Source organism: Amycolatopsis sp. WAC 01376, from assembly GCF_003947415.1.
Lineage (GTDB): Bacteria > Actinomycetota > Actinomycetes > Mycobacteriales > Pseudonocardiaceae > Amycolatopsis.
Map to the genome: position 1 here is coordinate 345018 of NZ_QHKL01000008.1, position 57671 is coordinate 402688.

General features: G+C 68.2%; 49 protein-coding genes and 1 pseudogene (2 of these 50 cut by a window edge). 13 read left to right on the forward strand and 37 right to left on the reverse strand.

Translation table 11 applies throughout. From position 1 onward, the window contains the following. Positions 1 to 761, forward strand: the 3' portion of a protein-coding gene (locus DMH03_RS34815) for an HNH endonuclease signature motif containing protein (protein WP_125796254.1). 496 nt of this gene lie to the left of the window's left edge; the window shows 761 of its 1257 coding nt (coding positions 497-1257); its start codon lies beyond the left edge, outside the window; its stop codon occupies positions 759 to 761. 72 nt (positions 762 to 833) lie between these two features. Here the strand turns inward: DMH03_RS34815 and DMH03_RS34820 are convergent. From DMH03_RS34820 to DMH03_RS34830, 3 genes and pseudogenes are all read right to left on the reverse strand, one after another. Further along, positions 834 to 1984, reverse strand: a pseudogene (locus tag DMH03_RS34820) (IS3 family transposase). 230 nt (positions 1985 to 2214) lie between these two features. Then, positions 2215 to 3411 (reverse strand): FAD-dependent monooxygenase, encoded by a 1197-nt coding sequence (locus tag DMH03_RS34825; protein WP_125796255.1) that lies wholly within the window; start codon positions 3409 to 3411, stop codon positions 2215 to 2217. 20 nt (positions 3412 to 3431) lie between these two features. Next, positions 3432 to 3995, reverse strand: a complete 564-nt coding sequence (locus DMH03_RS34830; protein WP_125796256.1) for a TetR/AcrR family transcriptional regulator — start codon at positions 3993 to 3995, stop codon at positions 3432 to 3434. Positions 3996 to 4168: 173 nt separating this feature from the next. Here DMH03_RS34830 and DMH03_RS34835 point away from each other — a divergent pair, with 173 nt between their 5' ends. Together DMH03_RS34835 and DMH03_RS34840 are read left to right on the forward strand one after the other, a co-directional pair. Further along, positions 4169 to 4357 (forward strand): hypothetical protein, encoded by a 189-nt coding sequence (locus DMH03_RS34835; RefSeq protein WP_125796257.1) that lies wholly within the window; start codon positions 4169 to 4171, stop codon positions 4355 to 4357. A gap of 56 nt (positions 4358 to 4413) precedes the next feature. Next, a complete protein-coding gene (locus DMH03_RS34840) occupies positions 4414 to 5106 on the forward strand; it encodes a hypothetical protein (protein WP_125796258.1) in 693 nt (230 codons plus the stop codon). Positions 5107 to 5116: 10 nt separating this feature from the next. Here the strand turns inward: DMH03_RS34840 and DMH03_RS34845 are convergent, their stop codons facing one another. After that, positions 5117 to 6073 carry a GlxA family transcriptional regulator gene (locus DMH03_RS34845; RefSeq protein ID WP_125796259.1) on the reverse strand — a complete coding sequence of 319 codons (957 nt, stop codon included), beginning with the start codon at positions 6071 to 6073 and terminating at the stop codon, positions 5117 to 5119. An 86-nt stretch (positions 6074 to 6159) separates the two neighbouring features. Between DMH03_RS34845 and DMH03_RS42465 the strand changes: the two genes are divergently transcribed. Both DMH03_RS42465 and DMH03_RS34850 read left to right on the forward strand, forming a co-directional pair. Further along, a complete protein-coding gene (locus tag DMH03_RS42465) occupies positions 6160 to 6303 on the forward strand; it encodes a hypothetical protein (protein WP_199749137.1) in 144 nt (47 codons plus the stop codon). A 227-nt stretch (positions 6304 to 6530) separates the two neighbouring features. Then, complete coding sequence (locus DMH03_RS34850; protein ID WP_199749138.1) at positions 6531 to 8279, forward strand: BCCT family transporter; 1749 nt, start codon at positions 6531 to 6533, stop codon at positions 8277 to 8279. A 62-nt stretch (positions 8280 to 8341) separates the two neighbouring features. Here DMH03_RS34850 and DMH03_RS34855 read toward each other — a convergent pair whose 3' ends face one another. The 22 genes from DMH03_RS34855 to DMH03_RS34960 form a co-directional block, all read right to left on the reverse strand. Then, complete coding sequence (locus tag DMH03_RS34855) at positions 8342 to 8707, reverse strand: DoxX family protein (RefSeq protein ID WP_125796260.1); 366 nt, start codon at positions 8705 to 8707, stop codon at positions 8342 to 8344. Then, positions 8707 to 9183 carry a carboxymuconolactone decarboxylase family protein gene (locus tag DMH03_RS34860; protein ID WP_125796261.1) on the reverse strand — a complete coding sequence of 159 codons (477 nt, stop codon included), beginning with the start codon at positions 9181 to 9183 and terminating at the stop codon, positions 8707 to 8709. The genes DMH03_RS34855 and DMH03_RS34860 overlap by 1 nt, the downstream gene beginning before the upstream one ends. A gap of 28 nt (positions 9184 to 9211) precedes the next feature. Then, entirely contained in the window at positions 9212 to 10075 is an 864-nt protein-coding gene (locus tag DMH03_RS34865; RefSeq protein WP_125796262.1) for a sigma-70 family RNA polymerase sigma factor, read from the reverse strand. 73 nt (positions 10076 to 10148) lie between these two features. Next, positions 10149 to 12032 (reverse strand): copper-binding protein, encoded by a 1884-nt coding sequence (locus DMH03_RS34870; RefSeq protein WP_125796263.1) that lies wholly within the window; start codon positions 12030 to 12032, stop codon positions 10149 to 10151. Positions 12033 to 12103: 71 nt separating this feature from the next. Beyond that, on the reverse strand, positions 12104 to 16069 hold the full coding sequence (locus DMH03_RS34875) for a ThuA domain-containing protein (protein WP_125796264.1): 3966 nt from the start codon (positions 16067 to 16069) through the stop codon (positions 12104 to 12106). Positions 16070 to 16082: 13 nt separating this feature from the next. Then, positions 16083 to 17105 carry a multicopper oxidase domain-containing protein gene (locus DMH03_RS34880; RefSeq protein WP_125785813.1) on the reverse strand — a complete coding sequence of 341 codons (1023 nt, stop codon included), beginning with the start codon at positions 17103 to 17105 and terminating at the stop codon, positions 16083 to 16085. A 14-nt stretch (positions 17106 to 17119) separates the two neighbouring features. Then, positions 17120 to 17995 carry a sugar phosphate isomerase/epimerase gene (locus tag DMH03_RS34885; RefSeq protein WP_125796265.1) on the reverse strand — a complete coding sequence of 292 codons (876 nt, stop codon included), beginning with the start codon at positions 17993 to 17995 and terminating at the stop codon, positions 17120 to 17122. A 10-nt stretch (positions 17996 to 18005) separates the two neighbouring features. After that, a complete protein-coding gene (locus DMH03_RS34890) occupies positions 18006 to 19010 on the reverse strand; it encodes a sugar phosphate isomerase/epimerase (RefSeq protein WP_125796266.1) in 1005 nt (334 codons plus the stop codon). Then, positions 19010 to 22099, reverse strand: a complete 3090-nt coding sequence (locus DMH03_RS34895) for a ThuA domain-containing protein (RefSeq protein WP_125796379.1) — start codon at positions 22097 to 22099, stop codon at positions 19010 to 19012. Before DMH03_RS34895 ends, DMH03_RS34890 begins: the two co-directional genes overlap by 1 nt. Before the next feature lie 239 nt (positions 22100 to 22338). Continuing rightward, a complete protein-coding gene (locus tag DMH03_RS34900; protein ID WP_125796267.1) occupies positions 22339 to 23712 on the reverse strand; it encodes an alkaline phosphatase family protein in 1374 nt (457 codons plus the stop codon). Then, entirely contained in the window at positions 23709 to 24782 is a 1074-nt protein-coding gene (gene eboE / locus DMH03_RS34905; RefSeq protein WP_125796268.1) for a metabolite traffic protein EboE, read from the reverse strand. Before eboE ends, DMH03_RS34900 begins: the two co-directional genes overlap by 4 nt. Next, positions 24779 to 25642: a TatD family hydrolase gene (locus DMH03_RS34910; RefSeq protein ID WP_125796269.1), complete on the reverse strand. Its 864-nt coding sequence runs from the start codon at positions 25640 to 25642 to the stop codon at positions 24779 to 24781. Before DMH03_RS34910 ends, eboE begins: the two co-directional genes overlap by 4 nt. A 4-nt stretch (positions 25643 to 25646) precedes the next feature. Beyond that, positions 25647 to 27059 carry an EboA domain-containing protein gene (locus DMH03_RS34915; RefSeq protein WP_125796270.1) on the reverse strand — a complete coding sequence of 471 codons (1413 nt, stop codon included), beginning with the start codon at positions 27057 to 27059 and terminating at the stop codon, positions 25647 to 25649. Continuing rightward, positions 27056 to 27904 (reverse strand): SCO3242 family prenyltransferase, encoded by an 849-nt coding sequence (locus tag DMH03_RS34920; protein WP_125796271.1) that lies wholly within the window; start codon positions 27902 to 27904, stop codon positions 27056 to 27058. Before DMH03_RS34920 ends, DMH03_RS34915 begins: the two co-directional genes overlap by 4 nt. Then, positions 27901 to 29058: an inositol-3-phosphate synthase gene (locus DMH03_RS34925; protein ID WP_125796272.1), complete on the reverse strand. Its 1158-nt coding sequence runs from the start codon at positions 29056 to 29058 to the stop codon at positions 27901 to 27903. The genes DMH03_RS34920 and DMH03_RS34925 overlap by 4 nt, the downstream gene beginning before the upstream one ends. A gap of 121 nt (positions 29059 to 29179) precedes the next feature. Beyond that, the gene (locus tag DMH03_RS34930) at positions 29180 to 30349 is read right to left on the reverse strand and encodes a Gfo/Idh/MocA family protein (protein ID WP_125796273.1); all 1170 of its coding nucleotides are present in this window, start codon (positions 30347 to 30349) and stop codon (positions 29180 to 29182) included. Between the two features lie 40 nt (positions 30350 to 30389). After that, positions 30390 to 31442, reverse strand: coding sequence for a substrate-binding domain-containing protein (locus DMH03_RS34935; protein WP_125796274.1), 1053 nt, complete (start codon positions 31440 to 31442; stop codon positions 30390 to 30392). A 22-nt stretch (positions 31443 to 31464) separates the two neighbouring features. Next, the gene (locus DMH03_RS34940) at positions 31465 to 32439 is read right to left on the reverse strand and encodes an ABC transporter permease (RefSeq protein WP_370311018.1); all 975 of its coding nucleotides are present in this window, start codon (positions 32437 to 32439) and stop codon (positions 31465 to 31467) included. A gap of 35 nt (positions 32440 to 32474) precedes the next feature. Beyond that, positions 32475 to 33986 carry a sugar ABC transporter ATP-binding protein gene (locus tag DMH03_RS34945; RefSeq protein WP_125796276.1) on the reverse strand — a complete coding sequence of 504 codons (1512 nt, stop codon included), beginning with the start codon at positions 33984 to 33986 and terminating at the stop codon, positions 32475 to 32477. Beyond that, positions 33983 to 35224: an ROK family transcriptional regulator gene (locus DMH03_RS34950; protein WP_125796277.1), complete on the reverse strand. Its 1242-nt coding sequence runs from the start codon at positions 35222 to 35224 to the stop codon at positions 33983 to 33985. The genes DMH03_RS34945 and DMH03_RS34950 overlap by 4 nt, the downstream gene beginning before the upstream one ends. Positions 35225 to 35565: 341 nt before the next feature. Next, positions 35566 to 36768 (reverse strand): ROK family transcriptional regulator, encoded by a 1203-nt coding sequence (locus DMH03_RS34955; protein WP_125796278.1) that lies wholly within the window; start codon positions 36766 to 36768, stop codon positions 35566 to 35568. A 10-nt stretch (positions 36769 to 36778) separates the two neighbouring features. Beyond that, positions 36779 to 37783 (reverse strand): GlxA family transcriptional regulator, encoded by a 1005-nt coding sequence (locus DMH03_RS34960; protein WP_125796279.1) that lies wholly within the window; start codon positions 37781 to 37783, stop codon positions 36779 to 36781. A gap of 73 nt (positions 37784 to 37856) precedes the next feature. Here DMH03_RS34960 and DMH03_RS34965 point away from each other — a divergent pair, with 73 nt between their 5' ends. Next, positions 37857 to 38648: a dienelactone hydrolase family protein gene (locus tag DMH03_RS34965; protein WP_125796280.1), complete on the forward strand. Its 792-nt coding sequence runs from the start codon at positions 37857 to 37859 to the stop codon at positions 38646 to 38648. An 8-nt stretch (positions 38649 to 38656) separates the two neighbouring features. Here DMH03_RS34965 and DMH03_RS34970 read toward each other — a convergent pair whose 3' ends face one another. Both DMH03_RS34970 and DMH03_RS34975 read right to left on the reverse strand, forming a co-directional pair. Next, positions 38657 to 39319 (reverse strand): response regulator, encoded by a 663-nt coding sequence (locus DMH03_RS34970; protein ID WP_125796281.1) that lies wholly within the window; start codon positions 39317 to 39319, stop codon positions 38657 to 38659. Beyond that, complete coding sequence (locus DMH03_RS34975; RefSeq protein WP_125796282.1) at positions 39316 to 40848, reverse strand: sensor histidine kinase; 1533 nt, start codon at positions 40846 to 40848, stop codon at positions 39316 to 39318. The genes DMH03_RS34970 and DMH03_RS34975 overlap by 4 nt, the downstream gene beginning before the upstream one ends. A 132-nt stretch (positions 40849 to 40980) precedes the next feature. Here DMH03_RS34975 and DMH03_RS34980 point away from each other — a divergent pair, with 132 nt between their 5' ends. The 5 genes from DMH03_RS34980 (at position 40981) to DMH03_RS35000 (ending at position 46247) form a co-directional block, all read left to right on the forward strand. Then, a complete protein-coding gene (locus tag DMH03_RS34980) occupies positions 40981 to 41949 on the forward strand; it encodes a tripartite tricarboxylate transporter substrate binding protein (protein ID WP_125796380.1) in 969 nt (322 codons plus the stop codon). Beyond that, a complete protein-coding gene (locus tag DMH03_RS34985) occupies positions 41946 to 42443 on the forward strand; it encodes a tripartite tricarboxylate transporter TctB family protein (RefSeq protein WP_125796283.1) in 498 nt (165 codons plus the stop codon). The genes DMH03_RS34980 and DMH03_RS34985 overlap by 4 nt, the downstream gene beginning before the upstream one ends. Next, positions 42443 to 43960, forward strand: coding sequence for a tripartite tricarboxylate transporter permease (locus DMH03_RS34990; RefSeq protein ID WP_125796284.1), 1518 nt, complete (start codon positions 42443 to 42445; stop codon positions 43958 to 43960). The genes DMH03_RS34985 and DMH03_RS34990 overlap by 1 nt, the downstream gene beginning before the upstream one ends. A 119-nt stretch (positions 43961 to 44079) precedes the next feature. Then, entirely contained in the window at positions 44080 to 44634 is a 555-nt protein-coding gene (locus DMH03_RS34995) for a hypothetical protein (protein WP_125796285.1), read from the forward strand. Between the two features lie 167 nt (positions 44635 to 44801). Further along, positions 44802 to 46247, forward strand: a complete 1446-nt coding sequence (locus DMH03_RS35000) for a DUF1996 domain-containing protein (RefSeq protein ID WP_125796286.1) — start codon at positions 44802 to 44804, stop codon at positions 46245 to 46247. A gap of 219 nt (positions 46248 to 46466) precedes the next feature. On the opposite strand, the gene DMH03_RS35005 is transcribed toward DMH03_RS35000, so the two are convergent. The 6 genes from DMH03_RS35005 to DMH03_RS35030 all read right to left on the reverse strand — a co-directional run bounded on the left by DMH03_RS35005 (position 46467) and on the right by DMH03_RS35030 (position 53350). Then, positions 46467 to 47156: a hypothetical protein gene (locus DMH03_RS35005; RefSeq protein ID WP_125796287.1), complete on the reverse strand. Its 690-nt coding sequence runs from the start codon at positions 47154 to 47156 to the stop codon at positions 46467 to 46469. A gap of 121 nt (positions 47157 to 47277) precedes the next feature. Next, entirely contained in the window at positions 47278 to 47979 is a 702-nt protein-coding gene (locus tag DMH03_RS35010) for a Crp/Fnr family transcriptional regulator (protein ID WP_125785789.1), read from the reverse strand. 29 nt (positions 47980 to 48008) lie between these two features. Next, positions 48009 to 48374 (reverse strand): hypothetical protein, encoded by a 366-nt coding sequence (locus DMH03_RS35015; RefSeq protein ID WP_007034234.1) that lies wholly within the window; start codon positions 48372 to 48374, stop codon positions 48009 to 48011. Positions 48375 to 48424: 50 nt separating this feature from the next. Next, positions 48425 to 48937 (reverse strand): hypothetical protein, encoded by a 513-nt coding sequence (locus DMH03_RS35020; RefSeq protein ID WP_125796288.1) that lies wholly within the window; start codon positions 48935 to 48937, stop codon positions 48425 to 48427. Between the two features lies 1 nt (position 48938). Further along, positions 48939 to 50693, reverse strand: coding sequence for a substrate-binding and VWA domain-containing protein (locus DMH03_RS35025; protein WP_125796289.1), 1755 nt, complete (start codon positions 50691 to 50693; stop codon positions 48939 to 48941). Between the two features lie 35 nt (positions 50694 to 50728). Further along, positions 50729 to 53350, reverse strand: a complete 2622-nt coding sequence (locus DMH03_RS35030; RefSeq protein ID WP_125796290.1) for a P-loop NTPase fold protein — start codon at positions 53348 to 53350, stop codon at positions 50729 to 50731. Between the two features lie 137 nt (positions 53351 to 53487). On the opposite strand from DMH03_RS35030, the gene DMH03_RS35035 reads away from it, so the two are divergent. Next, positions 53488 to 54039: a snapalysin family zinc-dependent metalloprotease gene (locus DMH03_RS35035; protein WP_125796291.1), complete on the forward strand. Its 552-nt coding sequence runs from the start codon at positions 53488 to 53490 to the stop codon at positions 54037 to 54039. 46 nt (positions 54040 to 54085) lie between these two features. Here the strand turns inward: DMH03_RS35035 and DMH03_RS35040 are convergent, their stop codons facing one another. Together DMH03_RS35040 and DMH03_RS35045 are read right to left on the reverse strand one after the other, a co-directional pair. Then, positions 54086 to 54265, reverse strand: a complete 180-nt coding sequence (locus DMH03_RS35040; RefSeq protein WP_125785784.1) for a ferredoxin — start codon at positions 54263 to 54265, stop codon at positions 54086 to 54088. Between the two features lie 5 nt (positions 54266 to 54270). Continuing rightward, on the reverse strand, positions 54271 to 55473 hold the full coding sequence (locus DMH03_RS35045; RefSeq protein ID WP_125796292.1) for a cytochrome P450: 1203 nt from the start codon (positions 55471 to 55473) through the stop codon (positions 54271 to 54273). Positions 55474 to 55654: 181 nt separating this feature from the next. Between DMH03_RS35045 and DMH03_RS35050 the strand changes: the two genes are divergently transcribed. Next, a complete protein-coding gene (locus DMH03_RS35050; RefSeq protein ID WP_125796293.1) occupies positions 55655 to 56578 on the forward strand; it encodes a helix-turn-helix domain-containing protein in 924 nt (307 codons plus the stop codon). A gap of 1001 nt (positions 56579 to 57579) precedes the next feature. On the opposite strand, the gene DMH03_RS35055 is transcribed toward DMH03_RS35050, so the two are convergent. Further along, positions 57580 to 57671: the 3' portion of a DUF222 domain-containing protein gene (locus tag DMH03_RS35055; RefSeq protein ID WP_370311019.1), read on the reverse strand. It continues 1141 nt past the right edge of the window; only the last 92 of its 1233 coding nucleotides appear in the window; its start codon lies off the right edge, out of view; the stop codon is at positions 57580 to 57582.

The following is a 57671-nucleotide window of genomic DNA, read 5'->3' on the forward strand; positions in this document are numbered from 1 at the left end:
AACTCGACCCCGACGGCAAAGAACCCCGCAACGAAGACCCCAAAGACACGCGGCCGGAGCTGCGGTTCGTCAAACACCGCGACGGCACCCTCGGCCTCAAGGCCAGGCTTGACCTGGAAACGTATGCCCGGCTGAAGTCGGATCTGGATCCGATGGCCAAACCCCATAAAGCCATCGATGGTGTTCGTGACTCCCGGACTCAGGACGAACGCTACGGCGACGCCTTCACCGACTACGTCCGCCTGAAAACCACCAGCCGCAACCTTCCCGGCCAGGCGGGCGAGGCGACCCACATTTTGGTCACCATGTCCTACGACGACCTCATCCGGGACATCGGCGAAGCTCACCTCGATCTCGTCGGGCCGATCAGCGCCACCGACGCGAGGATCCTCGCCTGCGACGCCCGCGTCCGACCCGGCGTCCTCGGCACCGCAGGCGAACCCTTGGACATCGGCCGCTCCAAACGCACCGTCTCCCTCGCCCAAAAATACGCACTCACCCTCCGAGACGGCGGCTGCGCCTTCCCCGGCTGCGACATGCCCGTACCCCGCTGCACCGCACACCACATCGTCTTCTGGCGCCACCACGGCGAAACGAAGATCGACAACCTCGTACTGCTCTGCACCCGGCACCATCGGCTGATCCATCGCAGCGAATGGAAAGTCCAGATCGCCCAAGACGGACTCCCCGAATTCACCGCCCCCACCTACCTCGACCCCACCGGAACACCAAGGAGAAACACCATGCACCTCAGGATTTAGGCCGATGAGCTTCCCCCGGTTGTCCGGACACCTTGGCGTTGCCCCGGTCTCCGGACCATCGTCTGTGGAGTGTCAGGCGGGTTGTTGTAGTTCGTGGAGTCTCTCATATTCGACTGGGGTGAGGTATCCGAGTTTGGAATGGCGGCGTTGCCGGTTGCGGAAGGTCTCGAGGTACTGGAAGATCTCGTTGGCCAATTCGGTCCGGGTTTTCCATTTCCGGCGGTCGAGGAGTTCGGTCTGCATCTTCGACCAGAACGACTCCATCATCGCGTTGTCGTAGCCGTCACCGACGGTTCCGAGCGAGGGCATCAGCCCGGCTGCCTTGACTCGGTTGGTGAAGGTCCAGGACGTGAACTGCACGCCGTGGTCGGAGTGAAAAACGGTGCCAGGATCAGGATTCCGGTTGCTGATTGCCATCTCCAGGGCGTTCACGACGAGCGTGGTGTTCTGGCTGTTGTCGATGGACCAGCCCACGATTTTGCGACTGAACGCGTCCAGCACCGCGCAGCGGTAAAGCTTCCCTTCCCGAGTGGGATGCTCGGTGATGTCGCACACCCAAAGCAGATTTGCTTGGGTGCGCAGGAAATTCCGGTTGACCAGGTCCTCGCTGCGGACCTCGATCTTGGGGTTCTTGCGGGTCTGCCGCCGCGGAATCCCCGCCAGCCCGGCTGCCCGCATGAGTTTGGCGACCGTCTTGCGGCTGACCATGATGCCCATCCCCAGGCGCAGTTCGGCGTGCACCCGTGGTGCGCCGTAGGTGCCGCGGGAGCGAGCATGGATCTCGGTGATCACCCCGGTCAGCCATTCCCGACGCAGCGCCGCCGGCGAGATCGGCCTCGAGCGCCACTCATAGAAACCGGAATGACTCACCTCCAGCAGCCGGCAGGCCATCTTGACCGGTAGCCCCCGCTCCGCGAGCCGGGCGACTACCGGGAACGCCCTTTTGGGTCGCCCTTCAGCTCCTCGTAGATCTTCGAAGCCTCGCGCAGGACCTCCAGCTCGGTCTCCAGTCGGCGGATCCGTCGCTTCGCCGCCACGAGATCGGCGTGCTCGGTGCTGCTCAGCCCTGGACGTTCACCGTGGTCGATGCGGTCCTGCTTGACCCCGTTGTGCAGGCATGACTCGCTGATCTCGAGCTCACGTACGGTCTCCCTGACCGACTTGCCAGCCCGGACCAGGGCGACCGCCCGAGCCCGGAATTCAGCGGGATAAGCCTTCGGCATGATCGACAGCCGTCCAGACGACAAGCCATCTACTCCACAAACCCGAGTCCGTCATCTGGGGGCAACGCCACCGACCCCTGTGAACCAGCCGCCGAAACGAGCTGTCGAACCTCAGCTACCCGTCCAGAAACCGGGGCGGCTGAACGACACCGAGCCCGCATCCTCGGCCCATCGCGCCAACGAGCAACCGAGCCTCAGCCACCTGTCCGGGAACCGAGCCAACGGCGCCATCATCGGCTTCGGATTTCGGTCCCTCGCCTCAGGTTCGTCACCAGCGCTGTCGACTTTCCCGTGACGGCGGCCGCGAGTGGTCGTTCGAGACCAGGAAGGCGTGCCAGGCGAAGCAAAAACCGGCGCGCCTGGAGCAGGAACGGGTTCGCGGGCAGGAACCATCGGGCGCCTCGGCGGGCGACGTGTTGCTTCTCCTTCACCACCGGGCGGACCAGCTTTTCGTACTGTGCGAAGGCGGCTTCGATCGAGGGTGCTCGGGTGAGTTGTTCGGCAAGGACGAATGCGCCCGCGATCCCGAGCGAAGCGCCTTGGCCGGCGAGAAGGGAGACTGCGTAACAGGAATCGCCGACGAGGACGACCCGGCCGCGGCTCCAGGACGGCATCTCGATCTGCGCGACCTGGTCGTAGTACACCTCGCGAGGAGGCGGGCAGAGATCGAGGGCCTTGGGCACCGCCCAGCCGAGCGAGCCGTAGTTCGCGCGGAGTGCCGCTCGCGCGTCGTCGGGCAGGGCCGGATCCGTCGTGCGGTGCACGGCGAACGCCGCGAGTTTGCCGTCGCGGAGACCGTAGAAGCCCATCTGTCTTCCGATGGTGTCGGTCAGGCAGAACCGCTCCCCCACCTGCGCGCGGATCTCCTCATCCTCGAAGACGAAGGCTGCTGTGTGGAAACCGAGGTAACGCAAGTACCGGCTCTCGTCACCGAAGACGAGCCGTCGCACGGTCGAATGGATTCCGTCGGCCCCGACCAGCAGGTCGGCTTCGAGCGTCTCGCCGTCCGCCAGGGTGATCCGCACGCGGTCACCGAGGTCGTCGACGCCCGCGACGCCGGCGCCGAACCGGACGTCCACTGTGGACGGAAGCTCCGTACGCAGGACGCGTTCCAGGTCGGGACGCATGATGCTGCGGAGCCTGCCTCGCACCGACTTGGCGAACTGGACGTAGTCGATCGCCGCCCGGCGGCGGCCACGTTCGTCCAGCAAACTCGCTTCGTTCACCTGGTATGCCACGTCTTCGACCTGAGGCAGCAGGCCCATCTCCTCGACCGCGTCGAAGCCGGGGCCGAAGAAATCGATCATGTAGCCCTGCTCCCGCGGGCCCGTGGCACGTTCCAGCACCACGACGTCGACGTCCGACGACGCGAGCCGGTGCGCCAGCGCCAGTCCGGTGATCCCGGCACCGCAGATAGCCACCTTCATCGGGGTTCCTCCCTTTCGGTTCAGCCGACCAGTCTGCGCAGGACGGACGGAGAGATGTCGCGGCCGAACTCCGGGCCGAGCGCGCGATGCAGCAGAAGCCCGTCCACCGCGGCGAAAAGCACCGCGGCCGTGTCTTCGGCTTCGGCCACGCCACGTTCCGCCAACCAGCCGCCGAAACGGGTGCGCATACCGGCGAGGAGTTCGCGGATGCCCTCACGCAAGGTGTCGTCGCGGGTCGCGGTGAGGTAGGCCTCGGCGAACAGCAACGACATCGGGTCGGTGCCGGAGTACTCGCCGACCGACGCCAGCAGCGCGTCCACCGCGCCGGCGGGCGTCTCGACGGTTTCCAGTGCCGGTTCGAAGGCGACGGCGACCTCGCGCATCGCCCCCAGTACGGCCTCGATCAGCAAGGCCTGCAGCGAGGGGAAGTGGTAGTGCACGACGCTCGGCGTGACACCCGCGCGGTCGGCCAGGATCCGGGTGCTGACCGCCGACCAGCCGAGTTCGGGCACGAGCGCGACGGCCGCTTCGAGCAACCGCCGCCGCACGGCCTGACCACGTTCCGCCGCCGGGGATCCTGCCATCGTCGCCTCCTAGGGCGTTCGTCCTGTACGAATGCCCTGATCGTATGCCCGGATCCGAGTACAGCGCAAACTCGGTGGTCACAGTGCCGTTCGCGCGACGCGGCAAAAATGACCTCGTCCCGGCTGGGCGCCCTCGCGAGGCTTGCTCTTCCGAACTCATCTTTGGAGGAACCATGGTCTCGAAGCCCCGCGTCGCACTGGGAGCGCTCGTACTGCTCGTGCTGGGGGGCGGGATGATCGCGTTGCTGGTCGCGCTCGAGGCGGACGCCTTCTGGGTCAAGACCCTGCCGGGCGTCGTGATGGTGGGCGCGGCGGTCTTCGCCCAGTCCCTCGGCTTCTTCAACAAGGCGCCGAAGGACTAGACCGGGGCAACCTTCCGGCCCCATGGCGCGTTCTCCCAGCACAGGGAGGAGGCGCCATGGAGATCATCGTGGTGAACGAATTGGGTGTCCGCGCCGTGGTGCTGACCCTTCGCGCCAAGGGATCGGCGCTTCGCTTCCGGTTGTTCCCCATGGTGCACCTCGGAACGCAGGCCTACTTCGATGCGGTCCGGCGACAGGCGAACGACTGTGACGTGGTGGTGGCCGAAGGAGTCGGTGACGCCGGCTCGGTGTCCCGGATGACCGCGAGCTACCGGCTGGCGGCACGGAACAAACGCCTCGGACTCGTGGTGCAGGACCTGAAGGCCGACAGCTTCACCGTGCCGACGATCCGTCCCGACCTCGACGGTCCGGCGTTCTCCGAGGGCTGGCGCCGCGTCCCGCTCGGCGACCGGCTGATGGTGTCGATCCTGGCGCCGGCACTGGGCACGTTCCTGCGGGGCTTCGGCACGCGCGGCATGTTGGCGCGGTTCATGACCGTCGACGACGAAGACGACTCCTGGGCCGATTCCGCCGAGGCCATGCCCGAATTCGACGACCTGATCGTCGGCAGCCGCGACAAACTCCTCGTGGACGCGCTGGCCGGACTGCACGAACAGCGCGGGCACGAACCGGTGACGATCGGCGTGGTCTACGGCGCCGAACACATGCGGGCGGTCGTCCGCGAACTCCGTACCCGGTTCGGCTACGTCGTGCGGGACGCGGAATACGTCACCGTGTTCACCCTCTGACGGGAGTCCTTCAGACGCGCTGAGGCGCGAAGGTCCGGCGGTAGTCCTGCGGGGAGACCCCGACGACCTTGTGGAAATGGTGGCGCAGCAAGGCTCCCGAGCCGAAACCGCAGCGGCGCGCGACCTCGTCGATGCCCATCGTCGTCTCCTCCAGCAGCGACCTCGCGTGCAGGACCCGTTGCGTCGAAAGCCATCGATGCGGGGTGGTGCCCGTCTCGGCGACGAACTTGCGGGCGAAGGTGCGCTCGGACATCCGAGCCCGGCCGGCGAGATCGGCGACGGAGTGGTCGTGGGCGATGGTGTCGAGCATCCAGGTGAGCACCGGCTGGAGGCTGTCGCCGGTGCACTCCGGGATCGGCACCTCGACGAACTGACGTTGCCCGCCCTCGCGCTGCGGCGGCACCACCATGCGCCGGGCGATCGCGGTGGCCGCGGCGGAGCCGAGTTCGCGCCGGACCAGATGCAGGCAGGCGTCGATGCCTGCGGCCGTTCCGGCGCTGGTGATGATGTCGCCGTCGTCGACGAAGAGGACGTCCGGATCCAGCTGCGCCAACGGGAACCGGTTCCGGAACCTGGTGCTGTGCCGCCAGTGGTTCGTGCAGCGCCGCCCGTCGAGCAGGCCGGCGGCGCCCAGCACGAAAGCGCCGGTGCAGACCGAAAGCAGCGTGGCTCCCCGCGCCGAAACCGCGCGAAGTGCTTCGAGGACCGCGGGCGGATACTCGTCACGCACGTCGCAGGCGGGGACGACGACGAGGTCCGCGTCCTCGGTCGCTTCGAGACCGTGTTCCGGGGTCACCTTGACGCCGTGGCCGAGACTGAGTGGCTCTCCCGCGCGCTCCCCGCACACGCGGAAGTCGAGCAGTGGCACTCCGTCATCGGTGCGGTCGTAGCCGAACACCTCGCAGACGACACCGAACTCGAAGGGGGCGAAGTCGTCCATCAGCACCACGGCGACGCTCTTCAGCATGGTCCGAGCATAGCTGGCAGGATCTTGACGCACAACGACAGAACTGCCACTTTTGGCAGGATGTCTCGTGGCGCAAACTTACTGCCATGACCGCAATCATCGTGACCCTCGCCCTGATCGCCCTCGTCACCTACCTCCTGAACCGAAACCACACCCGGCAAGGACGGCCGGACGTCGCCGGTGGCGACCCGCTCACCAGGCCCTTCTGGAGGGGCGGCACCACAGTCTGAAGCCATTTCGAAGGCCACGATGTCGATGACCCGGTGTCACGAGAGACACGTTCCCCGCCGGGGCCGCTGACGAAGCCCGCATCCGCCGAGGTCAAACCGCATATACCGGTTTAAACCACTTCCCCCGCATTTTCTGCCGGTTACCAGTTTTCTGGTTAGGGTGCAGTGGTGCAAACGGGTTAACTCGGGCGGAAGGAGATCGCGCTGTCATCGGCGCGTGGCTGAACATGAGTTCGCAGGACGGTAAACAAGCGGAAGAAGAGGTAGGCGCGGAGACCGCGGCAGACCTCGCCCACGCACCGGATACGACAGGCCCGGGCCATCCGCCCGATGAGCACGTCCCCCTCGACCTCGCCTCCGAACGCCCCGCCAAGACCGACCGGACCGTTTTCGGTGTGGCCGCGGCACTCGCGCTCGCGATCATCGTCTGGGGTGTGCTGGCCCCGGAAAACCTCGCCAGTGTCGCGTCGACTCTGTTGAACGACGCCGTGATCCCGTACGGCGGCTGGGCTTTCGTGCTGACAGCGAGCGGTTTCGTGCTCTTCGCGGTCTGTCTGGCCATAAGCCGCTACGGCCGGATCCCGCTGGGCGGGGACAAGGAACTGCCCGAATTCCGGACGTCGTCGTGGATCGCGATGATGTTCAGTGCCGGCATGGGCATCGGCCTGATGTTCTTCGGGGTGTACGAACCGGTCTCCCACCTCGCGAGCCCGCCTCCGGGCACCGCGGCCCCGAATTCCGACGAAGCCGTCCACACCGCGATGGCGACGACGTTGTTCCACTGGACCGTGCACCCGTGGGCGATCTACGCGGTGGTCGGTCTCGCGATCGCCTACAGCACCTTCCGCAAGGGCCGCACCCAGCTGATCAGTTCGGTGTTCGCGCCGCTGATCGGCAAGCGGCGCACCGAAGGCCCGCTGGGCAAGGCGATCGACATCATGGCGATCTTCGCCACCCTGTTCGGTTCGGCCGCGTCACTCGGCCTCGGCGCGCTGCAGGTCGGTGGCGGGATGGGCGCCGTCGGCTGGATCGACGACCCCGGCAAGGGCCTGCTGGTCGCGATCATCGCGATCCTCACCATCGCGTTCATCGCTTCGGCGGTTTCCGGGGTGGCCAAGGGGATCCAGTGGCTGTCCAACATCAACATGGTGCTCGCCGCGGTGCTCGCGGTGTTCGTGCTGGTGGTCGGGCCGACCGTGCTGATCCTCAACATCGTGCCGGGCGCGATCGGCGACTACTTCCGCGAGCTGGCCGAGATGTCCGGCCGCACCGGGATGACCGGTGGCGCGGAGATGCAGACCTGGCTCGGCGGCTGGACGGTCTTCTACTGGGCCTGGTGGATCTCGTGGACGCCCTTCGTGGGCATGTTCATCGCGCGGATCTCCCGCGGCCGCACCATCCGGCAGTTCATCTTCGGGGTCATCGCGATCCCGAGCATCGTGAGCCTGATCTGGTTCGCGATCTTCGGTGGCGCGGCGATCAGCAGGCAACGGGCCGGGACGGACATCGCGGGCGCGGGCAGTGCCCAGTCGGCGACGTTCGAACTGCTCGAGACCCTGCCGTGGTTCATCCCGATCGCGATTCTGGTGATGATCCTGGTGTCCATCTTCTTCGTCTCCGGTGCCGACGCGGCGTCGGTGGTGATGGGCACCTTGTCGCAGCGCGGAAGCGTGCATCCGAAGAAGACCGTCGTGATCTTCTGGGGCGTGCTGATGGGCGCCGTCGCGGCGGTGATGCTGCTGGTCGGCGGGAACAAGGCGCTGACCGGTCTGCAGAATCTCACCATCCTGATCGCGGTGCCGTTCGTGTTCGTGATGGTCGGGTTGTGCGTGTCGGTCTGGAAGGACCTGCGCAACGACCCGCTGATGAAGCAGGAAGACGCGATGATGTTGTCGCTGAAGGAACTGCACGAGGAACGCACCAACAGCCACGGTGGACGCCGTCGCATCCTCGGGCGGGCGAAGCAGCGCTCCTGAGCTGAATCGTGTGAAGGCCCCCTTCCCTCTGCCGAGCCGAGGGAAGGGGGCCTTCACGCGTGTCAGGCGCGTCCGATGGCCACGAAAGCGCACAGCGCGAGGTAAGCGAGATCCAGCAGCGCGACCATGGGCTCGCGGCGGCGCAGCCGTACGACCACGGCGCCCGCCATGACCAGCGCCAGTCCCAGTGCGGCCAGCGGCACGAGGCCCGGCGCGATGTCGAGCAAGGCCGGGAGGACCAGGCCGACGGCGCCCAGGATCTCGACCAGCCCGATGAACTTCACGGTGCCGGGGCCGAAATCCAGTACCCAGCCCGCGGCCGACCCCACCCCGGCGATCTTTTCCCTTTGCAGGAACAGTTTCCCGATGCCGGACACGAGATACATGACGGCAAGCAGCCAGGCGACGATCCACAGTGCGGTGTCCATCAGTGCCCCGCGAACTGGCCCGGCGTGTAGTCGCCCGCCGGCTGCCGGGTGATCACGTTGAGCCGGTTGAAGGCGTTGATGAGCGCGATCTGGGTCACCAGCGCCACGAGCTGTTCGTCGTCGTAATGCTTGGCGGCGGCCGCCCACGCCTCGTCGGTGACACCGCTGCCGTCGGCGAGACGGCAGCCCTGTTCGGTGAGTTCCAGCGCGGCGCGTTCGGCCTCGGTGAAGACCGTCGCCTCGCGCCAGCACGCGATCAGGTTCAGCCGGGTCGTGGTCTCCCCCGCGTGCGCCGCGTCCTTGGTGTGCATGTCGAGGCAGCCCGAGCAGCCGTTGATCTGGCTGGCCCGGATGTTCACCAGTTCCCTTGTCGCCAAAGGAAGTTCGCTGCCGTCGAGGACCTTCGCAGCCGAAACGAGGTGCTTCACCAGCTTCGGCGCGAGAGCGGTCTTGAGGAATTCGAGCCGTGCCTGCATGGGATTTCTCCTTCTCGTCGGTGTTCACTTACTTCGACGAGGAGGACTCCCGAGAGGTAACACCCATGGCCGCGAGGCGACGCGGGTCACTCACGGACTCGATTTCGACGATGCGGCCGTCGACGATGGTGCAGGACATCACGCCGAGCAGCTTGCCGGTCTTGCTCCACGACACGATCCCCGCCTTGCCGTCGACCAGCGCGGGACGGGTGGTGACGGCGGCGCGCGCCCCGCGTTGGACCCGAGTGGCCACCTCGGCCGCACCGAGCCGCACGACCTCGCCGTGCCTGGTCCGCGAACGCCACGTCACGTCGGGGTCGAGTACCTCGATCAAACCGTCGAAGTCTCCTTCGCGCGCGGCCGCGAGGAACGCCTCGACGACAGCGCGCTGCCGCGGCTCGTCGGCCGGGCGCTGTCCCCGCACCTTCCGGCGGGCCCGGCTGGCGAGCATCTTGGCCGCGTCGGCGGATTTGCCGAGGATGTCGCCGATCTCGGCGAACGGGACCCCGAACAGATCGTGCAGTACGAAGGCCAGCCGCTCGGCCGGGCCGAGGGTGTCGAGTACCACCACCAGCGCCACGCCGACCGATTCGGCGAGCAGCGCGTCCTCTTCCGGCGAGTCCTCGAGTACGAGCAGCTCGGGCGGCTCCTCGTAGGAATCCTCGGGGCGGGTCTTGCGGGAACGCAGGACGTCGATGCAGACGCGGCCGACGACGGTGGTCAGCCAGCCGGACAGGTTGTCGATCGTGTCGGCGTCCTGGCGGGCCAGCCGCAGCCAGGCCTCCTGGACGGCGTCCTCGGCGTCCGCGCGCGAACCGAGCATCCGGTGTGCCACGGCCACCAGACGCCCGCGCTGCTCCTCGAACGCGCTGGCCAGGGCTTCACCGGTCATGTCGATACCTTTCTCGCGCCGAATCCGTCATGGACATGACGGGCGCGACGCGAGAAAGGTAACCGAATCCGGCTCAGACGTCCCGGATGGGCGTCTTCACGGTCTTCTTCATGCCGGGGTTCTTCGTCTCCGGCTTCTTCTGGGGCTCCGGCTCCGCGGTGGAGCCGCCGATGCCGGAGTCGATCGCCGCCGTGACGATCAGGTTCCGCTCGTCGGACGAGATGGTCTCGCCGTCGAGGAGCTCCTGCGTCACGGCTCGCACGTAGGTCACGAACTGGTCGTTCGACGAGTAGTCCGACTCGTCGTCGATCACGTCGTTGATCGTGCAGCCGTTGCCGGTGTCGCGGTTCTCGACCTGGCTGTCCGCCGTGCCGAGGATCACGGTGTCACGGACGTCGGAGTCCGGGCAGGCGTCGGGGCCCGGCGGCGAGCCGACGATGGTGAACGCGCCGCCCTGTTCCGCCGAGACGTTGCCCGCCTTGTCCGAGGCGCGGTACGCAAGCGTGTGCGTGCCGAGCTCGGTCACCTTCACCGGCGCGGTGTAGACGGTCCAGGCCCCACCGTCCAATTTGTACTCGATCTTGTCCACACCGGACCCGGTGTCGGTCGCGGTCAGGTTGATGGTCGCGTCTTCGATGTACGACCAGCTTCCGTCCAGATCACCGCTCACCACCACCGAGACGGCGGGCGCGGTGCTGTCGTCGCCTTCGACGATGGTGAACGTCGCCGTGCCTTCCGCCGAGACGTTGCCCGCCTTGTCGGTGGCGCGGTACTTCACCGTGTGCGCGCCGACGACGGTCAGCGCGAGCGGCGCCGAGTACGTCAGCCACGGGCCACCGTCCAACTGGTACTCGACCTTGCCGACACCCGAACCGGCGTCGGTCGCCGTGAGGGTCACGGTCGCCTTGCCGACGTAGTTCCCGGCGGTGTCCTTGGTCCCGGTCACCTCGGAGGTCACCGTCGGCGCGGTGGTGTCACTGCTGACGATCGTGAAATGCGCCATGCCCTCCGGCGAGGCGTTGCCCGCCTTGTCCGAAGCGCGGTACGAGACCATGTGCATGCCCGGCGCGGAGACCGCGACCGGAGCGGTGTACGCGGCCCACGCGCCTTCGTCCACTTTGTACTCGACCTTGTCGACGCCGGTGCCTGCGTCGGTCGCGGTGAGCTTCACGGTGGCGGTGTCGAGGTAGTTGCCCGCGGTGTCCTTGGTTCCCGTCACCTCGGAAGTCACCGTCGGCGGAGTCGTGTCACCCGGCTGTCCGGTGACGACCGTGAACGACGACATCCCTTCCGGTGAAACGTTTCCTGCCTTGTCCGACGCGCGATAGTGGACCATGTGCGCACCGGCCGCGGAAACCACCACGGGCGCCGTGTACGCGGTCCAGGCACCGCCGTCGAGCTGGTACTCGACCTTGTCCACACCGGACTGGCTGTCCGAAGCGGCCAGGTTCACCGTCGCGGAACCGACGTAGTTCCCGGCGGTGTCCTTGGTTCCGGTGACGTTCGCGGTCACCGTCGGCGGAGTGGTGTCGGCGCCGCCGCCGTCGGTGACGACGAACTCGCCGAACATCTTGCTGTGCCCCTGGATCGTGCAGTAGAACCGGTACTTCCCCGGGGTCAGCGTCACGGTCGCCTGGTGCTCGCCGTTCTTCTCGTCATAAGGGTTGGCGAGGATATTGAGATTGACGTCGTGGTTGTAGCCCGGCGTCGACGTGTCGAACGTCAGCGTGTGCGACATCGTCGAGCCGAGCGCTTCGGTGTTCTTGAACAGGATCGTGGTCTCGCCCGCCACCGCGGTGGCGGGTGCGCTGAGGTAGTGGTCGGTGCTGTCGCCCGCGGTCCATTCCAGGGTCTGGACGGGGGCGGCGACGGCGGGGGCGGAGGAGCTCGGTAACACCAGGCCCAGTATCGCGAGCGCCGCGGCGAGCAACGCCGCGACGAGGGTTCTTGGGGACATCGCAGGGAAACCTTCCGTACAGGGGACACCGGCCGGGCACGCGAGACCCGCGCGCCCGGCCGGCTTTCGCGCTACAGCTGCCGCACCCGGATGTTGCGGAACTCCATCAGGTCGTTGTCACCGTGGTTCTGCAGACCGATGAACCCGCTGACGAACTGCCGGAAGTCGGTCGACGGGTCGCCCGCCCGCGACGAGTTGATCCCCGGCGCGTTCTCGAACTCGTTGATCACGACACCGTTGCGGATGATCGTGTACTTCTGCCCGACGACCTTGACCTCGTACTCGTTCCAGGTCCCCTTCGGCTTCACGCCCGCCTGGTCCAGCGGCCGCGGGTCGAAGTTGTAGATCGACCCGGTCTTCTGCGGTTCGCCGGCGGCCCCGTCGTACAGCTGGACCTCGTGGCCGCAGTAGATCGCGACCCAGGCCTGCGACGTCTTCGCGGAACCGACGGTGCCGCAGCTGCCCGGCGGACGCTGCTCCACCGGCGTGCGCGGATCCGGGAACCGGACGAACACGCCGCTGTTGGCACTGCCTGCCGGCGCGATGTCCTTGAACTGCAGCTTCACCGAGAAGTTGCCGAACTGCCGTGCGGAGTACCACAGCATGCCCAGCCCGCCCGACGGTCGCAGTGACCCGTCCGGCTGGATGGCGAACTGCCCGGACGGCGCCTGCGACCAGTTGCGGAACGATTCGGGCGTGCCGTCGTAGATCGCGTCGTAGCCGGTGACGCCCTTGTTGCCGATGGGCGACGCGGCGGCCGCGGCGTTGATCTTGTCCGACTCGGCCGCGTTCAGCACGCCGAGATCGCCGAGCCGGTCCACGGCCTGGGTGACGTGGTTGACGAAACCGGCGTGGGAGGTCCACGTGCTCTCGTCGTCGATCATGTCGTCGACCGTGCAGCCGCCACCGGCGTTCCGGTTGGTCACCCCGGTGTCGGTGTCGCCGATGGTCACCGTGGCACCGGAATCCGCCACGAGACACCCGATGCTCACCGAGTTCCGTGCGGTCACCGTCTCACCGTTCGCGTAAGTCACGGTCAGCTTGGCGGTGTACAGACCCGTGCGCGGGTAGGTGTGGCGCGGGTCGGGCTGCGTCGAGATCGTGCCGTCGCCGAACTCCCACTTGTAGGAGACGCCGCCGGACTTCGACCCGGTGAAGGCCGCGGTGAGCGGCTTGTTCTGCACCATGGTCGACGCCGCCGCGGCGGACGGGGTGGCCTCGCCGCCGGTGTAGCTGATCTTCAGCAGCTTCTGGTTGTTGGTCAGGGTGAAGAAGCCGCCGCCGTAGTCGAGCACGTACAGCGCGCCGTCCGGCCCGAACTTGGCGTCCATCCACTGGTTCAGCTTGGTGTCGCCACCACCGGTCGGGATGATCTGCCGCACGGTCTCGGCGAACAGCGGCGGATCCTGCTTCGGGACGCCGTTCGGGTCGACGGTGACCGCGATCCGGTTCTGCCCGTTGCTCTGGTCACCGATGAACCACTTGTCGTTCCAGTACGACGGCCACGCCACCCCGCTGTTCGTGTTGACCAGTTCGCGGTGGTACGTCGGCCCGGTCATGACCGCCTGGCCGCCGCCCTTGAGGTAGGGCTGCGTGTAGGTGGCCTCGGCCGCGTTGTACGTCGGGACGGAGCTGTTGGGCCGGTTGGGGAACACCGGTCCGCCGCCGTCCGGCGCGTACCAGATCATGTTCTTCTTGACCGGCGGCAGGTTCACCAGGCCGGTGTTGCGCGGCGAGGTGTTGACCGGGTTGTCGCAGTCGTACCAGCCGGTGAGCACCGCGGCGTCGGTGCTGCTGCGGTCACGGTACGGCTGCTTGTTGCCCATGCAGTACGGCCAGCCGTGGTTGCCGGCCTCGGTGATGATCGTGGCGGTCTCGTACTTGGCCGGGCCGAGTTCCGGGCTCGGCGAGGTCGCGTCCGGGCCGACCCACGCGGCGGTCAGCCAGTTGGTCTTCTTGTCGACTTGCAGACGCGAGATGTTCCGCACGCCCATCACGTAGATCTCGGGCCTGGTCTTGTCACCGGGGTCGTTCGCCTCGGGGAACAGGTTGCCCGCCGGGTTGGTGTAGGTACCGTCGGCCTCGGGGTGGATCCGCAGGATCTTGCCGTTGAGGTCGTTGGTGTTACCGGAGGTACGGCGCGCGTCCTGGAACGAGACGCCCTTGTAGTCCTGGGTCCAGTTGTTGCCGGAGTACCCGTTGGAGCCCTGCGACGAGTTGCTGTCGCCGGAACCGATGTACAGATTTCCGTCCTTGTCGAAGTCCATCCCGCCGCCGGCGTGGCAGCAGCTGTGGACCTGGACGTCCCACGACAGCAGGTCCTTGCGGGTCGCCTGGTCCAGCGTCTGGTTCTTCAGGTCGTAGGTGAACCGCGAGACCGTGCGCTTGCCGATCCGCTTGTCGATGTCGACCGACGCGTGCGGCATCCAGTAGGCGTACATGAAGCCGTTCTCGCTGAACTTCGGGTCCAGCACGAGACCGAGGAGGCCTTCCTCGTTCTTGACCAGTTCGTCGCCGCTGCCGCGGTTGCCCATCACCTTCAGCGTGGTGAGCAGCTTCGGCTTCTTGGTGACCGGGTCCCACTGGTGGATCGTGCCGCAGCCGGCGCCGATCTCGGGGTTGGTCCAGTCGTTCGGCGCGGGCACCGAGTTGCCGGCGCAGGCCGCGCGGCCGATGTAGAAGACCCGGCCGTTCGGCGCGATGGTGAGCCCGTGCGGCTCGCCCATCTGGTCCAGCTGGCCGGTCTGGTTGATCCCGGTCAGGCGTTCGACCTTGTAGTTGGCCGCGATCCCCGCCTTGCAGTCACCGCGCACCATGCCGGTGGTCCACTTCAGCGCGCCGAGGAGGTGGCTGCGGAACTGGGCTTCGCCGTAGCTCGCCTCGGTCCGGCCCATCCCGGTGTAGAAGGAACGTCCGCCGTCGTAGTCACGGCACCACGAGACCGGGTGGAAGGCGCCGTTCGCGCCGACACCGGGCTTGTAGGTCGATTCCTCGACCTGCGCGACCGTGTGCACGGTGCCGACCGGGTTGACCTCCCAGTTGAGCCACCGGTCGGTGCGGACCCACTTCTGCGGCAGTCCGGCGGTGGCCGGGTTCGCCTTGTCTAGGACGTCGACCGTTGCTTCGGCAGGCGGGCTCTCCGGCGGCGGCGGGGTGGTCGAGTTGTCCTTGTACAGCTTGAAATCGGCCAGCTGGATGAGCGGGTCACCCGCGTTGGCGGTGATGTTCAGCCGGTAGTTCGCGTACGCCGTGGTGTTGGCGAAGGTGAACTTGCGGCTCTGGAACGTGTCGGTGAACACCTCGTTGGTCCGGGTGTCCAGATCGGTCCAGGTGGTGCCGTCGTTCGAACCCTGCAGGGTCCAGTTCTTCGGGTTACGACCGGGGAAGTCGTTCGCCGAGACGAGGTCGTAGCTGCTGACGGCGACCGGGGCGGCCATCTTGTAGGCGACCCAGCCGGTCGGCTGGAAGGTCAGCCACTTGGTGTTCTCGTTGTTGTCGGCCAGCTTTTCCTTGGTCTCGTTGGGCGGGTTCTCCGCGCTCGCGGTGACCGAGGCGACCGCCTCCGGCGTGGGACGCGCCCCCACCGGACGGGCACCGATCAACCCGGAGAACCACTGCGAACCGTCCTGGGCCCGCGCGGCGTCCGACAGACCGAGGAAGCCGCCGCCCGCCTTCATGTAGGCCTGCAGCGAGGTTTCCTGGTCGCGGTTCAGCGTGATGCCTTGCGCGGACAGGAAAACGACGCCGCGGTACTTCGCGAGGTTGGCCTGCGTGAACACCGCGGGGTCCGAAGAGGACGAAACGGAGATGCCGTTCGCCTGGCCGAGGCTCGAGATCGCGTCCGTGGCACGCAGGACGGGATCCTTCTGGTCCGCGGCGGTGCCGTGGAAGACCAGGACGTTGATCGGGACGTTCGTCGCGGCTTCGGCGGTCACCGGTGCGATGGCCAGCGGAAGCCCGGAGGTGACGACGGCGCCGACCGCCAGTGCGGCCAGCGAACGTCTGCGGAGCCGACGTTGCGAAAATACTCGTCTCAAGTTCTCGCTCCTTTCAAGACTGGTGGTGGGTATGGGCCGAAGCGCCGGTGGCGTCCGGAGTGGACGTCGGATGCTGGTGTCCCTTGAAGCGGTCGATCGCCTCCTGGGCGCCCGCGGGCATCCCGCCGTCGGCGTTGCGGACCAGGAACACCCCCGACATGCCGTCGTCCGAGTGCTGCTGGACGTGGCAGTGGTACATCCACGCGCCCGGCCCGACGCCGTCACCCGCGATCACCTGGAACCCGAAGGAGTTGCCCGGGTCGAGGGTCTTGTTGTCGAGGATCGGAGCGTTGTCGGTCGCGCTGGTGAGCATGCCGGTGCGGGTGTCCGCCCAGCGGTGCGCGTGCAGGTGGAAGGTGTGCATCAGGTTGCCGTGCCCGATGCAGATGAACTCGACGCGTTCGCCGAGATTCGCCTCGAAGATCGGCGTGTTCGGGGCGACCTGGTGGTTGATCCACATTTCGGTGAACACCACGGTGAACTGCTTGCTGGGCAGCAGATCCCCGCGTTTGCGCACGATCAGGCCGCCGTAGAGACCCTTCATCAGGCCCACGGTGCCGTGGTCGCCGCCGAACGCGTGGTCGTGGTAGTGCCAGTACCCCGCGCTGCCGGGCATCCAGAAACCGTTGGCCGCCTGGTAGGCCGTCCGGGTCTTCCAGGTGTAGGTCTTGGTCTCGTACGGCTTGTTGAAGGAATCGTTGAACGGCGAACCGTCCGACTTGGTGTCGTAGTTGACGCCGTGCGGGTGGATCGAGAGCCGCTGGTCGGTGTTGTTGACCAGCTCGATCACCAGCGTGTCGCCCTCGTAGCACTCCAGGAGCGGCCCGGGGATCGTCGGCTTGCCGGGCTCGAGCCCGTAACCGACCCGGGTCGAACCGGGAACGTAGTCGGCGTAGACGGTGATGTTGCGGGTCATCCCGGCCGCGGCGGCCGGTGCCGAACCGGCGCTCGCGCTCACCACGACCGGGGCGATGACCCCGGCCGCGGTGCCCGCGAGCATCGATCTGCGGGACAGCCCGCGTTTGTTCTTGTCCATTGTGGATTCCCCAGCTAGAAGCGGACGTTACGGAGATAGGTGAATCCGGTCTGGGCGGTGCTCAGGGGATCCGTGGGGTTGTCGTGCTCGACGATGTACTCGGCGAGGTGGGGACGGGTGTGCCGGAAGATCCGAGGGAAGTCGATGACGCCCTTACCGGGATCGACCATCTTCCCGTCCGCGGTCCGGTCCTTGACGTGGTACTGCACCACGCGCGGGCAGTGCTGCCGGTACAGCGAAACCGGGTCCATCCCGCCTTCCACCGCCCAGAACAGGTCGATCTCCAAGTTCACGTAACGCGGGTTCGTGTTCCTGGTGAGCACGTCGTACGGGCGCACGCCGTCGATGGGCGCGAACTCGTGCGCGTGGTTGTGGTAACCGAGTGGAATACCGGCCTGGCGGAACTTCCGTGCCGCCGTGTCCATCCGGACGGCGAACTGCTTCCAGCCGTCGATGGTGTCGAAGTTCGCCCACGGCACGTTGGCGCGGGTGTTCCCGAGGACCTTCGCGTCCGCGATGGTCTTGTCGAGGTCACCGTCGATGCCGGTGTGCGTGGACGTCGCCTTGATGTGGTTCTTGTCCAGCAGACCGCGGAACTCTTCGGCCGAGCGGCCGTAGGTGCCCGCCAGTTCGACCTTCCGGTAGCCGATGTCCGCCAGCGCGGACAGCGTTCCCGGCAGATCGGCCTGCAACGCGGTGCGCAGGGAGTAGAGCTGGATGCTGATCTTCTCCACCGGGACCCGGCCCCGACCGTGGTGGCCGGCTCCCTCAGTGGCCGCAGTGGCGACGCTCGGCAGGGCTACCGCCGCGCCGACCGCGACCGCCGCCGTCGCCGCGCCGCGCAGGAGCGCCCGTCGAGAGTGGAACTGCTCAGCTTCTTCACCGCACATGAAACCGCCCTCACTTCTGGTTGCTGAAAGCCGCGTCGAAGGCCGCCGACGGCTTGTCGAACAGGAGCCCCCGAAGAAAGGTCACGGCTTCCGCCGCGCCCCGGAGCCGGTCCATGCCGGCGTCCTCCCACTCCACCGAGATCGGACCGGCGTAGCCGATCGAATTCAGTGCGCGGAAGCAGTCCTCCCAAGGCACGTCGCCGTGCCCGGTCGAAACGAAGTCCCAGCCGCGTCGGGGATCTCCCCAGGGGAGATGCGAGCCGAGCCGTCCGTTCCGTCCGTCGAACCGCTTCCTGGTGTCCTTGCAGTCCACGTGGTAGATCCGGTCGGCGAAGTCGAGGATGAAGCCGACCGGGTCGAGGTCCTGCCAGATGAAATGCGAAGGATCCCAATTGAGCCCGAATGCCGGACGGTCGCCGACAGCTTCGAGCGCACGTTTCGTGGTCCAGTAGTCGTACGCGATCTCCGACGGGTGGACCTCGTGGGCGAACCGCACGCCCACCTCGTCGAAGACGTCGAGGATCGGGTTCCAGCGGTTCGCGAAGTCGGTGTAGCCGTCGTCGATGACCGCCTGCGACACCGGCGGGAACATCGCGACGTACTTCCAGGTCTTCGAACCGGTGAAGCCGATCACCGTGTCCACACCTAGTTTCGCCGCCGCGCGGGCGGTGTCGGCCATTTCCTTCGCCGCCCGCTGCCGGACGCCTTCCGGTTCACCGTCGCCCCACACCCTGGACGGGATGATGGCCTGGTGGCGTTCGTCGATCGGGTCGTCACAGACGGCCTGGCCGACGAGGTGGTTGGAGATGGCCCACACCTTGAGGCCGTGCTCGGCCAGCAGCTTCAGGCGGCCGGGTACATAGTCCTCTTCGGACAGTGCGCGGTCGACCTCGAAGTGGTCGCCGGAACACGCGATCTCAAGGCCGTCGTAGCCCCATTCGCTCGCGAGCCTGCACACCTCGGTGAACGGGAGATCCGCCCACTGACCGGTGAACAGCGTGATCGGACGGCTCATCAAGACTCCTCGAAGGTGATCGCGTCTACGTCGAACAAGCCGCCGGAACCGCCCTTGAACACGAGGAACAACGGGCCGGTGCCGCCGGGGTCGGTGATGGCGGAGGCCGGGATGTCGGCATAGGTGTCCCAGCCGCCGGTGCTGGCGACGGTGACCGTCTGGACCAGTGGCCCGTCCACCGCGCCCGAGCGGACCTCGATCGTGCCGCCGGCGCCGCCGGAAGAGACCCGGTAGCCGATGCCGCGGACACCCACCAGGTTCACCGGGTCGAATTTGATCCAGTCACCGGCTTCGATGTGGCCGACGCGTTTGCCGCCACTGGCGCCGTCGTGCCCGACGACCTCGATCCCGCTGGACTGGGTGTAGAACTCGGCCTGCTTCAGCTTGGGCTGCAGGAGGGACTCGGCCTCGCCGGTGAGCGCCGGAACGCCGTTGGCGCCGTTGTCGGTGTAGCTGGCGTTGATGACGCCGAAGACGTTGGCGTCCGCGCCGTGGCCCTCGTCGGCGGGTGTGGCGATGGTGCCCTCACAGCCGGTCGCGCGGCTGAGCGGATGCCCGTGTCCCTCGTGGCCGAGGATGTACTCGACGGTGACCTTCGAGCAGTCGATCGGGTTGTCTTCGGCGTCGGTCACCTCGACCTTGAACGGGACCGTGTCCCCGAAGCTGAACACGCTGCCGTTGACCGGCGTCTTCAGCGTGACCACCGGCGCGGTGTTGCCGACGGTGACCACCACGCTCGCCGCCCCGGTCAGCCCGGTGGAGTCGGTGACCGAAAGCTTCGCCGTGTACTGGCCGTTCGCGGCGTAGGTGTGGGAAACCGGAGCCGCCTCGGTGGAGTCGGTGGTGCCGTTGCCGTCGAAGTCCCAGGCGTAGGTCAGTGCCTGGCCGTCAGGGTCGTTCGTCCCGGCCGGGTCGAACTTCACGGTCAGCGGTGCCTGTCCGGACGTCTTGTCCGCCGCCACCTTGACCTCCGGCGTCCGGCGGCCCTTGGTGTAGTCGATGCGGTAGACGGCGGATTCCTTGGAGCCGCCGAAGTACCCGGTGCCATAATCGAGGACGTACATCGCGCCGTCCGGGCCGAACTCGACGTTCATCGGGCGGACGAGGTCCATCGAATCGAAGAACGGCTTGATGGCGCCGCGTTCACCGTTCGGGCCGACGGTGATCTCCTTGATCCAGCTGCGTTCCCATTCGTAGGCGAAGGTCTTGCCGTTGAAGTACTCCGGGAACTTGGTCTGCGACGGGTTCTTCGCGTCGTACTGGTAGACCGGTCCGCCCATCGGCGACTCGGGACCGGTGCCGAACTCGGGAACGGAACCGCCGTCGTAGGGGATCCACGCCTTTTCGACCGGCGGCAGATCGGTCAGCCCGGTGTTGCGCGGGCTGGTGTTCTTCGGTTTGGCGCAGTCGAACGCGGCGCCGGACTGTTTGGTGGCGAAGTCGTAATCGATGAACGGCTGGTTGTCGCCGACGCAATACGGCCAGCCGAAGTTGCCCGGCTTCTTGATCAGGTTGAACTCGACCGTGCCGCCGGGACCGCGCTGGGGGTCGGCCGCCCCCGCGTCGGGGCCGTAGTCGGCGAGGTGGATCCAGCCGGTCTTGCGGTCGACGGCGAACCGGAACGGGTTGCGGAAGCCCATCGCGTAGATCTCGGGCTTGGTCTTGGCCGTGCCGCGCGGGAACAGGTTGCCCTTGGGGACGGTGTACTTACCATTCGCGCCGACCTTGATCCGCAGCACCTTGCCGCGCAGATCGTTGGTGTTGCCGGAGGTGCGCTGCGCGTCGTAGACCGGGTTGCGGTCGGCGCGTTCGTCGATCGGGGTGTAGCCGTCGGAAGAGAACGGGTTGGAATCGTCCCCTGTGGACAGATAGAGGTTGCCCTGTGCGTCGAAGTCGATCTCGCCGCCGGCGTGGCAGCAGATGCCGCGTTCGGCCGGGACCTGGAGGATCTTCTGCTCGCTGGCGAGGTCGAGGTTGTTGTCGGTGGTGAGTTTGAACCGCGAGAGCTGGTTGTAGCCCTTGAAGGGTTCGAAGTCCGCCGGGGTGCCGTTCTGCGGGGCGTCACCGGCCGGGGTGTTCAGCTTGGGCGCGTAGTACAGGTACACCCAGCGGTTCTTCGCGAAGTCCGGGTCGATGGCGACACCCTGGAGGCCGTCCTCGTCGTGGTTGTAGACGGGGATCGTCGCGGCCAGCTTCGTGGTGGCGCCGGAGCTGGTGTACCAGACGCGGCCGTCGCGCGAGGTGTGCAGGACGTCGCGGTTGGGCAGCACGGAAAGCGCGATCGGCTCGCCGGTCTTCTCTTCGCCCTTGGCGAGGGTGATCTGGTCGAAGTCCGCGTCGACCGGGGCTTCCTGGGGCTTGGCGCAGCCCGGCTCGCTCAGCTTGGTGGCGTACTTGATGCCGCCCGCCAAATGCTTGCGGAAGGCGGGTTCGGCGTAGGACTCCTTGGTGTGCCCGCCGCCGGTGTACCAGGAGCGGCCGCCGGAGTTCTCGTGACACCAGGCGATCGGGTGGTCGCCCATGGCGCCGTCACCGGGCTGGTAGCTCTTCTCGTCCAGGCTCGCGAGCACGTGGACGTTGCTGCGCGGGTTCTCGCGGTAGTTGTACCACTCGTCCGTCCGCGGCCAGGTCTCCGGAAGGTCCACAGTGGACACGTGGTCGTGGTCTTCGACCTTGACGTTCGCCTTTTGGATCTGCGGATGGGACTTGAAGTACGCGCCGACCAGCTCGCCGTACCAGGGCCAGTCGTACTCGGTGTCGGAGGCGGCGTGCACGCCCACGTACCCGCCGCCTCCCTTCACGTACCGCTCGAACGCGGCCTGCTGCTCCGCGTTCAGCACGTCACCGGTGGTGGAAAGCCAGACCACCGCGTTGAAGCGCTTGAGGTTCGCGTCGGTGAAGGCCGCCGCGTCCTCGGTGGCCTCGACCCCGAAGTGGTTCTGCGCACCCAGTTCCTTGATCGCCTTGATCCCGTCGGGGATCGAATCGTGCCGGAAGCCCGCGGTCTTGGAGAACACGAGCACCGTGGCCGCTTCATGCGCCGATGCGGTTTGCACCGGTAGCGCGACGCCTGTCAGAGCCGTGACCATCGACGTGACGAGCACGCCTAGTCGTCGTTTCAAGGACATAGCAGTAGCGATCCTTTCGATGAGCGGCGGCGATCAAGGAAGGGGATGCGGGTGGAGCGTCCTTTCGTGAGGTGAGGGGGGAGGGGAGGGAGGGGGGGGAGGGGGGCGGCGGCGGGGAGGGGGGGCGGGGTGGCCGTGAGTGGTAAGTGTCGTTAGAACGTCACTTGCCACTCACGACCCACTGAACCGACACCCCACCGTCACTTGAACCCCTGCAGTGCCAACAACAGTGGATGTACGTCCGTCGCTCCGACGCGACCGGACGGCTGGAAGGCCGGATCGGAGCACAGCAGCACCGGGCCGTCCTCGCCTGCGTCCGGCAGCCGTCCGTGCGAGCCGCGCACCCAGCGCGGATCGGTGGGGACGACGTCCATCGCGTACCGGAGCCCGGCGAACTTCTTCGCCAGGTTGAGCCCGGCCCGCGCCTTGGCGAACTTGTCCTCCGGGTCGAAGAACAGCTCGGCGGGGTCGTAACCCGGTTTGCGGTGGATCTCGACGCCGCGCGCGAAGTCGGGCTTCCGCTCGTCGTCGAGCCAGTAGTAATAGGTGAACCACGAGTCCGGCTCGGCGACCGCGACGAGGTCGCCGGCGCGCTCGTGGTCCAGCCCATAACGAGCCTGTGCTTCGCGGTCGAGCACCTCGTCGACGCCGGTCAGTTCGCCGACGATCGAGCGAACCCGCTCGATATCCGCGGAGTCGCGGACGTAGACGTGCGCGACCTGGTGGTCGGCGACGGCGAACGCGCGCGACGCCCACGGGTCGAGGTACTCCATGCCCGCCTGGGTGTAGACCTCCAGCAGACCCTCACGCCGCAGCGCGCGGTTGATGTCGACCGGCCTGCTGACGTTCGTGATCCCGTACTCGCTGAGCGCGACCACGGTCGCCCCGGCGTTGCGGGCGTCGTCGAGCAGCGGCGCGAGCGCGTTGTCCAGTTCCCGCGCCGCCAACGCGGCCTGCGGCGCGTCGGGGCCGAAGCGCTGCAGGTCGTAGTCCAGATGCGGGACATAGGTCAGCAGCAGGTCGGGGCGCTTCTCCCGCAGGATCTGCCGGGACGCGCCGATCACCCACTTGCTCGACTTGATCGACGCGGTCGGGCCCCAGTACTGGAACAGCGGGAACTCCCCCAGCGCACCGGTCAGCTGATCGTGGAGCTCGGGCGGCCGCACGTACGCGTCCGGCGACTTGCGGCCGTCGGCGTGGTAGATCGGCCGCGGGGTCACCGTGACGTCGGTGCTCATCCCCATCGCGTACCACCAGCAGACGTTCGCCGACGTGTAGCCGGGATGCGCCGCCCGCGCGGTCTCCCACAGCTTTTCGCCGCCGACGAGCCGGTTGTGCTGGCGCCACAGGAAGATCTCGCCCAGCTCGCGGAAGTACCAGCCGTTGCCGACGATCCCGTGCTGCGCGGGCATGAGCCCGGTGAGGAACGTCGACTGCGCGCTGCAGGTGACGGCGGGCAGCACCGTGCCCAGTTCGGCCTGCCAGCCGTCGCGGGCGACGGCGGACAGGTTCGGCATGTCCCGCAACGCCTTCGGGGTCAGCCCGACGACGTCGATGACGACCAAGGGTTTCACGCGGACGCCCCTTCCTTGACGAGGTTCGCCTGCGCCCACTCGAGTTCCGCGGCGATCCCGCCGACGAGGTCGCCCGCGTCCGGGAGCACGCTCCAGGTGTAGGTCTCGACCTCGATATGCGGATCGCCGGTCAGCCCGGCGGCGACGGTGCGCAGGACGTCCGTGGTGGTGGACAGCGGCGCGGCCGGGGCCTGGTGCAGCGGCATGTGGAAGTGCACGCGCCACGGCCGGTCACCCGGCAGGTCGGTCCACGCGTCGGGCAGGTCGTCGGCCTTGCGCACGACACCGTCGGCGCCGAGCTCCCGGACCTGGTGCAGGTAACGCGGTTCGGTGAACGCGGCCAACGCCTCACGAGCTTCGGCGGGATCTTCGACGTGCAACGCGGCGGAAGCCTGCACCTTGACGATGTCCACATCGGACTTCGCGATCGCGGCCAGTGTCTCCGCCGGGTCGGCGAACGAGACCGCGAGGTGGCAGGTGTCCAGGCACAGCCCGACGTACTCCGGGTCGACGCGGCCGGAAAGCCAGCCGAGCGCGTCGGCCACGGTGTCGAGCACACAGCCAGGCTCGGGTTCGACGGCCAGCTTGATCGGCCGGTCACCGATCGCCAGGACGACCTTGGCGAAGGCCTCGGCCGCCCGGCGGTCGTCGTGCTCGGACCACGGCTCGCGCCACGCGAGCGGCAGCGTGGAGATGCTGCCGTACGTGGCATCTTCGGCGAGTAGCTCGGAGAGCACGTTCACGCAGTCGATCGTGTACGCGACCCTGTCGGGATTCGTCCACTCAGGACGGTAGACCGCGTGCTTGACGACGTCGTCGTGAAAACCGCCGTACGGGAACGCGTTCAGCGTGTACACCGAAAGCCCGCGAGCATCGAGTTCCGCGCGGAAACGCTTACGCGCTCCGGCGTCTTCGGCGAGCCCGCGTGCGACCGGCGCGGAGAGCCACAGTCCGACGCCGAGCCGATCGGCGCCCAGCCGCTCACGTACCGGGAGCGCGTATCGCTCCAGCTGTGTGACGATGCCGTCGACGTCCTCGGCGGGATGGACGTTCGTACAGTAGGAGATCATTTGCGAGCACCTCGCAGGACCGAGTTGCCCTCGAACGTCGCTGCCTCGCCGGTGAAACCGGGCAGCGGGTCGAGGGTGAGCCTGCCGCTCAACCCGTAGAAGTCGACCGGGTTCTGCCAGAGCACCTTGTCGACGTCGGCCTCGGTGAAACCACCGTCGAGCATCGCCTGGCCGGTCTTGGCGGTCTTCAGCGGATCGGAGCGGCCCCAGTCGGCGGCCGAGTTGACGATCATGTTGTCCAGCCCGTACTGGCGCAGGATCTCGACCATCCGGTGCTCGTCCATCTTGGTGTCCGGGTAGATGGAGAAGCCCATCCAGGCACCGGAATCCTTGACCAGCTTGACGGTGACCTCGTTGAGGTGGTCGACGACCACGCGTTCCGGCGCGACGCCCGCCTCACGCACGACGTCGAGGGTGCGCTTGGTGCCTTCCAGCTTGTCGCGGTGCGGGGTGTGCACCAGGACGGGGAGGTCGTGCTCCAGCGCCATCGCGAGTTGCAGCGAGAAGACCTCGTCCTCTTCCGTGGTCATCGAGTCGTAGCCGACCTCGCCGACCGCGACCACGCCGTCCTTGGCCAGGTACCTCGGGAGCACCTCGAGCACCTCGCGGCAGCGGGGGTCGTTGGCCTCCTTGGGGTTCAGCGCGATCGTGCAGTGGTGCCGGATGCCGAACTGGGCGGCACGGAACCGTTCCCAGCCGATGAGCGCGTCGAAGTAGTCGGTGTACGAGCCGACGCTGGTGCGCGGCTGCCCCAGCCAGAACGCCGGCTCCACCAGCGCGCGGACACCGACCGCGTACATGGCTTCGTAGTCGTCGGTGGTCCGGGAGGACATGTGGATGTGGGGATCGAAGATGCGCACTGTGCTAGTTCTCCTTGAGGAGTTCGAGGGCGTCGGCGGGAACGTCACGTCCGGCCGCCCTGCGTTCGTCGGCGAAGTCGGCGAGCATGCGCCTCAGCTCGTCGTCCGCGCGGGAAGTGAGATCCGCGACGGCGGCCAGCGGCACACCGACGAAGACGCATTTGAGGACGCCGTGGCGCCAGGTGTGGTCGTCCAGGAACCGGGCGAAGGCACCCATGGCGGCGGCGACCAATCTGATGTCGTTGGCGCGCAAGGCGTCCTCGACCAGTTTGATGCCGGCATCGGTGACTTCGGCGCCCGGCGACTCCAGCGAGTTGAGCGCCCGCAGGACCCCGCGCCGCTCGGCGTCGTCGCCGTAGCGGTAGAGATCGCGCAGTTCCGCGGCCAGCGCGGCGTCGCCGAGGACGTCCGCCAAGACCGTCACGAGCCGGACCCGTGCCCGGTCGTCGACGGTGCCGTGGACCAGGCCCTGCGGATCGCTGTCCGGCCGCAGCGCGGCACGGCCGACCTCGCGGCCGACGGCCGGGAAGATCGAGCCGATCACCGACGGCTTCTCCCGGATCCGGCGTTCCGCCTTGGCCGACCACGTCTGCGGCATCGCCTCGGTGAGCGCCTCGAAAGCCCGCCGCGCGGTGTCCGGCGCCGCGTGGCTGTGCCGGGGCAGTTCGACCGCGGCCAGCCCGGTGTAGCCGATCTCCGCCAGCGCGGCGAGCGTCCCTGGCAGATCCAGGTGCCCGTCGCCGAACTCCAGATGCTCGTGGACCCTCGGCAGCATGTCGTCCAGCTGCACGTTCCACAGCAGCGGACCGGCGAGGCGGACGCACTCGGCCGCGTTCACCGGCTCGACGGCGACGCAGTGCCCGACGTCGAGCGTGACGCCGAACAGCTCCGGCTCGCCGAGTTCCTTGCGCAGGTCCAGGACCTGGCTCAGATGCTGCACGAGGTGCCCGGGTTCGGGTTCCATCGCCAGCCGCACGTTCAGCCGCGCGGCGTGCTCCAGGACCGCCGCGACGCCTTCACGCAGCCGTGACCAGGCGACGTCTGTGTCCACAGTAGACACACCGGACCAGAATGAGACGCAGTCCGCCCCGAGGTCCCCGGCGATCCGCATGGCCCGTTCCAGGAAGTCGATCCGCAGCGCGGGGTCGTCCGACAGCAGGGTCGGCGAGTGCTTGCGCCAGGGGTCGAGCAGGTACCGCGCGCCGGTTTCGATGACGACGCGGTTCAGGCCGAGCGCCGAAAGCCGCGAGGCCACGTGGTCGACCTGCCGCGCCAGATCGTCGGCGAACGGGTCGAGGTGGTCGTGGTCCAGCGTCAGCGCCACCCCGGTGTACCCGAGGTCGGCGATGATCGCGAGCGCGTCGTCGAGGCGGTGGTTGGAGAAGCCGTTGGTGCCGTATCCGAGGGAAAACGTCATGTGGGGCTCACCTTCCGCGACAGCTTGCGGGCGATCGGGAGCGCGGCCGCGACCAGCGCGGCCCCCAGTACCGAGCCCTTGGCCGTGATCGCCGCCTGGAGCGGGACCATGCCGTGGATGCCGGACTTCGTCGCCGAGCGCACTGACTTCGCCGACGGGTCACGGACGGCGTCCGCCTGTGCCCTCCCGACCAGGCCCGCGTAGCCCGAACCGGCCGCCATCGAGGCCGCGCGATGCCAGCCGCCCCGTGCCGGTCCGGTCAATGCCAACGTTGTCGCCGCACAGCTGGTGGCCAGTGCGGCACGAGCCGTGCCCGGTTTCGCGCCGTGCACTTCCCCGGTGGACAACGCGGTGACACCGAGCGTGTGGACGCCGACCGCCGCCGCGGCGGTGAGAGCCTTCTTCGGAGAGTCGCCGGCGCCCAGCAGGACGTCGAGCGTGCGGCAGGCCGCCATCGCCACCGGTCCGGCCGGGGTCGGTTTGAGCACGGTGTCGTAGGCCCACACCGCGCCCGCGAGCGGGACCGCGACCCGCATCGCCCGGCGGCCGCCGCCGAGCGCTGCCAGGCCAAGTCCGGCAGCGGTCAGCGCGGCCCCGGTGGTGAGCGCCGCGCCGGCACTCACCCGCCCGGACGGGATCGGCCGCTCGGGACGCTCCACGGCGTCGAGCTTCCGGTCCGCCCAGTCGTTGAGGGCCATCCCGGCCCAGTAGAAGGCGACCGAGGACAGCGGCAGCAGCAGCCGTCGCCCGGTCATCTTGAGTCCCGCCGCGGCGGATCCGGCGACCGTGTCGCCGAGCACTGTCAGCGCGGCGGGCGCCCGCACGAGTTCCACGTAAGCCTTCACAGCGCGGCCGCCCAGGCGATCAGGCGGGCGGTCTGCTCGGCGAACCGGTGTTCGTCGCTGCCCAGCGGATCCTTGAAGAAGAAGCCGAGTTCGGTCAGCGCGCCGCTCTGGCCGCCGGCGTGCGCGGTGGTGACCAGGCGAGCGAGGTCGAGGATCAGCGGCGCCGCGAGCGCGGAGTCGTAGCCGGTCCAGGTGAACTGCAGGCTCATGCGCGCGCCGAGGAAACCCTCGAACGACACGTGGTCCCACGCGGTCTTGATCTCGCCGAGGTCGGGCACGTTGTCGATGTGCAGCGGCGCGGTGACGTCCTCGCCGAGCAGCGCCGCGAGCCCGCGCGCCTTGGACTCCAGCTTGCTGTTCGCGGTCACCGGGTCGGCCAGGGTCTCGCCGTCGCCGCCGCCGAGCAGGTTGGTGCCCGCCCAGGAGCGGACCTTCAACGCCCGCGCGCTGAACATCGGCGCGAGGACCGTGCGCAGCAGCGTCTCACCGGTCTTGCCGTCGCACCCCGCGTACGGCAGACCTTCCCGTTCGGCGAGCTGCCGCAGCGCGGGCAGGGTGATCCCGGCCGACGGCGTGAACTCGACGTACGGGCTTCCCGCCTTCAGCGCCGCGTAGGCCGACAGGGAACTCGACGGGAGCACGGCCCGCGCCGGGTCCGCCAAGGCCGATTCGAGCGCGTCGAGGTCGTCGTGTTCGGGCAGGTGGGGACAGGGGGCCTCGGTGGAGGACACGTTGACCACGACGACCCGCGCGAGGTCGTGCCGGTCGGCGAAAGCTCGGATGTCCGCCGTCAGCCGGGCGGCCGCGTCGGCCTGGGCACCGGTATGCGCCGCCGGGTGGTAGCCGTCGCGGATCTCGGCATCCACCTCGGCCAGCCCGGACCGGACCGCGGAGAACACCGCGTGCCCGAACACACCGGCGTGCGCCAGCTGCTCGGCCCGCTTCTCCAGCGGCGTGTGCGCGATGTCGTGCCCGCCGAGGACCAGATCGTCCCAGCCCGGCAACGGAACCCCGGCGAACGCGGGCAGATCGGTGACGCAGCCGCCACCGCCCGTCACCCCCGCGCGGAGGGCGAGGAGCCCTACCGCGGCCGTGGTGGCCACAGACCCCCTCGCCCCGATCAACCAGATGCCCGTACGCTCGTGAGCAGGCATTTCTCCACCTTTCCCAAAACCCGAAAACGCCAACTGTGTTCACCATCGGATGGTCGGACGTTTCCGGATCGAACCAAGTCGCAGTGATAGCCGTCATGCGACTTTCGGCTGAATCTCTCGCTCAGTTACTTCCCTTCGTGGTGACGCCGGGCACAGCCGTCCAGCGCGCCTCTTCGGCGGCGCTGCGCTCGACCGCCGCCAAGACCTGCTGAACCCTCAACCCGTCCTCGAAGGACGGTTCGGGATCCGTGCCGTCGCCGATCGCGGTGAGCAGGTCGGCGACCTCGTTGGTGAAGGTGTGCTCGTAGCCGAGGAGATGCCCCGGCGGCCACCAGACCCCGACGTACGGGTGCTCGGGTTCGGTGACCAGGATCCGGCGGAACCCCGCTTCGGTGGCGGGCTGGCCGCCGTCGAAGAAGGACAGTTCGTTCATCGACTCGAAGTCGAACGCGAGGCTCGCCTTCGACCCGTTGATCTCCAGCCGCATCGCGTTCTTGCGGCCCAGCGCGAACCGGGTCGCCTCGAAACTCGCCACCGCGCCGCCGGTGAACCGGCCGAGGAACAACGCGGTGTCGTCGACGGTGACCTGCCCGGTGCCGCCGTCGCCGTCCGGCCGCTCCTTGACGAAGGTGTTGGTCAGCGCCGACACCCCGGTGATCGTCTCGCCGGTGACGAACTGGGCGGCGTCGACGATGTGCGCGCCGAGGTCGCCCAGCGCGCCCGAGCCCGCCTTGTCCTTGTGCAGCCGCCAGGTCATCGGCGCCTGAGCGTCGGACAGCCAGTCCTGCAGATACACCGACCGCACGTGGCGGAGCTCGCCGAGCGCCCCGCTCGCGACCAGTTTCCTGGCGTGCGCGAGCGCGGGCACCCGGCGGTAGTTGAACGCCACCATCGACCGGACGCCGTTCGCCCGCGCCTTCGCCGCCGCCTCGGCCATCGCTTCGGCCTCGGCGAGGGTGTTGGCCAGCGGCTTCTCGCACAGCACGTGCTTGCCGGCCTCGAGCGCGGCGATCGCGATCTCGGCGTGACTGTCGCCCGGCGTGCAGATGTCGACGAGGTCGACGTCGTCACGGGCGATCAGCGCACGCCAGTCCGTCTCGACGTCTTCCCAGCCGAACCGTTCCGCCGCGGCCTTCGTCCGCACCTCGTCACGGCCGCCGAGCACGGCGAGTCTCGGGATCAGCGGTGGCGCGAAGAACCGGTGCACACTGCGCCACGCGTGCGAATGCACCGCACCCATGAACGCGTGGCCCACCATGCCGATCCCGATCGTTTCCTTTGCCGTGCTCATGCCCCTCCTAGATCCGCTTGCGTGTGTCGGGTACGCGGGTTTACGAGTCGAAGCCGACGTCCATGTACTTGTCGACGTTCTCCTTGGTGACCACCGCGGAGTACGTGGTGATCTCGGCGGGGATCTCGTGCTCGGCGAAGTCGCCTGCCCCCTTGCCCTGGCCGAGAAGCCGCGCGAGCGAGATCGCCGAAGACGCCATCGACGGGCTGTAGAGCACGGTCGCCTTCAGCGGCTCGGCGTCGGACTTGATCAGGTTCATCGCGTTCTTCGAACCCGCGCCGCCGACCATCAGGAAGTCCTTGCGGTTGGCGTTGTTGATCGCCGCGATGACGCCGACGCCCTGGTCGTCGTCGTGGTTCCAGAGGGCGTCCAGCTTCGGCGCGGACTGCAGCAGGTTCGAGGTCTGTTGCTCGCCGGACTCCGGGGTGAACTGCGCCGATACCCGCGGCCCGACCTTGAAACCCTGACGCGCCAAGGCGTCCTTGAAACCCTTGCTGCGTTCCTGGGTCAGCGGCAGCGAGTCGATGCCCGCGACCTCGCCGATGACGGGGCTCGCGACGTTCTTCGCCTTCATCTGCTGGGCGATGTAGTTCCCGGCGTTGACGCCCATGCGGTAGTTGTCGCCACCGATCCAGGTGCGGTACGCGAGCGGGGTGTCGAAGACGCGGTCCAGGTTGATCACCTGGATACCGGCGTCCATCGCCTGCTGGCCGACCGCGGTCAGCGCCTTGCCGTCGAACGGCAGGATCACCAGCACGTTGACCTTGGCGTTGATCAGCGTCTCCACCTGGGAGATCTGCTGGTTGACGTCGTTGGTGCCCTCGGTGGCGTTGAGCGTGACCTCACTGAACTTCTGCGCCTGCGCGCGGGCGTTCTTGGTGATGGCCGCCATCCAGCCGTGGTCCGCGGCCGGAGCCGAAAACCCGATTGTCACTGGACTTCCGGGCTGCGAGTTCGCCCCGGCGTTGGCCACGTTGGCCGCGTTGTTCTGCGCCGGCGCCTCGTTCGAGGTGCACGCGGTCAGCAGCGCACCCGCTCCGACGGCCGCGCCTCCCAGCAGGAAACGGCGGCGGTGCAAGGATTGTTCGGTCATGACGACTCTCCATCCACGGTGATCAAGTACTCGTCTTGGATTTCTTCACGGAGCGGAACTGCAGTAGCGCGGCCAGGACGATGATCACGCCCTTGGCGATGTTCTGGATGTCGGTGTCCAGGTTGTTGAGCGTGAAGATGTTGGACAGCACGGTGAAGATCAGCACGCCGATCAGGGTGCCGATGAGCGAGCCGCGGCCGCCGGTGAGCAGCGTGCCGCCGATGACGACCGCCGCGATGGCGTCGAGTTCGTAGAGCATGCCGTTGGTCGAGGCACCCGCGGTGGTGCGGGCGACGACCATCAGCGCGGCGATGCCGCAGCACAGGCCGGCGACGCCGTAGACGAGTGCGGTGTGCCGCTTGACGTTGATACCCGCCAGCCGCGACGCCTCGGCGTTGCCGCCGACGGCGAAGGTGCGGCGGCCGAACGTGGTGCGGTTCAGCAGCACCCAGCCGACCACGAACACCAGCGCGAACATCCAGATCAGCACCGGGATGCCGAGCAAGTCACCGCGGAAGAAGTCCAGGAAACCCGCTTCCGCCACCACCTGCGTGCGGCGGCCGCTGATCCGTTCCGCGAGGCCGCGGGCCGAGACGTACATCGCCAGTGTCGCGATGAACGGCACGATCTTCCCGTAGGAGACCAGGATCCCGTTGATCAGTCCGCAGCCGAGGCCGACCAGGAGTCCACAAAGGATCATCACGAACGGGCCGTAGGACTGGGTGGCCAGCGTGGTCAGCCAGACACTGGAGAGCGCCACGATCGACCCGACCGAGAGGTCGATGCCGCCGGCGATGATCACGAACGTCATCCCGACGCTGACCACCCCGATGGCCGCGGCGAGCCGCAGGATCGTGGAGATGTTGCCGTCAGTGAAGAACTGGTCGGGCCTCGTGACCTGGCCGACGATGCACAGGATGACCAGGACCCCGGCCAGCCCGAGCAGCCGGGTATCGAGCGAGAAGTTTCGCTTTTCTTTAGGTGGTACAGGTTCCACGGCGGGTCCCGTACGCACCGATTCGGCTTGGTCGGTCACGCCGCACTCCCCTCGAGAATCACGTCGAGCACATCCGCCTCTGTCAGCTCCGCAGACGGCTTTTCAGCCAGGACACGTCCTTCACGCAGCACCAGCACCCGGTCGGACAGTCCGAGTACTTCGGGGATCTCACTGCTGACGAGCACGATCGCGACGCCGGTCGCGGCCAGTTCCTCGATCAGCCGGTACAGCTCCGCCCGCGCGCCGACGTCGACCCCGCGGGTCGGCTCGTCCAGCAGCAGGACCCGGCAGCCGCGGACCAGCCAGCGCGCGAGGACCGCCTTCTGCTGGTTGCCGCCGGACAGCGTGCGGATGATGCGGTGCGGGTCGGCGGGCCGGAGATCGAGGCGCCGCAGGCTTTCCCCGGCGTCGTCGAGTTCCCTGCCCCGCTCGGTGAAACCGAACGTCGCGTACTTGCTCAGGCTCGCCAGGGTCACGTTGTGCACCACGGGCAGGTCCAGCAGCAGCCCCTGGCTCTTGCGTTCCTCCGGCGCCAGGCCGATCCCGGCCTTGACCGCCGCGGACACGCTGCCCGGCCGGACCGGTTCGCCGTCGACCGACACCGAACCCGTGTCCTGCTTGCGTGCCCCGAAGATCGTCTCCAGCAGTTCGCTGCGGCCCGAGCCGACGAGGCCCGCGATCCCGACGACCTCACCGGCGTGCACGGTGAAGTTCACGTTCTCGAACTCGCCGACGGTGGTCAGGTTCTCCACCTTGAGGACCTCTTTGTCCGGGTCCACGTGCTCCTGATGGCGCGGGCCGAACACGGTTTCGACCTTGCGGCCCGCCATCAGCGCGACGAGGTCGGCGGTCGGGGTCTCCTTGGCGTCGAGGCCGGTGGCGACGGTCTTGCCGTCCTTGAGCACGGTGACGCGGTGCCCGATCCGGCGCAGTTCTTCGAGCCGGTGGGAGATGTAGATGATCGCGACCCCCTCGGCGGTGAGTTCGCCGACGATGCGGAACAGGTTGTCGACCTCTTCCCCCGCCAGCGCCGCGGTGGGCTCGTCCATCACCAGCAGCTTCGCGTCGTACGCGAGCGCCCGCGCCATCGAGACCAGCTGCTGACCGGCGGCGGAGAGCTTGCCGACCTCGGTCGACGGCGTGATCTCGGGATGCCCGAGCCGGGCCATCAGCTTCGCGGCCTTGTTCCGGGACTCGCTGATCCGCGTGAACCCGAACGACGCGCGCTCGCGGCCGAGGAAGATGTTGTCCGCCACGGAAAGCCCGGGCACCAGGTCGAGTTCCTGGTACATGGTCGCGATGCCGATCTTCAGGGCGGCGACCGGCGAGGCCAGCGTGACCGGCTCGCCCTGCCAGGAGATCTCGCCGCCGTCGGGCCGGTGTGCCCCGGCGAGCGTTTTGATCAGCGTGGACTTGCCCGCGCCGTTCTGGCCGAGCAGACAGTGCACCTCGCCGGCTTCGACGTCGAAATCGACGCCGTCGAGTGCACGCACCCCCGGGAAGGTCTTCACGATCCCCCGGACGGACAACAAAGAATGCAAGGTCATGCCGGAGCCTCCGCTGTGTCTATCGACGAACTCGCGACTACGGGAACTAGCGTCGGGTCGGCGAAAAGCCGTTCGGTGGCAAGGTGCGCGGCGCCGCGCAGCGGGGCGGTGGTGCCCAGCGGCGACGGCTCGACCCGGCAGGCGGGCTCGTGCCCGAGCGGCCGCGCGGACAGTTCGCGGCGCACCGGCTCGACCAGCCATTCGCCCAGTGCGGCGAAGTAACCGCCGAGCACCACGACGTCCGGGTCGAGCACATCGACCACAGTGGACACCGCGATGCCGAGCGCGACCCCGAGTTCCGAGACCGCCGCGACGGCACGCTGGTCACCCCGCTGCACGCGGTGCTTGAGGAGCCCGACCCGGCCGTCGACGCCGAGCGCGGGATCGTGCAGCGGGTCGCCGGGCGAGGCGGCGACGCGCAGGACGGCGTTGAGCCCGGCCTTGGTCTCCAGGCAGCCGACCCGGCCGCATTGGCACTGCTCGCCGGACGGGTCGACGGTGATGTGCCCGACCTCGCCCGCGAAACCCCTGGCACCGCGCAGAAGCGCGCCGCCGGACACGAGCCCGCCGCCGACACCCGTCCCGCCGCTGAGGTAGAAGAGCTCCCGCACGCCTTGCCCGACTCCGGCGACGGCCTCGCCGATCGCACCGAGGTTGGCCTCGTTGTCGACCGCGATGGCGTCGGCCCGCAACCCGAGCCGGGCGGCGAGGAGGTCGGCGATCTCGGCGTCGCGCCAGCGCAGGGTCGGCGCGAACCGCAGCACGGCGGCGGCCGAATCGACCAGTCCCGGCACCGAGACGGTGACCCCGACCGGCTGGTCGTCGAGCAGCACCTGCCTGGCGAGGAAAGCGAGCTCGTCCATGCTCCGGTGCAGCCCGAGCGCGGCGACGTCGGCGGTCTCCGTACGTTCGGCGACGACGCGGCCGTCAAGGTTCGTGACGACGGCGGCGAACCGGTCGGCCTCGACGCTCAGCGCTAGCCCGCAGGCGCTGGCGCCGTTCAGCTCGACCAGCTGGCTGGGCCTGCCGTTGCCGCCGCCCTGGAGTCCGGCGGACCGGACGAGACCGCGATCGGACAGCTCGGTGATCAACCCGGAGACGGCCGCCTTGGTGAGCCCGCAGCGCGCCGCGAGCTGGGTACGCGACAGCGGCCCCGCACGCAACGCCCGCAGGAGCGCGGCGAGGTTCGCCGTGCGTGGGCTGACCGGGTCGAGCTGCCCGGATTCAGTCGCGGCCACACTGCCCCATTTGACGACGCCTCACTTACGAATCGGCCGTAACAAACTTTGTTACTTAGCCAGCGAAAGTAGGGTGGCTTCTGTCACTCGTCAAGGTGACAACAGGACAGAAATGGGGGTCATCACCCGAATAGCCGTCCAGAACCGCGCAGACTTTCGTACTTATCGAGCGAAAGTCTGTACGATCTTGACGTTACTAATCGGAATCAGGTGAGTGCCCAACGTGCCGCCGAGCGGTCACGCAGTGCTCCCGGCGACCCCCACACGCGCGCCATGAACGGTCCGTTCCTTGCAAATTTTGCAAGGAACGGACCGTTCATGGCGCTTCCGATAAAGGCGCCTCAGCTACTGAGCGTGAAGGCCCGGTCCGTAGCGGACCAGGCGGCCCCGATGACGCCCGCGGTGTCGCCGAGCTCGGACAGCACGATCGGCAGGTTCCCGGTCGCGAGCGGCAGCGACCGCCGGTAGACCGAGCTGCGGATCTCGGCGAGCAGCTGATGCCCGAGCTGCGCCACGCCGCCACCGATCACGACCATGCCCGGGTTCACGAAACTCACCAGCGACGCGACCACCTGCCCGAGGCGCCGTCCGCCGTCGCGGATCAGGTTGACCGCGCCGGTCCCGCCGAACGCCGCCGCGCGGCCGACGTCCGCGGCGGTGATCGCGCCGCGGTCGGCGACGACGTCGGCGAGGTACGCCGACCGGCCGCTGCGCGCGAGCGTCAGCCCGTCGCGGGCCAGCGCGGCGCCGCCGAAGTACGCCTCGAGGCAGCCTGTCTCACCGCAGGCGCAGGTCGGCCCGTAGTCGTCGAGCCGGATGTGCCCGATGTCGCCCGCGGTGCCGGCGACGCCGCGGTACACCTTGCCGCCCAGCACGATCCCGCAGCCGATACCGGTACCGATCTTGACGAACACCAGGTCGTCGGTGGAGCGGGCGACGCCGGCGTGCCGTTCCCCGAGGGCCATCGAGTTCACGTCGTTGTCGACGGTGACCGGGCAGCCCAGCAGCCCGCCGAGATGGTCGCGGACGGAAAACCGGTCCCAGCCGGGCATTATCGGCGGCGCGACCGCCATGCCCTCGGCGAAACTCACCGGCCCCGGGAGGCCGATCCCGGCGGCGATCAGCTTGCCCGGCGCCTCTTCACGGATCTTCTCCGCCAATGCGGCGATGCGTTTGAGCACGACGTGCGGCCCCTGCCGGACGTCACAGTCTTCGACGGTGTGCACCAGCACCTCGCACGAAGCGTCGGTGAGCGCGACCCCGACCGACGTCGCGCCGACGTCGACGGAGAGCACGCGCAGGTCGCCCGCCAGCCGCACCAGCGTGGATCGCCTGCCGCCCCGGCTCGCCGACGGACCCGCGGTTTCGACGAGGCCGACCTCGGCGAGCCGCGCGACCTCGGCACCCACCCGGGCACGCGGCAGTTCCAGCCGCTCCCCCAGTTCGACCCGGGACATCGGCCCCTCATCCCGCAGCAGGGTCAGCAACTGGGTCTGGTGCCGGGTTTCGACCATCGGATGCTCCGTGGTGGATGCCGTGCTCATTCAGCCGAGCCTACGGTGTTGTCCACTTCGTGTCCCGAATGCCTGTGGACACCCGGCTTCGCCTGAACATCGCGCGGTAGTCCCGCGGCCGGTGGCCGGTCAGCCTGGCGAAGACCGCGCTGAACGTCCCGGGATCGCGGTAGCCGACATCTGCGGCGATACCGGCGATCGTTCGCTCCGTGGTCTCCAGCAGATGCTTCGCCCGCCGCACCCGCGCCTCCTGGAGGTAGCCGAGCGGAGTTTTGCCGGTCTCGCCCCGAAACCGCCGCAGGAGGGTTCGCGCGCTGACGTGGAACGTCGTGGCGAGCAGTCCGAGGTCGTACCGCTCGTGCAGGTTCTGGTCCAGCCGGCGTTTGACGCCTTGGGAGAACTCCCTGCCGGTGGCGGGCAACAGTTCCGCGTCGACATACGGCGCCTGGCTCGACCGCGCGTCGTCGACGAGGGCGATCCGCGCGGTCGCGCGAGCGACCCGGCCACCGTGGTGTTCACGGATGAGCCCGATGGCGAAGTCGTACATCGCGCTGAACGCGCCCGTCGTGGTCACCCCGCTGTCGGTGACCACGAGTTCGTCCTGGAGGACCTCGGTGCCGGGGCAGCGATCGGCCAGCTGTCCGGCGAAAAGCCACGAGGTCGTCGACCGCCGCCCGTCGAGCAGGCCGGCGTCGGCCAGCAGGAACGCGCCGACGCAGATCGAAACCACCGCGACTCCCGCCTCCGAAGCGGATTTGATGGCTTCGATTTCCGGGCGCAGCGACCTGAGCCGCGTATCGAGGTCGAGTCCCGGCGACAGCTCGAACCCGGGGACGACCAGGACATCGACCGGCCGCACCGGCGAAACCGTGATCACCGCACCGCCGGAGGCGAACACGCGCCGCCTCGGCGACAGGATCGAGACCTCATACGAAGGATCCGCGGCGACATGCGAGGCCATCGTGAGGAGATCGGGAACTCCGAAAACCTCCGAAGCGAAACACCCCGGATAGGCGAGTACTCCGACGCGCTGCGCGGTCACCATGATGGCGAGATTACCCGATGATGTGGCGATCTCGCCCCTGTCCGAACCGGCGGGCGCACCGCACGATGGCGCCATGACCCTCGCGGACTTCTCGAAACGGCTCGTCGAGGTCGACGGCGTCGGCAAAACCGTCTACGTCGCCGGATCCGGGGCGGCGGTGGTGCTGATGCCGGAGATGCCGGGCATCAGCCCGGACGTCGTCCGCTTCGCGCGCTGGATCCGGGACGCGGGTTTCACCGTCTTCCTTCCGTCGCTCTTCGGTGTCGACGGCGCTTTCCCCACCGCCGCGGACGGAGAGAAGGTCGTCCGCCGCGCCTGCGTCAGCGCCGAGTTCCGGGCCTTCGCCGGCGGCGGCACGAGCCCGGTCGTGACCTGGCTGCGCGGGCTGGCGCGGAAGGCGTTCGAGGAGTGCGGCGGGCCGGGCGTCGGCGCGATCGGGCTCTGCTTCACCGGCAACTTCGCCCTCAGCATGACCCTCGAACCGGCCGTCATCGCTCCCGTCGTCAACCATCCTTCGCTGCCGCTGGACGACCCGGCCGGGCTGGAACTCAGCGACGCGGACGCCGCCCGGATACGCGAACGCGTCGAGCGCGACGGGCTGAAGGTGCTCGCCTACCGCTTCGAGAACGACCGATGGTGCACAGGGCAGCGCTTCGCCGCGTACCGGGCACTTCTCGGTGACGCGTTCGACGGTCGCGTCCTCCCGGACGAGGTGGCCAATCCCGAACCGCCGCCGTTCTTCCGTGACGTCGTGGCCTGCCCCCACAGCGTCGTCACCGCCCACCTCGTCGATCAGGAAGGCCATCCCACCGTCCGGGCCAGGGACGAGATCCTGGCCTTTCTCGGCTCGCGTTTAGCCGGCTAAACGCGGGGTCAGGACCAGAGGTAGCGCCGCTCGGGCCGTCCTGTACCGCCGTACTTGAGGGTCACCTCGGCCTTCCCTGTCGCCACGAAGTGCTCCAGGTACCGCCGCGCGCTCACTCGCGCGACGCCGGTCGCCTCCGCGCATTCGCTCGCGGACATCCCGCCGGGCGCGCCTCGCAGCGCGGTCTCCACCAGCCGCGCGGTCTCCGCGGTGAGTCCCTTGGGCAGCACGGGTTTCGCGCTCGGCCGCGAGCCGAAGACCTGGTCGACGTCGGCCTGGCCCGCCTCGGCCAGCCGGTCCAGCCGCTGGTGCAGCGACGCGAAATGCGTGAGCTGATCCCGCAGGGACGCGTACTCGAACGGCTTGATCAGGTAGTGCAGGACGCCGCCCCGCATCGCCTGCCGCACGGTCTCCACGTCGGTCGCGGCGGTGATCAGGATGACGTCGACGTCCTCGGTGGCGCGCAGCTCCCGCAGCACCGAAAGCCCGTCGAGGTCGGGGAGGTAGACGTCCAGCAGCACCAGATCCGGTTTCAGCTCCCGCGCCAGGCGGAGCGCGTCGGCGCCGGTGTGCGCGACCCCGACCACGGCGAACCCCTCCGTGCGCGCGACGTATCCACTGTGGACTTTCGCGACCATGAAATCGTCGTCGACGACGAGGACCCGGATCATCGCGGCAACCTCGCCGTGAACACCGCGCCGCCGGAGTTGTGCACCTCGACGGAACCGCCCCGCCGGACGCACGCCTGCCGGATCAGTGCGAGCCCGAGACCGCGCTGGCCGTGTGCGGCGGCCTTCGTGGTGAAGCCGTGCTCGAACACTTCTTCCGCGATCTCCGGGGCGACCCCCGGTCCGGAATCGCGGACCTCGACCCGCACCTCGTCCTCCTCCTGCCACACGCCGACCTCGATCCAGCCACGCTCACCACCCAGCGCGTCCAACGCGTTGTCGACAAGATTTCCCAGCACTGTCACCAAATCCGTGGAGAGGCCGTCCTCGACACGGTCGAGTTCGCTGTCGGGGGCCATGCGCAGCCCGGCCCCGCGTTCCGCGGCCAGCGACGCCTTCGCGATCAGCAGCGCGGCCACCGCCGGGTCGCCGATCCGCGAGCCGACCTCGGCGCGCCACTCCCCCTGCGCCGAGCTGATCCGGCTGACATAGCCGCGGACCTCTTCGTATTCCCCGAGTTCCAGCAGCCCGGAAATCGTATGCAGCCGGTTGCTGAACTCGTGCGCCTGCGCCCGCAACGTGTCGGTGGCGTGCCTGCTGGCGTCGAGTTCGTCTCGCAGGGTCATCAGGTCGGTGCGGTCCCGCAAGGTGACGACGGCTCCCCGTACGTCGATCGGCATCCGGTTCAGCGTCAGCACCTTCCCTTTCCGCAGCACGATCTGGTCGGCACCGGTCGCGCGGCCGGTGAGCAGGTCGCGGATCCGTTCGTTGAGATCGAGCTCCTCGACCGACCGGCCGACGGCGTCCTCCGGCAACGCCAGCAGTTCGCGGGCCTGATCGTTCGCCAGGGTGATCCGGTGCTGCGGGTCGAGGCCGACGACGCCCTCCTTGATGCCGTGCAGGAGCGCCTCCCGGTTTTCCACCAGTGCGGTGATCTCGTGCGGTTCCAGGCCGAGCGTCTGGTTCTTCACGCGTCGCGCCAGCAGCAGCGAACCGCTCACGCCGATCACCAGCGCGACTCCCAGCACCCGCAGCGCGTTGTCCGGCGAGTCGAGCACGCCGGCGAAGAACCCGGGGGTCTTCGAGCCCACCGCGACCATGCGGACGACCTTGCCGCCCTTTTCGTCGAGCACCGGGACGTGCGCCACGATCGAACCGTCGAGTTCGCCGACCCACGACCGTCCAGAGAGGACAGTGCTCTCCCCGATGTCGAGCGGCGTCCGCACCTGACCCGGATCCGGTGACGCGAGCACATAGCGGTCCGCTCCCGCGATCACCACGAAATCCACCCCGGAGAAGCTCCGCGCGGTCGCCGCGGGCGCGTTCAGTTCGAACGGGCCGTTCTCGAGGTCACCCACGACCCCCTGCGCGGCGACACTCTCCGCGACCGAAAGCGCCCGGCGTCCCTCGGTCGTGCGGAAGTTGTTCCCCGCCTGGACGACGGCCAGCACGCCCACCGCGCACAGTAGGCAGGTCACGACTACGAGTTGCCATACGAGGAGCTGGCGGGCCAAGGAACCCCGAGCACCCATCGCCACCTCCGCGTGACCAAAACGAACACAACAACCATTGGGCCCGCAAGCGGGACATCTCTGTTTACACGAGTGCAACATGTCCAACCACGCGGCAGAGAGGCGGGGATCACAGTGAAGCCCAGTAACTGGTTGGCCATCGCGGCGGCGCTCGTCGCCGTTTTGCTGGTGCCACCGTTGCTCACCCCGGGCAGCGAGGCCGACGAGGGCTCGCAGATCCGGTCGTTGCGGGTGCTCGTGCCCAACGCGCCCGGCGGCGGTTACGACATCACGGCGCGCACGGCGACCAAGGCGATGGAGGACGCGGACCTGCTCGGCAACGCGGAGGTCTTCAATCTCCCCGGCGCCGGCGGCACGGTCGGCCTCGGCCGAACGGTGGCCGAACGCGGCAACGGCAAACTCGTCATGTCCATGGGGCTCGGCGTCGTCGGCAGCGTGTTCACGAACAAGTCGCCGTCTTCGCTGCTCGACACCACGCCGGTGGCGAAGCTGATCGAAGAGTCGGACATCGTCGTGGTCGGCAAGGATTCGCCGTACCAGAACATCGGTCAGCTGATCGAGGCGTGGAAGAAGGATCCCGGCGCGGTCCAGGTCGGCGGCGGTTCGTCGCCGGGCGGACCGGATCACCTGGCGCCGATGCTGATGGCGAAGGCGGTCGGGCTCGCGCCCAAGGCGGTCAACTACGTCCAGTTCGACGGCGGCGGCGAGCTGCTCGCGTCGGTCCTCGGCGGCAAGGTCGCGTTCGGCGTCTCGGGTGTCGGCGAATACCGGGACCAGATCCAGGCGGGCACGCTCCGGGTGCTGGCGGTGACCAGTGAGAAGCGGATCCCCGGCATCGACGCGCCGACGCTTTCGGAGTCCGGTGTGGACGTCAAGTTCACCAACTGGCGCGGCATCGTCGCTCCGCCCGGCATCACCGAGGCGGACCGGGCGAAGCTGGTCGGCCTGTTCGACCGGCTGCAGAAGACGCCGCAGTGGCAGGAAGCCTTGCAGCGCAACGGATGGACCGGGGCGTTCGCCCCCGGGGAGCAGTTCGGTTCGTTTCTCAAAGAGGAGAACACTCGAGTGGCAACGGTGCTGAAAGAGCTGGGTCTGGCATGACGACCACATGGCTGAAGGAGCGCTCCGAACTCGGGGTGAGCGTCGGGCTCGTGGTGCTCGGCGTCCTGGTGCTCACCGACGCGCTGAGCATTCCCACCGACTTCGCCCAGCGCGGTCCCGTGGGACCGAAGGCGGTGCCGATCCTGGTCGGCTCGCTGCTGCTGATCGTCGCCGTGCTGCTGGCGCGCGACGTGCTGCGCGGTGGCAAGGGCGAGGCCGAGGGCGGCGAGGACATCGACCTCACCGCACCCGCCGACCTGCGCACGGTCCTGTTGCTGTGCGGTGCCTTCCTCGCCAACGCGGCGCTGATCGGCCTGGTCGGGTTCCCGATCTCCGGCGCGATCCTGTTCTGGGGCGCGGCGTACGCGCTCGGCAGCCGCAACCTGGTGCGTGACCCGCTGATCGCGGCGGGCCTGTCCGTCGCGACCTTCCTGATCTTCAACAACCTGCTCGGTGTCCCGCTCCCCGGTGGCCCGTTGATGGAGGTGTTCTGATGCTTCAGCAACTCATCGACGGCTTCGGCACCGCGCTGACGCCGACCCATATCGCGATGGCGGCGATCGGGGTCCTGCTGGGCACCGCGATCGGCGTGCTGCCGGGGATCGGGCCGGCCATGGCGGTGGCGCTGCTGCTCCCGGTGACCTATGGCCTGGAGCCCACCGGCGCGTTCATCATGTTCGCCGGCATCTACTACGGCGGGATGTTCGGCGGCTCGACGACGTCGATCCTGCTGAACACGCCGGGTGAGAGCGCGGCGGTGGTCGCAGCCATCGACGGCAACCCGATGGCCCGCAAGGGACGCGGCGCGCAAGCGCTTGCGGCGGCCGCGATCGGGCATTTCATCGGCGGCATCCTCGGCACGATCGCGCTGGTCGTGCTGGCCCCGATGATCGCGAAGCACGCCGTCGACATCGGCGCGCCGGACCTGTTCGCGATCATGGTGCTGGCGTTCATCGCGGTCACCTCGGTGCTCGGCAGCTCCCGGATCCGCGGCGTGGCGTCGCTGCTGATCGGGCTCACCATCGGCCTGGTCGGGCTGGACGAGATGACCGGCCAGCAGCGGCTGACCTTCGGCTCGCTGCATCTGGCCGACGGGATCGACGTCGTCATCGTCGCGGTGGCGCTGTTCGCGGTCGGTGAGTCGCTCTGGGTCGCCGCGCATCTGCGGCGCAACGCGTTCAAGCCGATCCCGGTCGGCAGGCCGTGGCTTTCGCGCGCCGATCTGAAGCGGACGTGGAAGCCGTGGCTGCGCGGGCCGCTCATCGGGTTCCCGTTCGGCGCGGTACCGGCCGGTGGCGCGGAGATCCCGACGTTCCTTTCCTACGTCACGGAAAAGCGGCTCTCGAAGCACAAGGACGAGTTCGGCAAGGGCGCCATCGAAGGCGTCGCGGGTCCGGAAGCGACGGCTTCGGCCTCCGCCGCCGGGACGCTGGTCTCGATGCTGACGCTCGGCCTGCCGACCACCGCGGTCGTCGGCGTGATGCTCGCGGCGTTCCAGCAGTACGGCATCCAGCCGGGTCCGCTGCTGTTCGAGCGGGAGTCTTCGCTGGTGTGGGGCCTGATCGCCTCGCTGTTCGTCGGGCTGACGCTGCTGCTGGTGCTGAACCTGCCGCTGGCACCCCTGTGGGTGAAGCTGCTGCGGATCCCGCGGCCGTACCTCTACGCGGGCATCCTGTTCTTCGCCAGTGTCGGCGCGTACGCGGTCAACGCGGACATCTTCGACCTGCTCGTGATGTTCGTGATCGGCCTGATCGGCTTCGCGATGCGCCGCTACGGCCTCCCGGTGCTGCCGGCGATCATCGGCGTGATCCTCGGCCCGGCCGCCGAACAGCAGATGCGGCGCGCGCTGCAACTGAGCGACGGCAGCCTGAGCGGGTTGTTCAACACCCCGTTCGCGATCGTGGTCTACGTGATCATCCTGGTGATCCTGTTCTTCCCGCTGATCAAGCGTTTCCTGCCTTCCCGTCCCACCGCTCCCGAGACGGAGTCCAAGGACAAGGTCGACGCCTGACCAGTGGGAATCCGGCCCGGCCTCGACTGCCCCGAGGCCGGGCCTTTCCCTCTCCGGTAGGAGGACACTTGTCCGCGCGAGTGATCTTTCCGGCGCCCCACGGCGACACGATCAGTCTCATGAAGATCCTCCACCGGCCCCCGGCCGTCGGCGACACCGAACGGCCGGTTCCCCGCTGGGCGACGCGTCTCGCCTACGCGCTCCCCTGGCTCCTGCTGCCTTCATGCCTGTGGCGACTGCCCTTTGCCGTTCATTTCGAAATGGGGCAGGTCCACGACCGCGAGATGCCGGACTACTGGTTGAGCATCCCGTACGTCCTCACGCTGAGCGTGCTTTCCGAGGCGATCGCGATCCTGGCCATCGGGCTGGTCCGGGGCTGGGGTGAGGTGGTGCCCCGATGGATCCCGTTCCTCGGCGGCAAAGCGGTCCGGCCGATGGCGGCGGTCGTTCCCGCCGTGGCCGGAGGCTTGATCCTCACCGCGCTCTTCAGCTCGATCCCCCTCGGTGGAGACCGTCACCTCACCGTGCTCGGAGTGGTCGAAAGTGTCGGCTACATCAACGAAGGCTGGGAAACGCTGGCGACGATCTGCATCGCGCCGCTCGCGCTCTGGGGGCCGATCACCATCGTGCTGGGGCTCGCTTATCACCACCGCCGGAAGGTAACGAAAGCATAACGGCGAGGTCGCGTTTTGAACCGGGTGTCCGCCGGGGCCGTTTCAGCCAACACGGAGTCAGTGACGTCGGCGGTGCCGGCGCCGCCTCCCCCGGGCTCCGGGCAACGACACCGAACGAGGTGAACAAGTTCATGCCCCGTAACCAAAGAACCGCCGGCCGCCACCGCATGGCACGTCGTACCAAGGTCGCCACCGGCGGCCTCGCGCTCGCCATCGCGGTCGGCGGGATCGTCGTGGTCACCACGACCGGAACCCCCGACGCGGCAAGGGCCGACGGCGCGGACAAGTCTTTCTTCATCGACATCACGAAGGTCCCGCGCGGTACCAACGTCAACCTCGACCTCGCGAAACGAGGCGCACGGGGAACGTTCACCGTGGACTGCGGCCGCAACGAGAACGGCCACTTCAACGGCGACAACTTCATCGCCCAGCCCGGTGTCCGCAATGGAGCCGAGCACCTCCACGACTACGTCGGGAACCTGTCGACCAACGCGGATTCGAACAACAAGAGCCTGCTGCGCGCGGGCACGACCTGCAAGAACGGCGACAAGTCCGCGTACTTCTGGCCGGTCATCCGGATCAACACCGAGGAAGAGGAAGAAAACGAGGCGGCGAACGAGGAGAAACTCGCCGCCGACCGCGCGAACGCGGCCAAGGACGAGGCCGCCGCCCAGGTCGACTGCCCCGACGTCGCCAGCGAACTCGACGAGCTCAGCGAGGTCCCCGACCAGGCCATGCCCGCGGTCGACGAGAACCTCGACAAACTCGACCAGGACTCCGACAACGCGAACAACCAGCTGGCGCAAGGAAAACAAGCGGCCCAGGTGCTCGACGAGCTGAAGAACAAGCGGAAGCCGTCGATCAAGGAGATCGCCGACACCATGCGGCAAGCCGGCAAACCGGTCGCGAAGAACGAAGACCAGCTCGCCGGCTGCGCGGTGAAGCAGAACGGCGAAGGCGGACTCGACAACGGCGGCGAGAACAGCAACGTCAACGCGACGGGCGACGCCGAGAAGAAGAAGTCCGACGGCAAGGCCGCGGACCTGCCCGGCGTCAACGACAACAACGAGATCGGCGACAACGAAGGCGAGATCCAGCGCGCCGAGAAGGTCGACCTGACCTTCACCAGCGGCGGCGCCCGCCGGGTCGTCGCGATGCCGAAGTTCCTGCGCGTGCTCTACGGCGATGCCAAGCAGAGCACCAACGGCCCGGCCAACGCACGGCCGAGCTGGACCTGCACCGGCTTCGAGGACCGGCTCACCGAGCTGTACCCGATCTGCCCGCGAGGCAGCAAGGTCGCCCGCGTCCACGCGTTCCCGAACTGCTGGGACGGCAAGAACACCGACAGCGCCAACCACCGCACGCATATCGTGTTCTCCGACCGGAACGGGAAATGCCCGCGCGGCTTCAAGAACGTGCCGCAGCTGCGGATCACGCTGGTGTACGACATCCCGGCGGACATCCAGGCGGCCGGTCAGTACGCGGTCGACGCTTTCGCGCAGGAGAAGCACAACCCGCGCTCCGACCACGACGACTTCGCGAACGTCATGTCGCAGCGGCTGATGAACCAGCTGGTGAAGTGCATCAACAGCGGTAAACGCTGCAGGCAGTAGGGCGAATCCGCAGGATGTCATGAAAGAGTCGTTCAAGACGTTTTTCGTCCTGAACGACCCTTTCATGACATTTCTCCGCGAGGGGGCGCGGCGGGGATGACCCGCGCCCCCACCCCCCGCGCCGGGGGTCCGGTTCCCGGCCCGGCGTAGGGGTTCCGGGCCGGGAACCGGCGAGCGATACGGCTTTCCCTCCCTGGAAACCGGACCGCCCGGTCTGGGTCAGGCCGTCGTGGACAACCGGCTCACCCGGTCGAACACGAGCGGCACCGCGACAGCGGGGTTCAGTTCGGCGAGGACCGCCTCGGCGTCCAGGCCTGGCAAGTGGATCCACGCGCTGTCCGCGAAATCCGGGGTCGTGACGCTGATCCGGGCACAGCGGGCGGGCGGGACCAGCGCGACCCCGAACGGTTCGACCACGTTGCGCCACACGGATTGCGAGACGATCATCCCGGCGCCGAACTTGTCGCCCGTCGGATCCGAACGGCACCAGTAGCCGACGGCGTCGTTGAAGGTGGAGGCGCACAGCAACCGGGTCAGCGTGATGTACGTGCGGTGGTAACGGTGGTTGTCCGCCATCGGTCCCATGTGGACCGCCACCCGCGCCCGCATCGGGACCCTGGCGTAGCGGTTGCGGGTCCGGAGCAGATGGTCCAGGTGGAACACGACCTCGCAGAGCTGGCCGACGGCGTGGTCCGGATACGCGACCATCAGCCCGTCCCCGGTCTCCCGGAAGTGACGCGCTTCCCCCGGCGCGAGCCCGACCGCGGTGAACGAGCGGGAAACCAGCGTTTCCATCTCGTTCTTCATCGGGTCCAGCAGGTCGTCACTGGCCCTGGACGAACCGACGATGTCGACGGACAGCACGGCGTGGGTGTGCGCGTTGTATTGGCCTGAGGTCAGCACCTGCATCTCTGCGACCCCTCCCCTGATCGGTGAAAACTGGCGGCAGGAAGCAGTGTTCCCACTCCTCACCGGAAGTTCTGTTCGGAACCGAACAAAACGTGACCTCGCGCTGGTCAACGCCAGTGAGCTAAGTCACACCTTTTTCCGTGATCACCCGCAACGCCTCGCGGTCGAGCACGGTGATCGCACGGCGCGAACTGGCCACCACTCCCGCCTTCCGGAGCTTGTCCAGTGCCTGCGCGACCATGGTCCGGCCCATCGGGATGAACTGCGCGAGTTCGTCCTGGCTCAACGGGATCCCGATGCGCCAGCCGGCGGGTGTCCGGATGCCACAGACGTCGACGAGATAGTCCAGCCGCGTCGCGACCCGCGCCACCGCCTGCGGTTTCCAGGACTGCGTCCGCTGCCGCTGGGCGAGCACGAACCGCCGGGCGACGCTGACGAGCACCTCCCGCATCGCCGCCGGATGATCCAGCAGGAACCGGTTGAACTCGCTCGCCGCGATACGCCGGACGTGCACCTCTTCGATGGCGACGACGTCGGCCATCCGGATGCCGCCCGCGATCACCGCGATCTCGCCGTGCAGATCGCCGGGCACCCCGACGTCGAGGATGACCGTCGCACCCATCCGGTCGGCGCTGGTCACCTTCACATAACCGTGCCGCAGCAGCATGACGAAGTCGCCGGGCTCGCCCGAGCGCATCAGCGCCTGTCTGCTCTCGTAGGTCTGCGGGGTGCCCATCTCCAGCAACCGGGCACGGACGGGTTCGTCCAGCCGCTCCAGGAACGGACGTTCTCTCTCTTCGGCGGCCTCCGGGCCCAAACCCACGAAACACCCTCCCAGGCAGTCGTGAACACCTATCGCGGAGAGTAACCGAATCGGCCACCCGATCCGGCGGCGGAACCGTCGTGCGTGGTGAAGATGCCCAGGCGGACCAGTTCCGATCTGATCCACTCGGCCAGCCGGTGCAACGGTCCGTCTTCGGCCTCGACGAAATAGCTGTCCACGATCTGGTGTCGCCTATCGGCGTGCTTCGCCGCATAGAGCAGCGCTGACCGTACCTCCGAAACCTTGAGCGGAGCGACCTTGATTCCCGGAGCGGGCCGCACGGTGCTCTTGGCGGCCATCACCGCCAGTACGGCTTCCTCCAGGCTGAACCGGTGCTCCACCGGTACGACCACATGTTCCACGCCCTCGACAACCCGGCGCCCGATCAACGGCATGCTGTCAGATCAGCATGACGCACGGCCGTAGTCTGTTCGGCACCGAACACTCAACCCGGTTCGGCCGCCTCGATGGCCTCTTCGAGCGTTTCCCGGTACAGCCGCAACCGTTCGACGAGCATCACCGGATCCGGGTTCTCGTCCCGCGCGTGTCGTTCCAGCTTCTCGGTGGTCTGCTTCACCGTCACCCGCAGTTCGACGACTCCGGGCGTGTTCCGGCCCTTCCCGTTCTCCAGTCGCGACACCGCCCGCCGGAAGACGGCCGCGAGCTCGGTCTCGCCCGGCCGCACCTCTTCGATGGCCGTCAGCGCCCGCCCGAGCAGGCTGAAATGGTCGTAGGCGTTGTCGGACGCCGGCGCGCGGACCTCCCTCGGCGGCTTCGATCGCCTGCTGTTCAACACCAAGAACGCGGTCTCGGCCGGAATCAGCACGGCGAGAACGGCGACAGCCCCGAAGAGCCAAGCCGCCGGATGCGGGTAGGTCACCGCGCGGCCGATCAGCCCGGCGATCAGGCTGAGCACCACCGCGACGACGTGGAACGGGCGGTTGTCGTGATCGGCCATGTCAGAAGTTGCTGAAGACGTTGACGAACATCTTGTCGATGCCGTGCGGGTCGACGGCCTGATAGCTGCGGGCCTTGGACTTCTGCGCGATCTCGTCGAGGACCCGGCTGTCCGCCTGCGCGCCGTAGGCCATGGTGAAGATGCGGACGGAGTTGTCCAGCCGCTCGGCGTCGACGTTCTGCAGCACCTGCTCCTTGGTCCCGGCCTCGGTGTTCTCCCCGTCGGTCAGGAAGACGACGGCGTTGATGAGCTTCGGGTCGAACTCGCGGCGCATCTTGTCGTTGGCCGCGATCACGGTCTGGTACAGCGCCGTATCCCCTTTCGGGGTCAGGTTGTCGACGAGGCCGAGCATCGGGCCCCGGACGTTCTTCACCTTGCCGATCGGCATCTTTTCCTCATACCCGTCCGAGAACGTCCACAGCCCCACCTCGTCCTCGGGATGCAGGTACTCGAGCTGTTTGCGGATCGCGGGTTTCAGCAGCGCTATCCGGCTTTCGGAATACGGCTTGTCCTTGCGGTTCTTGTCGAACGGCTCGTTCATGGAGCCGGAAAGGTCCAGCACCAGCAGGATCCGGCCGCGTCGCTGCGTGTACTCCCAGCCGTCCAGCATCTTCTGGATCTGTTCACCGGTGGGCACCCCGATGGGCCGCGGTTCGGCGACCCCTTCGGTGTGCACGCCCTTGGCCAGCTTGTCGTTCCCGCGGCCCTCCGGGTCACGGAAGCCGAGGTCACGGAACCGGTCCTGCTGCGCGGGCTCCCGCAGGAAGTCGTAGAAGTCCTTGGCCGCCGATCGCTGTTCCGGCGACGCCTTGGCGGTGGTGAGGAAGGGATGGTCGATCAGCATCGTCCCCTCGCTCGGGTGCACGGCGACGAGCGGCCGGTTCAGCGGGGCCGGCTCCTTCCCCAGCTGTTTCGGGTTCCCGGTCGGCGCGCCGTGGTTGTAGAGGTAGACCATCTGTTCCTGCATCGCCATCGCGCTGATGTAGGGCGTGGGCTTCTTCTGGTCCTCTTCGTACAGCGTCTTCAGGAAGGCCACCGAATCGTCGCTGTAGTAGGCGACCGAGGCCTCGATCCCGCGGACGAACTGGACGGTTTCCGCCGTGTCGATCTTGCCGTAGTCGCCGCCCGTCGCCGCGAAGTAGGTCGCGATGGTCGCGGCGAGCCCCGAGGTCGACCGGCGCGGATTGTCCTTGCCCAGCGTGAAGTTGCCCCACTTCGCGTTCTCCGGACCGGTGGAGGCCCAGCCACCGTTGCGGTTCACCTCGAGTACGTCCTTCCAGCCGATGCCCTTCGACGGCCAGCCCAGTTCCTTGGCCATCGGTTCCGGCATCGCGATCACCATCGGGCTCGTCGCGAGCGAGGTCTTCGGACCGTTCGCGATCAGGTCCCCTTTGCCGCGCTGGCGCAGCAGGTCGAGCCACAGCGAGGAACTCGGCATCCAGGCCTGCGGTTCGGGTTGCCGCTCGTCGATGTCGTTCCAGCCCTCGGCGATGAGGTCGAGCGTGGCACCCGAGGTCTTCTTGAACGCCTCGACCTTCGCGCACCGCCCGCCGTCGAACGTCCGGCCGGTGTTGTTGTACCGCTCGGCCAGTTCGGCGACCAGGTCGCCCTTCTCCGTGGAGGAACTGACGACCAGCCGGACGCAGTCGGTCCTCGTCGCGTTCGACGGCGCCGTGACCGTGGTCGCGAGCAGGACGATCACGAGCGTCCCGACGAGCGCGCCGAAGACGAGCGAAACCCAGCCTGATCTCCGCATGCGCGCCCCCTAGCCGTTGTAGCGGGCAAGTGTAGCTACAACGTGGTTCCAGGTTCCGGCTCCTCGGTCACGAGATCGCAGGTTTCGAAACTGAAGCGGGCGAGGGTGCCCACCCAATTCCGATAGACCTGTAGATCATCGAAGGATTCGGCGTCTAGCCGCCATTCAGGTGGAAAGGCGCCGGACAACGATTCCCCGGCGGAAAGGGCGGCGAAGGTCGAGCGCGCGGCGTCCGGATCGGCGACCAGCAGGGTCAGCAGGACGAGCACCGCCCGATAGGGACCGCCGACGAACCGCGTCAGTTCCGCGTCGGGAATGCCGATGCGGACCAGCCGGTAGAGATTGACCAGTTTCCGGATCTCGCGCGGCGTGTTCAGCCTTTTCCGCAGCGAATGGACGAAATCTCGTTCTACTTCGGTGAGCCGCAGCCGATCCGGCCGCATGTTGTAGAACGTCGGCGGGGCCGTGTCCTCGACGACGACCTCCGCCGTCTCACCGCGTTCGGGCTTGTTCCCGTCCTCCGGCCATTCTTCGTAATCGGACGGCGCCGGTTCCGATGCTTCGATGGGCATGAGGGTGTCGATCAGCTCGTCCGCCGCGGCTCCCATGGGACGCAGGGCGAACACGATCTGGAAGATCTTGTCGAGGTATTCCGCCTGCCGTGCTTCCCCGGTGCCGAAGAGCTCTTCGTGGTGCTGGTCGAGACAGCGCCGCAACCACCTCGGGTCGACGGCCACCACCACGACGAACGCGGGCAGGGCCAACAGGAGGTGCACCGCGGCGAGCACTTCGATCACCTTCGACGGCGGGCAGCGGTCGAGGTCGTCGATGTAGAGCACGATCCGTTCCAGCGGCGGCTTGCCCGTGCCTCCGGCCAGTTGCCATTCCCGGCGCGCCTCCTCCAGATCGGCGCTCAGCTTCACGAGGTCCTCCCGGACGCGCGCGAAAACCCCTTGGTAGTCCCCGTATCTGCCGGCCTTCGCCTCCTCGATCAGCTCGCCGAGCCGGGTGGCCGCGTCCAGCCGCCGGAGCCGCTCCTCGGTCTCCCGGATTTCGGTCTCGAACCGTTCCGCGCGTTTGTCGACGTCGAACCGCAGTTTGTCCAAAGTGGACTTGACCGGCGCGAGGGCCGACCTGGCGGTGGTGAGCGCCGGGGTCAGCACGGCGCCGAGCGCGACGACGGCGGGCGCCACGGCGAGGATCGTGTTGTGCCACAACGCCCAGCCGGTGATCGTCGCGACGACGCCGAGCACACCGGCGAGCGCGTAGCCCGCGACGGCGAGCCTCCGCCGTCGGCGTTCCGCCCGGTCCACTCCGGACACCAGGAGACGCCAGCGCCAGGTGCGCGGGGAATCCGCCTTGACCGCGCGCAGGCCGGCCAGCCGGGTGCGCAGTTCCTCACGTTCGGCACGGACCTCACCGGCGTCCGCGTGTGTTTCGGGCGCTCCCAAGTTACGGAACAGGTGGTCCACCAGGCCGACCCACAGATGGTCGTCGTGGTACTGCCAGGCGTTGAACCGGATCTGCCGGATCTCGCCGGCGAACACGCTGTTGGCGGCGTCGCCGCGGGACCGGCGGGCCAGTTCGGCCACCCGGTCGCTCACCTGCCGCACGAAACTGGATTTGCCGGAACCCCACGGGCCCAGCAGCGCGACGCACAACGGCGGGCTGGTCTCCCGGTCGGCGATGACCGCGGCGAGGGTGCGTACGTCGTCGTGGAAACCGATCAGGTCGACCGGGCTTTCGACGTCGGGCGTGATCCGCGGCCGGGCCCTGCCCGGTTTGGGTTCGACGAAACCGGTCCCGTCGATCTGGTTGCCGAAGCGGTCCCACACCCGGATGGTGCGGTCGTCCCCGACCGTGACGATCTTCTCGCCGCCCGCGGTGCAGGCGATCGCGCGGACGTTCCCCCGATGTCCCTTGAGGAGCGTGTAGCCCGCCGGGTCGTCGATCTCGCGGACGCGGACCTCGCCGTCGGAACCGCCGGAGAGCACCAGTTTGCCGTCCGGGCTGAAGGCCAGCGCCCGCACCGCACCGCCGTGTCCTGGGAAGACGAGGGCCGGATCGCCCTCGCGCCCCCACAACCGGACCGTCTCGCCCTCGCCGGAGAGCACGTGCCCGCCGTCGGCCGAGATCGCGACCACGTGGACCGCGCCCGCGCCGCCGAACCGGTAGTGGGAAACGACTTCCTTGTCCCAGAGCCGCACGCCGCCGGTGTCGTCCCCGGCGACGACGACCAGGCCGTCCGGGGTCACCGCGACCGATTCGATCTCCGGGTCACCGGTGCGGAACACACGCACCGTCACCCCGTCCAGCCGCCGGACCTCGACGGTGCTTCCCGCGCCGGACACGGCGAATTCGTTCGCCACCGCGACCGCGACGGTCCGCTTGGTGGTCTGGACCTCCGGCGGATGCGCCTCGCCACCGGCGATCCGCCAGCGCCGCACCGTCACCCCATCGCAACCGACCACGTGCTGACCCGAGATACCCACCGCGAGCACGGGCCGATCGTGCCCGCCGAAGGTGAACCGGAGCGCGCCGGTCTCCAGGTCCCAGACCCGCACCGTCCGGTCCGCACCTCCGGTGACCAGGCGATTTCCCTTCACCGCGACGGCGAGGATCGGTTCTTCGTGTCCGGTGAAACGTGCCGTGGTCATAACCGCACAGTCTTCCGGTCGCGTCAAGATCATGGTTAACGACAGGCGACTATCGGCGGGTACCCCGAGCGCCTCGAAAGGGTCAGGGTCGAAACTGCTCCGAAATTCCAGCACGCCTTAAACGCGAGGAGTTCAACGTGCTTCGACGTACCTTCGCCGCGGTGCTCACCGGCGCCGCGCTCTCCATCTCGGTGCTCTCGGCACCCTCCGCCGGTGCCGCCGAGATCATGGCGACCACCCTGACCTACGACGACAGCCAGGCCGCGGAGTTCAAGGACGCGGTGGCGGCAGGCGTCAACGTCTGGAACACCAACGTCACCAACGTCCGCATCGTGAAGGCGACACCGGGGCAGCGGGTCAACATCCGGGTCATCGCCGACAACGGCTGGCCGCGCGCCACGCTCGGTCCGGTCCGCCCCGGCGGCACGGTCACCGTGTGGATGGGCAGGCAGGCCGTCCAGCAGGGCTACCACACGCCCCGCATCGCTTCCCACGAACTCGGGCACAGCCTCGGCCTGCCCGACGTGAAGCCCGGCCCGTGCTCGTCGCTGATGTCCGGCTCGACCGGTGGCGTCAGCTGCACCAGCGTGAACCCCAACGCGCAGGAGAAGGCCAGGGTCCAGCAGCTCTACGCCGGCACCGCCGTGCAGAGCGCCGACGCGGGCAAGGTCCTCGCCGAGGTCGGCTGATCCCCGGGCCAGGGGGTGCCCGCCCGGCACCCCCTGGCCTGTTTTCTCAGTCGTCCGCCGTGATCGCCGCCGCCGGGCACGACTGCGCGGCGTCGCCGATCCCGGCCGGTTCCGGGTCCAGCAACCGGACCCGGCCGTCTTCCTCGTCCTGTCCGAACACCTCCGGCGCGGTCAGGACGCACATTCCGGCGCCCACACACCGTTCCCGGTCCACTTCGATCCTCATCGCGATCAGCCCCAGGCCACCGGGAGCGCGTACACCCCGTAGATGTCGGAGTCCGTCCGCAGCGGGATCTCGTCGGCCGGGACGGCAAGGCGCAGCGCCGGGAACCTGCCGAGCAGCCCGGTGAAGGCGACCTTCATCTGGACTCGCGCGAGCTGCTGGCCGAGACACTGGTGCACCCCGTGCCCGAAAGCGGCGTGCCCGGCGGCGTTGCGGCGGACATCGAGCCGATCGGGGTCCGGGAACTTCAGCGGGTCGCGGTTGGCCGCCGTCGCCGAAAGCGCGACCACCTCACCCGCCTTCACGACCTGGCCGCCGATCTCGACGTCTTCGAGCGCGGTGCGGACGCCCGTATGCGCGATCGTCAGGTAGCGCAGGAGTTCCTCGATCGCGCCTTCGATGCTCTCCGGGTCCTCGCGCAGGACGGCGAGCTGGTCCGGATGCCGCAGCAGCGCGAAAGTCCCCAGTGCCAGCATGTTCGCCGTGGTGTCCAACCCGGCCCCCAGCAAGAGGAACGCGATGCTGGTGAGCTCTTCGTCGGTGAGGTCCGTGGTGACCAGTTCGCCGAGGATGTCGTCGGTCGGCGCGGCCCGTTTGGCCACGATGAGTTCGTAAAGGTAGCCACCCAGCGCGTTGATGGCGGCTTCCTGTTCCTCCATCGACGCGTCCGGCCGGTTCAACGGCGCGACGTTGCGGCGGAAGAACTCGTGGTCGGCGTAGGGGACACCGAGGAGCTCGCAGATCATCAGCGCCGGAATGGGCTGCGCGAAGGCGGGCACCAGATCGGCCGTCGTTCCTTGCCGCTCCATGGCGTCCAGGTGTTCGGTGGTCACCTGCTCGACCCGTTCGGTGAGCTGCCGCATCCGGCGGACGGTGAACTTGCCGGTGAGCAGCTTGCGGTATCGCGCGTGCTCTTCGCCGTCCAGGCTGATGAACATCCCCGGCTGCGCGGGCGGCATCTCCGCCATCGCGGCCGGACCCGGCAGCGGCGTGTGCATCAGCTCCTGCCGGGCGCTGAACCGCGGATCCGCGACGACGGCGCGGACGATCGCGTGGCCCGTCGCGAGCCAGCCTTCGTGCCCGTCGGGGAACGTCAGCCGGACGAGCGGATGCTCGTCGCGCAGCGGCCCGAGCTCGGCGGGCGGGTCGAACGGGCAGCCCTTCGGGCGTTCGAGGGGCAGTTCCGTGAGATGGGGTACCGACGTGGTCATTGCTGTTCCTCCCAGTTTTTACCGCTGCTCAAAGGCTACGTTGCATTTACAGATCGCTCAAAGCTCCGGGATGGCTTTTTGGGCGTATTTGCTGGTAGATTTCGGAAATCGTTGCAACGTTCTTGTCAGTGAATGCAACGCGTCGTTGCAATGATCTGCGAGTGAACGCACAGGAGGTGCCATGCCGGGCGGCAGGCTGACGCAGGAGGATCGCCGTCTGATCGCGACCTGGCTCAAGGACGGCCTCGGTTACGCCGAGATCGCCCGCCGTCTCGGGCGCCCGACGTCGACGATCAGCCGTGAGGTCGCGCGCAACAGCGGCCATTCCGGCTACCGCGCCGAAGAAGCGAACCGCGCGACCGGCGAACGCGCCCGGCGCCGCCGCCAGCACCCCGCCCGCGTCGTCGCGGCCGTCTCGCACGGCTACGGCCGGAACCCGGAAGCCGTGCGCGCCTTCGAAGCCGAGTTCGCCGACATCATGGTGGCCACCGGCCTCCCCCGCATGACGGCACGGGTGCTCGCCTGCCTGTCCGTCAGCGACGACGGCGTTCTCCCCGCGGCCGAACTCGCCCACCGGCTCCAGGTCAGCCCGGCGTCGATCTCGAACGCCGTCGCCTACCTCGAAACGCAAGCGATGCTCCGCCGCGTACGGGACGGACGCCGCGAGCAGTACGTCATCGACGAAGAGATGCCCCAGCGAGTATGGGCCGAAAGCGTCCGCGCGAACCAAGAATGGGTCAAGATCGCCCGCCGCGGCGCCGACGTCCTCGGCATCGCGACACCCGCGGGCACCCGCATGGACGACCTCTCCCGCTTCCACGCACGCATCAACGACGTCATGCTCGACGACCGCGTCGCCCTGTACGCCGCCGACGCCCTGACCGCCCTCGCCGCCCTCCTGCACGCCGGACACGCCCTTTCCGCCACGGCACTTTCGGCTGCCTTGGGGTGGGGCGAGGAACGGGTCTTGGCCGCTTTGCGGGTGGCGGAAGAACAACCGCACATCGCCGGGCCGGTGCGGGTGGTTCGTGCCGGTGGGGAGTATCGCGCGGTTGCGGCGGCGGAACGGTTGACGGGGGCGCAGTTGGCGGCTTTGGGGTCTTGAGTCTGGGTGGCTTGCGGGGCTGGGGTGTCGCCGGTTATCGGCGAACGATGGTTGGTGGTGGGGTGTGCGGTCATCGGCGGTTGCGGTACTGGTGGGTCGGCGTGGTGACTGTTGCCGATTTCCGGCGATGATGGCTGGTGGTGGGGGCGTGCGGGTCGCTGCGACGACCGTTGCCGTTTCTCGGCGGCTGCCGCGGGGCGAGGCGGCTGCCGCGGGGCGCGGCGGCCGCCCGTTGCGATACCGGCGGATCTGCGCGAGGTGGCTGTCGCCGTTTTCTGACAAAGGGGGCTGCTGCGGGGGTGCGGGCACTGACCGTTCCGGTACTGCCGGATCTCGTGTGGCGACTGTCGCCGTTCTCTGGCAAAGGCGGCTGCCGCGAGGTGCGCGGCCACCGACCGTTCCGGTACTGCCGGATCTGCGATGGCCGTTGCCGCTTTCCGGCAAGTGATGCTGTCCGCGACACGCGCGGCCATCGATAACGGCGGTACCGCGGCCGGATGTGGCGGCTGTTGCCGATTTCTGGCAAAGGCGGCTGCCGCGGTGGGCTCGGGCACTGACCGTTCCGGTACCGCCGGATCCCCGCGATGACCGTCGCCGCTTTCCGGCAAAGGCGGCTGCCGCCAGGGTGCGGCCACCGACCGTTCCAGTACTGCCGGATCTCGTGTGGCGACTGTCGCCATTTCCTGGCAAAGGCGGCTACCGCGGGGCGCGGTCACCGACCGTTCCAGTACTGCCGGATCTGCGCGATGACCGTCGCCGCTTTCCGGCAAGTGGCGCTGCCGGCGACACGCGCGGCTACCGATGACGGCGGTACCGCCGGATCCGGATGTGGCAGCTGTCGCCGGTTGCCGTGTGCGGCCACCGACCGTTGCCGCGTTGCCGGATCGCTGCCACGACCGTCGCCGTTTCTCGGCAAAGTGAGGCCGCCGGAGGCGTGCCGACTCACTGACGGTGCGGTCTCACCGCGTCGATGCGGCGTCGCCACTTTCCGGCGATGAGGCTCAGAACGGTGGCGGTTCCTCGGCGGGAGCGGGTTGCGCGCGAGGCGGGTGGAGTGGCGGTGGGGTGCTGTCGTAGCTCTGGCCGGTCGGGG

Coding starts and splice junctions, on each gene's coding strand:
- DMH03_RS34825 (WP_125796255.1), bottom strand. CDS start 3,411: ATGAAGGTGGCTATCTGCGGTGCCGGGATCACCGGACTGGCGCTGGCG.
- DMH03_RS34830 (WP_125796256.1), bottom strand. CDS start 3,995: ATGGCAGGATCCCCGGCGGCGGAACGTGGTCAGGCCGTGCGGCGGCGG.
- DMH03_RS34835 (WP_125796257.1), top strand. CDS start 4,169: ATGGTCTCGAAGCCCCGCGTCGCACTGGGAGCGCTCGTACTGCTCGTG.
- DMH03_RS34840 (WP_125796258.1), top strand. CDS start 4,414: ATGGAGATCATCGTGGTGAACGAATTGGGTGTCCGCGCCGTGGTGCTG.
- DMH03_RS34845 (WP_125796259.1), bottom strand. CDS start 6,073: ATGCTGAAGAGCGTCGCCGTGGTGCTGATGGACGACTTCGCCCCCTTC.
- DMH03_RS42465 (WP_199749137.1), top strand. CDS start 6,160: ATGACCGCAATCATCGTGACCCTCGCCCTGATCGCCCTCGTCACCTAC.
- DMH03_RS34850 (WP_199749138.1), top strand. CDS start 6,531: ATGAGTTCGCAGGACGGTAAACAAGCGGAAGAAGAGGTAGGCGCGGAG.
- DMH03_RS34855 (WP_125796260.1), bottom strand. CDS start 8,707: ATGGACACCGCACTGTGGATCGTCGCCTGGCTGCTTGCCGTCATGTAT.
- DMH03_RS34860 (WP_125796261.1), bottom strand. CDS start 9,183: ATGCAGGCACGGCTCGAATTCCTCAAGACCGCTCTCGCGCCGAAGCTG.
- DMH03_RS34865 (WP_125796262.1), bottom strand. CDS start 10,075: ATGACCGGTGAAGCCCTGGCCAGCGCGTTCGAGGAGCAGCGCGGGCGT.
- DMH03_RS34870 (WP_125796263.1), bottom strand. CDS start 12,032: ATGTCCCCAAGAACCCTCGTCGCGGCGTTGCTCGCCGCGGCGCTCGCG.
- DMH03_RS34880 (WP_125785813.1), bottom strand. CDS start 17,105: ATGGACAAGAACAAACGCGGGCTGTCCCGCAGATCGATGCTCGCGGGC.
- DMH03_RS34885 (WP_125796265.1), bottom strand. CDS start 17,995: ATGTGCGGTGAAGAAGCTGAGCAGTTCCACTCTCGACGGGCGCTCCTG.
- DMH03_RS34890 (WP_125796266.1), bottom strand. CDS start 19,010: ATGAGCCGTCCGATCACGCTGTTCACCGGTCAGTGGGCGGATCTCCCG.
- DMH03_RS34895 (WP_125796379.1), bottom strand. CDS start 22,099: ATGGTCACGGCTCTGACAGGCGTCGCGCTACCGGTGCAAACCGCATCG.
- eboE (WP_125796268.1), bottom strand. CDS start 24,782: ATGATCTCCTACTGTACGAACGTCCATCCCGCCGAGGACGTCGACGGC.
- DMH03_RS34915 (WP_125796270.1), bottom strand. CDS start 27,059: ATGACGTTTTCCCTCGGATACGGCACCAACGGCTTCTCCAACCACCGC.
- DMH03_RS34925 (WP_125796272.1), bottom strand. CDS start 29,058: ATGCCTGCTCACGAGCGTACGGGCATCTGGTTGATCGGGGCGAGGGGG.
- DMH03_RS34930 (WP_125796273.1), bottom strand. CDS start 30,349: ATGAGCACGGCAAAGGAAACGATCGGGATCGGCATGGTGGGCCACGCG.
- DMH03_RS34935 (WP_125796274.1), bottom strand. CDS start 31,442: ATGACCGAACAATCCTTGCACCGCCGCCGTTTCCTGCTGGGAGGCGCG.
- DMH03_RS34945 (WP_125796276.1), bottom strand. CDS start 33,986: ATGACCTTGCATTCTTTGTTGTCCGTCCGGGGGATCGTGAAGACCTTC.
- DMH03_RS34955 (WP_125796278.1), bottom strand. CDS start 36,768: ATGAGCACGGCATCCACCACGGAGCATCCGATGGTCGAAACCCGGCAC.
- DMH03_RS34960 (WP_125796279.1), bottom strand. CDS start 37,783: ATGGTGACCGCGCAGCGCGTCGGAGTACTCGCCTATCCGGGGTGTTTC.
- DMH03_RS34965 (WP_125796280.1), top strand. CDS start 37,857: ATGACCCTCGCGGACTTCTCGAAACGGCTCGTCGAGGTCGACGGCGTC.
- DMH03_RS34970 (WP_125796281.1), bottom strand. CDS start 39,319: ATGATCCGGGTCCTCGTCGTCGACGACGATTTCATGGTCGCGAAAGTC.
- DMH03_RS34975 (WP_125796282.1), bottom strand. CDS start 40,848: ATGGGTGCTCGGGGTTCCTTGGCCCGCCAGCTCCTCGTATGGCAACTC.
- DMH03_RS34985 (WP_125796283.1), top strand. CDS start 41,946: ATGACGACCACATGGCTGAAGGAGCGCTCCGAACTCGGGGTGAGCGTC.
- DMH03_RS34990 (WP_125796284.1), top strand. CDS start 42,443: ATGCTTCAGCAACTCATCGACGGCTTCGGCACCGCGCTGACGCCGACC.
- DMH03_RS34995 (WP_125796285.1), top strand. CDS start 44,080: ATGAAGATCCTCCACCGGCCCCCGGCCGTCGGCGACACCGAACGGCCG.
- DMH03_RS35000 (WP_125796286.1), top strand. CDS start 44,802: ATGGCACGTCGTACCAAGGTCGCCACCGGCGGCCTCGCGCTCGCCATC.
- DMH03_RS35005 (WP_125796287.1), bottom strand. CDS start 47,156: ATGCAGGTGCTGACCTCAGGCCAATACAACGCGCACACCCACGCCGTG.
- DMH03_RS35015 (WP_007034234.1), bottom strand. CDS start 48,374: ATGCCGTTGATCGGGCGCCGGGTTGTCGAGGGCGTGGAACATGTGGTC.
- DMH03_RS35020 (WP_125796288.1), bottom strand. CDS start 48,937: ATGGCCGATCACGACAACCGCCCGTTCCACGTCGTCGCGGTGGTGCTC.
- DMH03_RS35025 (WP_125796289.1), bottom strand. CDS start 50,693: ATGCGGAGATCAGGCTGGGTTTCGCTCGTCTTCGGCGCGCTCGTCGGG.
- DMH03_RS35030 (WP_125796290.1), bottom strand. CDS start 53,350: ATGACCACGGCACGTTTCACCGGACACGAAGAACCGATCCTCGCCGTC.
- DMH03_RS35040 (WP_125785784.1), bottom strand. CDS start 54,265: ATGAGGATCGAAGTGGACCGGGAACGGTGTGTGGGCGCCGGAATGTGC.
- DMH03_RS35045 (WP_125796292.1), bottom strand. CDS start 55,473: ATGACCACGTCGGTACCCCATCTCACGGAACTGCCCCTCGAACGCCCG.
- DMH03_RS35050 (WP_125796293.1), top strand. CDS start 55,655: ATGCCGGGCGGCAGGCTGACGCAGGAGGATCGCCGTCTGATCGCGACC.